The organism is Pontibacter silvestris (assembly GCF_020907275.1).
Taxonomy (GTDB): domain Bacteria; phylum Bacteroidota; class Bacteroidia; order Cytophagales; family Hymenobacteraceae; genus Pontibacter; species Pontibacter silvestris.
The window spans coordinates 1-57,671 of sequence record NZ_JAJJWI010000001.1 but is presented as its reverse complement, the minus strand read 5'-3'; the positions used below and the strand labels follow the sequence as shown (position 1 = coordinate 57,671).

At 42.6% G+C, this 57,671-nt stretch carries 48 protein-coding genes (1 of these 48 running past the window's edge); 15 read left to right on the top strand and 33 right to left on the bottom strand.

Features of this window, described 5'->3' with window-relative positions:
- The 5 genes from LN995_RS00230 to LN995_RS00210 all read left to right on the top strand — a co-directional run.
- On the top strand, positions 1–904 hold the 3' end of the coding sequence (locus LN995_RS00230) for an NPCBM/NEW2 domain-containing protein (RefSeq protein ID WP_229957315.1). It extends 950 nt beyond the left edge of the window; only the last 904 of its 1,854 coding nucleotides appear in the window; the start codon falls outside the window, past its left edge; its stop codon occupies positions 902–904.
- Positions 905–1,396: 492 nt separating this feature from the next.
- Entirely contained in the window at positions 1,397–2,185 is a 789-nt protein-coding gene (locus LN995_RS00225) for a YsnF/AvaK domain-containing protein (RefSeq protein ID WP_229957314.1), read from the top strand.
- Between the two features lie 221 nt (positions 2,186–2,406).
- Complete coding sequence (locus LN995_RS00220; protein WP_229957313.1) at positions 2,407–3,321, top strand: YihY/virulence factor BrkB family protein; 915 nt, start codon at positions 2,407–2,409, stop codon at positions 3,319–3,321.
- A gap of 320 nt (positions 3,322–3,641) precedes the next feature.
- Positions 3,642–4,436, top strand: a complete 795-nt coding sequence (locus tag LN995_RS00215; RefSeq protein ID WP_229957312.1) for an SDR family NAD(P)-dependent oxidoreductase — start codon at positions 3,642–3,644, stop codon at positions 4,434–4,436.
- A 423-nt stretch (positions 4,437–4,859) separates the two neighbouring features.
- The gene (locus tag LN995_RS00210) at positions 4,860–5,366 is read left to right on the top strand and encodes a DUF4168 domain-containing protein (protein ID WP_229957311.1); all 507 of its coding nucleotides are present in this window, start codon (positions 4,860–4,862) and stop codon (positions 5,364–5,366) included.
- A 106-nt stretch (positions 5,367–5,472) separates the two neighbouring features.
- On the opposite strand, the gene LN995_RS00205 is transcribed toward LN995_RS00210, so the two are convergent.
- Positions 5,473–7,785 carry a GH92 family glycosyl hydrolase gene (locus LN995_RS00205; protein ID WP_262910372.1) on the bottom strand — a complete coding sequence of 771 codons (2,313 nt, stop codon included), beginning with the start codon at positions 7,783–7,785 and terminating at the stop codon, positions 5,473–5,475.
- Between the two features lie 49 nt (positions 7,786–7,834).
- Positions 7,835–10,150 (bottom strand): GH92 family glycosyl hydrolase, encoded by a 2,316-nt coding sequence (locus LN995_RS00200; RefSeq protein WP_229957310.1) that lies wholly within the window; start codon positions 10,148–10,150, stop codon positions 7,835–7,837.
- Positions 10,151–10,438: 288 nt separating this feature from the next.
- On the opposite strand from LN995_RS00200, the gene LN995_RS00195 reads away from it, so the two are divergent.
- The gene (locus tag LN995_RS00195; RefSeq protein ID WP_229957309.1) at positions 10,439–12,628 is read left to right on the top strand and encodes a S9 family peptidase; all 2,190 of its coding nucleotides are present in this window, start codon (positions 10,439–10,441) and stop codon (positions 12,626–12,628) included.
- Between the two features lie 80 nt (positions 12,629–12,708).
- Here the strand turns inward: LN995_RS00195 and LN995_RS00190 are convergent, their stop codons facing one another.
- On the bottom strand, positions 12,709–13,137 hold the full coding sequence (locus LN995_RS00190; protein ID WP_229957308.1) for a hypothetical protein: 429 nt from the start codon (positions 13,135–13,137) through the stop codon (positions 12,709–12,711).
- A 220-nt stretch (positions 13,138–13,357) separates the two neighbouring features.
- Between LN995_RS00190 and LN995_RS00185 the strand changes: the two genes are divergently transcribed.
- The 6 genes from LN995_RS00185 to LN995_RS00160 all read left to right on the top strand — a co-directional run bounded on the left by LN995_RS00185 (position 13,358) and on the right by LN995_RS00160 (position 18,846).
- Positions 13,358–14,329 (top strand): aldo/keto reductase, encoded by a 972-nt coding sequence (locus LN995_RS00185; RefSeq protein WP_229957307.1) that lies wholly within the window; start codon positions 13,358–13,360, stop codon positions 14,327–14,329.
- 147 nt (positions 14,330–14,476) lie between these two features.
- Positions 14,477–14,926: a GNAT family N-acetyltransferase gene (locus LN995_RS00180; protein WP_229957306.1), complete on the top strand. Its 450-nt coding sequence runs from the start codon at positions 14,477–14,479 to the stop codon at positions 14,924–14,926.
- Positions 14,927–15,052: 126 nt separating this feature from the next.
- Complete coding sequence (locus tag LN995_RS00175; RefSeq protein ID WP_229957305.1) at positions 15,053–15,292, top strand: DUF3820 family protein; 240 nt, start codon at positions 15,053–15,055, stop codon at positions 15,290–15,292.
- Between the two features lie 270 nt (positions 15,293–15,562).
- Complete coding sequence (locus LN995_RS00170) at positions 15,563–17,266, top strand: PQQ-dependent sugar dehydrogenase (RefSeq protein WP_229957304.1); 1,704 nt, start codon at positions 15,563–15,565, stop codon at positions 17,264–17,266.
- A gap of 60 nt (positions 17,267–17,326) precedes the next feature.
- Positions 17,327–18,391 (top strand): ArsO family NAD(P)H-dependent flavin-containing monooxygenase, encoded by a 1,065-nt coding sequence (locus tag LN995_RS00165; RefSeq protein WP_229957303.1) that lies wholly within the window; start codon positions 17,327–17,329, stop codon positions 18,389–18,391.
- A gap of 251 nt (positions 18,392–18,642) precedes the next feature.
- Positions 18,643–18,846, top strand: coding sequence for a dodecin family protein (locus LN995_RS00160; RefSeq protein ID WP_229957302.1), 204 nt, complete (start codon positions 18,643–18,645; stop codon positions 18,844–18,846).
- A 139-nt stretch (positions 18,847–18,985) separates the two neighbouring features.
- Here the strand turns inward: LN995_RS00160 and LN995_RS00155 are convergent, their stop codons facing one another.
- The 4 genes from LN995_RS00155 to LN995_RS00140 all read right to left on the bottom strand — a co-directional run bounded on the left by LN995_RS00155 (position 18,986) and on the right by LN995_RS00140 (position 26,773).
- On the bottom strand, positions 18,986–19,834 hold the full coding sequence (locus tag LN995_RS00155; protein WP_229957301.1) for a sugar phosphate isomerase/epimerase family protein: 849 nt from the start codon (positions 19,832–19,834) through the stop codon (positions 18,986–18,988).
- Between the two features lie 64 nt (positions 19,835–19,898).
- Positions 19,899–21,455 (bottom strand): FG-GAP repeat domain-containing protein, encoded by a 1,557-nt coding sequence (locus LN995_RS00150; protein WP_229957300.1) that lies wholly within the window; start codon positions 21,453–21,455, stop codon positions 19,899–19,901.
- Positions 21,456–21,691: 236 nt separating this feature from the next.
- Positions 21,692–23,473 carry a RagB/SusD family nutrient uptake outer membrane protein gene (locus LN995_RS00145; protein WP_229957299.1) on the bottom strand — a complete coding sequence of 594 codons (1,782 nt, stop codon included), beginning with the start codon at positions 23,471–23,473 and terminating at the stop codon, positions 21,692–21,694.
- Between the two features lie 27 nt (positions 23,474–23,500).
- Positions 23,501–26,773 carry a SusC/RagA family TonB-linked outer membrane protein gene (locus LN995_RS00140; protein ID WP_229957298.1) on the bottom strand — a complete coding sequence of 1,091 codons (3,273 nt, stop codon included), beginning with the start codon at positions 26,771–26,773 and terminating at the stop codon, positions 23,501–23,503.
- A 549-nt stretch (positions 26,774–27,322) separates the two neighbouring features.
- On the opposite strand from LN995_RS00140, the gene LN995_RS00135 reads away from it, so the two are divergent.
- On the top strand, positions 27,323–27,535 hold the full coding sequence (locus tag LN995_RS00135; protein ID WP_229957297.1) for a hypothetical protein: 213 nt from the start codon (positions 27,323–27,325) through the stop codon (positions 27,533–27,535).
- Positions 27,536–27,667: 132 nt separating this feature from the next.
- Here the strand turns inward: LN995_RS00135 and LN995_RS00130 are convergent, their stop codons facing one another.
- The 25 genes from LN995_RS00130 to LN995_RS00020 form a co-directional block, all read right to left on the bottom strand.
- On the bottom strand, positions 27,668–28,984 hold the full coding sequence (locus LN995_RS00130; protein ID WP_229957296.1) for a gluconate:H+ symporter: 1,317 nt from the start codon (positions 28,982–28,984) through the stop codon (positions 27,668–27,670).
- 96 nt (positions 28,985–29,080) lie between these two features.
- Positions 29,081–30,592 carry a gluconokinase gene (locus tag LN995_RS00125; RefSeq protein WP_229957295.1) on the bottom strand — a complete coding sequence of 504 codons (1,512 nt, stop codon included), beginning with the start codon at positions 30,590–30,592 and terminating at the stop codon, positions 29,081–29,083.
- A 286-nt stretch (positions 30,593–30,878) separates the two neighbouring features.
- Positions 30,879–32,591 (bottom strand): GMC oxidoreductase, encoded by a 1,713-nt coding sequence (locus LN995_RS00120; protein ID WP_229957294.1) that lies wholly within the window; start codon positions 32,589–32,591, stop codon positions 30,879–30,881.
- Between the two features lie 13 nt (positions 32,592–32,604).
- The gene (locus tag LN995_RS00115; RefSeq protein WP_229957293.1) at positions 32,605–33,141 is read right to left on the bottom strand and encodes a gluconate 2-dehydrogenase subunit 3 family protein; all 537 of its coding nucleotides are present in this window, start codon (positions 33,139–33,141) and stop codon (positions 32,605–32,607) included.
- Positions 33,142–33,786: 645 nt separating this feature from the next.
- Positions 33,787–34,266 carry a DUF4268 domain-containing protein gene (locus LN995_RS00110; protein WP_229957292.1) on the bottom strand — a complete coding sequence of 160 codons (480 nt, stop codon included), beginning with the start codon at positions 34,264–34,266 and terminating at the stop codon, positions 33,787–33,789.
- 147 nt (positions 34,267–34,413) lie between these two features.
- Positions 34,414–34,974 carry a signal peptidase I gene (gene lepB / locus LN995_RS21975; RefSeq protein WP_317206910.1) on the bottom strand — a complete coding sequence of 187 codons (561 nt, stop codon included), beginning with the start codon at positions 34,972–34,974 and terminating at the stop codon, positions 34,414–34,416.
- An 8-nt stretch (positions 34,975–34,982) separates the two neighbouring features.
- Positions 34,983–35,318 (bottom strand): S26 family signal peptidase, encoded by a 336-nt coding sequence (locus tag LN995_RS21970; RefSeq protein WP_377470636.1) that lies wholly within the window; start codon positions 35,316–35,318, stop codon positions 34,983–34,985.
- Positions 35,315–35,512, bottom strand: coding sequence for a S26 family signal peptidase (locus tag LN995_RS22115; protein ID WP_377470638.1), 198 nt, complete (start codon positions 35,510–35,512; stop codon positions 35,315–35,317). Before LN995_RS22115 ends, LN995_RS21970 begins: the two co-directional genes overlap by 4 nt.
- Positions 35,513–35,762: 250 nt before the next feature.
- Complete coding sequence (pfkA, locus tag LN995_RS00100) at positions 35,763–36,734, bottom strand: 6-phosphofructokinase (RefSeq protein WP_229957291.1); 972 nt, start codon at positions 36,732–36,734, stop codon at positions 35,763–35,765.
- Positions 36,735–37,029: 295 nt separating this feature from the next.
- Positions 37,030–37,359: a hypothetical protein gene (locus tag LN995_RS00095; protein WP_229957290.1), complete on the bottom strand. Its 330-nt coding sequence runs from the start codon at positions 37,357–37,359 to the stop codon at positions 37,030–37,032.
- A gap of 314 nt (positions 37,360–37,673) precedes the next feature.
- On the bottom strand, positions 37,674–38,528 hold the full coding sequence (locus LN995_RS00090; protein WP_377470640.1) for a DNA/RNA non-specific endonuclease: 855 nt from the start codon (positions 38,526–38,528) through the stop codon (positions 37,674–37,676).
- A 92-nt stretch (positions 38,529–38,620) separates the two neighbouring features.
- Entirely contained in the window at positions 38,621–39,766 is a 1,146-nt protein-coding gene (locus LN995_RS00085) for a hypothetical protein (RefSeq protein ID WP_229957288.1), read from the bottom strand.
- Between the two features lie 11 nt (positions 39,767–39,777).
- Positions 39,778–40,083: a hypothetical protein gene (locus LN995_RS00080; RefSeq protein ID WP_229957287.1), complete on the bottom strand. Its 306-nt coding sequence runs from the start codon at positions 40,081–40,083 to the stop codon at positions 39,778–39,780.
- Positions 40,084–40,451: 368 nt separating this feature from the next.
- Positions 40,452–41,324, bottom strand: coding sequence for a sugar phosphate isomerase/epimerase family protein (locus LN995_RS00075; RefSeq protein ID WP_229957286.1), 873 nt, complete (start codon positions 41,322–41,324; stop codon positions 40,452–40,454).
- Between the two features lie 92 nt (positions 41,325–41,416).
- Positions 41,417–42,721, bottom strand: coding sequence for a sugar MFS transporter (locus tag LN995_RS00070; RefSeq protein ID WP_229957285.1), 1,305 nt, complete (start codon positions 42,719–42,721; stop codon positions 41,417–41,419).
- 99 nt (positions 42,722–42,820) lie between these two features.
- Positions 42,821–43,738 carry a carbohydrate kinase family protein gene (locus tag LN995_RS00065; RefSeq protein ID WP_229957284.1) on the bottom strand — a complete coding sequence of 306 codons (918 nt, stop codon included), beginning with the start codon at positions 43,736–43,738 and terminating at the stop codon, positions 42,821–42,823.
- 418 nt (positions 43,739–44,156) lie between these two features.
- Positions 44,157–45,179, bottom strand: coding sequence for a LacI family DNA-binding transcriptional regulator (locus tag LN995_RS00060; RefSeq protein ID WP_229957283.1), 1,023 nt, complete (start codon positions 45,177–45,179; stop codon positions 44,157–44,159).
- A 242-nt stretch (positions 45,180–45,421) separates the two neighbouring features.
- Complete coding sequence (locus LN995_RS00055) at positions 45,422–46,132, bottom strand: DsbA family oxidoreductase (RefSeq protein ID WP_229957282.1); 711 nt, start codon at positions 46,130–46,132, stop codon at positions 45,422–45,424.
- Positions 46,133–46,187: 55 nt separating this feature from the next.
- Positions 46,188–46,925 (bottom strand): SDR family oxidoreductase, encoded by a 738-nt coding sequence (locus tag LN995_RS00050; RefSeq protein ID WP_229957281.1) that lies wholly within the window; start codon positions 46,923–46,925, stop codon positions 46,188–46,190.
- A gap of 150 nt (positions 46,926–47,075) precedes the next feature.
- Entirely contained in the window at positions 47,076–48,017 is a 942-nt protein-coding gene (nudC, locus tag LN995_RS00045) for an NAD(+) diphosphatase (protein ID WP_229957280.1), read from the bottom strand.
- Between the two features lie 122 nt (positions 48,018–48,139).
- Positions 48,140–49,006 (bottom strand): sulfite exporter TauE/SafE family protein, encoded by an 867-nt coding sequence (locus LN995_RS00040; protein WP_229957279.1) that lies wholly within the window; start codon positions 49,004–49,006, stop codon positions 48,140–48,142.
- Positions 49,007–49,283: 277 nt separating this feature from the next.
- Positions 49,284–49,712, bottom strand: a complete 429-nt coding sequence (locus LN995_RS00035; RefSeq protein ID WP_229957278.1) for an RrF2 family transcriptional regulator — start codon at positions 49,710–49,712, stop codon at positions 49,284–49,286.
- Between the two features lie 183 nt (positions 49,713–49,895).
- The gene (locus tag LN995_RS00030; RefSeq protein ID WP_229957277.1) at positions 49,896–51,128 is read right to left on the bottom strand and encodes a multidrug effflux MFS transporter; all 1,233 of its coding nucleotides are present in this window, start codon (positions 51,126–51,128) and stop codon (positions 49,896–49,898) included.
- Positions 51,129–51,423: 295 nt separating this feature from the next.
- Positions 51,424–52,314 carry a dimethylarginine dimethylaminohydrolase family protein gene (locus tag LN995_RS00025; RefSeq protein ID WP_229957276.1) on the bottom strand — a complete coding sequence of 297 codons (891 nt, stop codon included), beginning with the start codon at positions 52,312–52,314 and terminating at the stop codon, positions 51,424–51,426.
- A 65-nt stretch (positions 52,315–52,379) separates the two neighbouring features.
- Complete coding sequence (locus tag LN995_RS00020; RefSeq protein ID WP_229957275.1) at positions 52,380–53,732, bottom strand: D-alanyl-D-alanine carboxypeptidase; 1,353 nt, start codon at positions 53,730–53,732, stop codon at positions 52,380–52,382.
- 140 nt (positions 53,733–53,872) lie between these two features.
- Here LN995_RS00020 and LN995_RS00015 point away from each other — a divergent pair, with 140 nt between their 5' ends.
- Positions 53,873–54,154 (top strand): GNAT family N-acetyltransferase, encoded by a 282-nt coding sequence (locus LN995_RS00015; RefSeq protein WP_229957274.1) that lies wholly within the window; start codon positions 53,873–53,875, stop codon positions 54,152–54,154.
- Positions 54,155–54,193: 39 nt separating this feature from the next.
- On the opposite strand, the gene LN995_RS00010 is transcribed toward LN995_RS00015, so the two are convergent.
- The gene (locus LN995_RS00010) at positions 54,194–55,153 is read right to left on the bottom strand and encodes a CvpA family protein (RefSeq protein WP_229957273.1); all 960 of its coding nucleotides are present in this window, start codon (positions 55,151–55,153) and stop codon (positions 54,194–54,196) included.
- Positions 55,154–55,372: 219 nt separating this feature from the next.
- Between LN995_RS00010 and glgX the strand changes: the two genes are divergently transcribed.
- Positions 55,373–57,511 carry a glycogen debranching protein GlgX gene (gene glgX / locus LN995_RS00005; RefSeq protein ID WP_229957272.1) on the top strand — a complete coding sequence of 713 codons (2,139 nt, stop codon included), beginning with the start codon at positions 55,373–55,375 and terminating at the stop codon, positions 57,509–57,511.
- The last annotated feature ends 160 nt before the right edge of the window (positions 57,512–57,671 follow it).

Genomic DNA, 57,671 nt, shown 5'->3' with positions numbered 1-57,671 from the left:
TTTCACCAAAGATGAGCAGTATACGCTCATGACGCTATGGTCAATCTTTAAGTCCCCATTAATGTTTGGGGGTGACTTGCCCAGCAATGATGACTTTACGCTTTCGCTGCTGACGAACAAAGATGTGTTAAACGTGCTAAACAACAGTACAAACAACAAAGAACTGTTTCATACAGAACACCAGGTTGGCTGGGTGGCAGACGATCCTGAAACAGGAGATAAGTACCTGGCCCTATTTAACATTGCCGATCAGGTAGAGGCTGTAGAAAGCAAAGCAATCTGGACAAGTGAAGTCATCAACAGGCAAACAAAGGAAGCTGGCCAACTTCTGGACATTGATATTTCAGGAGCGACAAAGTTATATTTGGCTGTAACAGATGCCGAAGATGGCATTGAATGGGATCATGCCAACTGGATTGCCCCTACCTTATACAACGAAAAAGGAGATTCCCTCCAACTAACTTCCCTCAAATGGGATAAAGCAAAATCAGGTTGGGGAAAAGCAACAGTAAACGCTGGTGTGGCAGGAAGCCCTCTTATCGTAAACGATAACCAATATGCCAACGGTATAGGTACGCATTCTAATTCAGTTATTGAGTACACGCTACCCAAAGGCTATACAAGATTTAGAGCTTTGGTTGGCTTAGATAAAGCAGGTGCTGACCAAAATGTTGGGGCAACAGTTAAGTTCCTGGTGTTTACAGAGGAACCTGCAGGTCCTATGCCTCCCAATTCAGCGAAGGTAGCCGTTCAGCTAAAACAGCTTGGTTTTGAAGCCGCTAAGGTCAAGGACTTATGGTCAGGAAAAGACATGGGTATGTTCAAAGGAGAATTTGCACCAGCTTTAAATCGTCATGGTGCCGGCCTTTATAGAATCTCTCCTGTAAAAAAGAAAAAGATATAGTTTAATTATGTGATAACTACCACAGCAAATATTATTTAAGTAAGAAGGCTTTGCAGAAGAAATTTTGCAAGGCCTCTTTACTTAAAGGCAACTCTGAATTTATGCCGTTAACTTAAGTAAATATGTCTTTTCTATTTTAAAAAAACCACATCTATTTTTCCACTTTACTTTAAAGTTAACAAAGCTTGTTCATTTTCAATATCTTCCTCTGAGAAACACAACTTATTAAACCTCTTTGTAATAGAAGCTATTCTTTTATAAATCAGCCAGTTAGTATCAAACAACCTGCTTTATTATAAATATAATCCAATTTATTCACCTATACCCATATTCTTGCTTACATTATAAAAACATCTACAACAGCATCCATATATACCTAAATTTCAATAACTTATTATACCAAACATTTATTTTATCAGCCCGTATTCACATTGCAAACTGAATCTTATTCAGTTAAAAAATTAATAAAACAGAAAATAAACTTAATTAACAATGGCACAGACAGTAATAGGAATTTTTGATAGCCTGACAGAGGCGCAGGATGCCGCTATGCAACTTACGAATAGCGGATTTACCCGGGAAAACATAGATATAGCAGACCAAAGTGCAACAAGTGGCACAGGCACTTCTACTGACACCTATAACGAAGAAGACAATGATAGTATTAGTAACTTCTTCAGCTCTTTGTTTGGCAATGACGATGACACAAGCAGATATTCTAATGTTGCCAGGCGCAGCGCTATTGTAACGGTACATGTTCAGTCTCCAGCGGAAGCGGAACGGGCCGCCGACATATTAGACGAATATGGCGCCGTAGATATTGATGAGCGTGCCTCTCAGTACCGCAGCGGAACAGGTACAACGGCTACAGGTGTAAGAGAAGAACACGCAGAAAGCACTATTCCCATTATTGAAGAGCAACTTGAGGTGGGCAAAAGAGAGGTTGAAACCGGGGGAATTCGCCTGAGAAGCCGTATTATTGAGCGCCCGGTAGAAGAGCATCTGCGTCTTCGCCAGGAGCATGTTTGGGTAGAGCGCACTCCTACTAATCGCCCTGCTACGGAAGCAGACTTCACAAAACTTAAAGCGGGTGACATCAATGTTACTGAACATGCAGAAGTACCTATGGTTGATAAGCAAGCCCGAGTTGTGGAAGAAGTAAGCTTTGGCACAGAAGTAGAAGAACACGACGAAAACATCAAGGGAACTGTACGTAAAACAGACGTAGAAATTGATGATTTGGATAAAGATACTGACCTGAACAGACCAACTGGTATCTAAGTCAGGAAAAGGTAAACAACATATATTTTGGAGAGCGGTAGCTTGTTTACAGGCTACCGCTTTTCTGTATTTGCCAGATTGCAAACTATACGAAAAAGCAACTTATAAACGTATGCTTCTTTCTGCTTAGAGCATGATGGTTTTAAAATTAACTAACCTACAGAGTAACTGCGGCGTTTACATACAAATATAAAGCTCTCCTAAACCAGCAAGGGTGATTGATGACGCGTGTGAAGAAATTCTTTAACAAAACCTGGAAAATACTTAAAGACAGCCGAAAAAATTTTCAGCGCAACGAACCTATCGTTTACAGTGCTGCCATTGCGTTCTTTACCATCTTTTCATTGCCCGCCATATTAATTGTCCTTATGCTGATAGGTTCTGCTTTTTTTGCACAGGAACAAGTAAGGGTAGAAATTGTAAAGGAGGTTACAGACCTGATTAACCCTAAAGCTGGAGAGCAGGCAAGTACTGTTCTTGAAAATGCAGTGAACATACCTGCTGGTTTCTGGGGCATACTTATCGGTATATTAGTAGTTATCAACAGTGCCACTATTATTTTCTTCATCATTCAGAAAGCACTCAATGCAGTATGGCAAGTAAGAGTTAAGCCGAACTTAAGTTTTTTTAAAATTCTAAAAAACAGATTAAAAGCTCTGGCTATGGTGGTAGGCTTAGGTTTATTGCTCAGCATTAGTTTATTGCTTGATACAGTTATTGCTGTTTTTAGTGATGACCTTCGCGATGTTTTTGAGCAGTATCTTTCGCCTGCTATACGAACAATAAATACTTCTTTTTACCTGGCTGTCGTTTTAATTTTCTTTACAACTGTACATAAAGGCTTGCCAGATGCAAAAGTAGCCTGGAAAGATGCATTGGCTGGAGGAGTTATCACTTCTATTCTTTTCCTGATTGGAAAACAGATTATCAACTACATCTTGGGTAGTGTTGAAATTGTGGGTATTTATGCCGCAGCTGGGTCGCTGGTTCTGCTGCTTCTATGGGTTTTCTACTCCTCCGTAATTTTGATGCTGGGAGCAGAAGTAACCAAAGCTTATGCCAACAACCATGACAGAGATGTTGAACCGACAAACATTGCATTAAAATATAAAAAGCCCCAAAGTCAGGAGGACTAGCTTTTTATATGCACAACTTCCTTAATAACTGATCTCTGACAGTTCAGAAAATCATATTTTCTGCAACACTTCCGAACACCAGAAAAGCCAGCTTGGATCAAAAGAAATAACTTAGTTTGAACTATTCGCCTGTAGCCCAAACGGAATACAGCTTTACTAGAACATTATTCTTTTAGGTTCAAAAACAGCTATTTAGAACAGTAAAAGGCTAAGCAAAATTAAAAGTTAATATTACTGTCCGGCTTCTCAAATTATTTAAACAATGCATAGGTAAAGCCGTTGTAAAAGTTATAACGTTAAAACCTCAAGAACAACAAGCTATGGCAAACAATCAAAAATATGCTCTTGTTACAGGAGCTACAAATGGCATTGGCTATGAACTGGCTAAGCAATTTGCTCAAAATCAATATAACCTGTTAATTGTAGCCCGCAGCCAGGAAGAACTTGACAAAACAGCTTCAGAATTTAAACAACAATTTGGCACAGAGGTGGTAACTATTGCCAAAGATCTTTCATTACGGGAGAGCCCCTTTGAAGTATGTAATGAAATCAAAGCCAAAGGAATACAGGTAGACGCATTAGTAAATAATGCCGGGCAAGGCCAGTATGGAGAGTTTGTAGACACTGACATAAACAGAGAACTGGAAATTGTAGACCTGAACATTGGAGCTTACCTGATCTTAACAAAGTACTTTTTAAGAGAGATGGTGGCTCGCAATGAGGGTAAAGTATTAAACGTTTCTTCAGTAGGGAGTGAAATCCCTGGGCCACTGCAAGCAGTTTATCATGCAACAAAAGCTTTTGTCACCTCTTTTTCAGAAGCAATACGCAATGAGACCAAAAATACCAATGTTACTGTCACAGCCCTGTTACCTGGCCCTACAGATACAGATTTCTTCCATAAAGCAGACATGGAAGATGCTAAAATGGTAAAAGAAGGCAGTAAATCAGATCCGGCTACAGTGGCTAAAGATGGTTATGAAGGTTTGATGGCAGGCAAGGATAAGGTCGTATCAGGCTTAAAAAACAAAGTAATGGCTGCTGCCGGCAATATCTTACCTGATAATGTAGTCGCAGAAGGCATGCACCAACAGGCCAAACCTAGTGATAAATAAGCTAGCTGAATAACTTAAATCAATGAAATAAACAGCACCCTAACTGGCCTGGCTGGTTAGGGTGCTATTTATTCATAGGCCCGAAGTAACGAATCAGTATATGACTGTTTTCTTTTATATTCATAAACTTGCATTAAGATCTAGCGATTCCTTTTCAATTGATGTATAGCAAAGCTATAAATAATACCTTTCATACTTTTCAACTTTTAACAGTTCACAAAGGATAAATACAGCTCCTGTTGCTCTTGTATTTGACATCAAGCATAAATTTTAGTAATTTTAAAGAGATGCAATAAAGCATCTCTTTCGGGTAAAAGCTATCAGTCATTAACCCAATCACTTCTAGTACAGGTATAACATGCTGCATGTTTACACCGTAATTTAATCTAATATCGAAACCTTAAACCTAATTCATACTACCTTATGGAACTTACGAAGAAAGTAAAAGGGATATTTACATCCACACTAGTAATAGCTGCAATGTGTTTTGGACATACTGCATTTTCACAGGAAACGGCAACCCCACAACAGGATGAAACGCAGCAGCAACAGGGAGATCAAAAATTTACTGATACTGAGCTGGAACAATTTATAGAAGCAAACAAAAAAGCAACTACCATACAGAAAGAGAACCAGCAGGAGATGATATCTGCAATTGAGGGAGAAAATCTTACGGTAGATAGATTTAACGAGATAGCCAAAGCCCATCAACAACAAAAAACAGACGAGCTGGGTGCAACCCCAGAAGAAATGGCGTCTTTCAATAAAGCCGCACAGCAAGTTGTAGAAATGCAGCCAGCGGCAAAAGAGGAAGTTGAGCAGGCAGTTCAGGAAGAGGGCCTGACAATGGAGAAGTATGAAGAAATATTAACAGCCTTCAACCAGGATCCTGAAGTTAAAACAAGAGTTCAGCAACTGCTAAACCAATAATAGCAGCAGACCTTTATAAAAAAGCGCCCCAGTTATGTTCAACCGGGGCGCTTTTTTATTCTTTGTAGCTTAACGCTCACACTCTGGGCACTCTCACACAGTACTGCTAAATCCTACCACCAGCTCTTTTATTCGGCTTTGATCCCATATAAAAGGTGATCTTTCCGCCGTTCATAATCTCATTATGAGTGATGTAAGAGCGGTTCAAAAGCTTTCCGTTTAGTTCAACCTTCTGCACATACACATTCTTGTCTTTTTGATTTTTAACATCAACGGCAAAAGTCTTACCGTTCTCCAAGTTTAGGGTAGCTGCTTTTACTGCTGGGCTACCGATGGCATACTGGTCTGAGGCTGGCGCTACAGGATAGAAGCCAAGGGAGCTGAAGATGTACCAGGCACTCATCTGCCCAAAATCGTCGTTGCCGCCCAGCCCGTCTACCGTTGGTTTATACATGGCTTTTAACACCATTCGAATTTTATCCTGTGTTTTCCATGGTTGATCGGTCCAGTTGTAGAGGTAGGCCACGTGATGCGAAGGTTCGTTGCCGTGCACATAATTGCCGATGATGCCGTCACGAGAAATGTCTTCGGTGTTCTCAAAATACTTGTCCGGCAAATCCATGGTAAACAGTGAGTCGAGGTGCATGGCAAAGCGCGTTTTACCGCCCATCATCTTTATCAGTTGCGCCGGGTCCTGCGGCACGTACAGGCTATAGTTCCAGGAGTTCCCTTCTATAAAGCCCTGCCCGTGTGTATCCAACGGGTCGAATTCTTTTTTAAAGGTGCCATCGCTTAGCTTCGGACGCATATAACCAGACTTGGCGTCAAACACATTCTTATAGCTCTCGCTGCGCTTGATGAACTCATCGTAGATATCCTTTCTGCCCAGTTTTTTGGCCATTTGGGCAATGCACCAGTCGTCATAGGCGTACTCTAATGTTTTGGAGACAGAGGAGCCGTTCTTGTCCTCCGGTACATAGCCCATTTCCTGATAATAGCTCAGCCCGTCGTAGTAGTTGTTGCGGGCGGTTGTCATGCAGGCATCCAGCGCCGCATGCACATCAAAGTCAGCGTTCCCTTTTATAACGGCATCGGCTATCACAGGCACGGCATGGTAGCCGATCATACACCAGTTCTCGTTCGCGTAGTGCGACCAGACGGGCAGCATCTTGTGCACGCTTTGATCGTAGTGCGCCAGCATCGACTTGATCATATCGCCGTTGCGCTTCGGCTGCACGATGTTAAACAGCGGGTGCAGGGCGCGGTAGGTGTCCCAGAGAGAGAAGCTGGTATAGTTGGTAAAACCATCTGCCTTATGCACGTTCATGTCCAGGCCCCGGTAAGAGCCGTCTACGTCCATGTAAGTGGTCGGGCCCAGGAAAGCGTGGTACATGGCGGTATAGAAGTTCACCATATCGTCTTTAGAGCCAGCATCTACCACCACTTTGTTCAGTTCCTTATTCCAGAGTGCCTGACTATCGCGTTTCACCCTGTCAAAATCCCAATGCGGAACTTCAGCTTGCATGTTAGCCAGGGCTCCCTCTGTACTCACTGGCGAGAGGGCGAACTTCACCTTTATCTTCTCCCCTTCCTCTGTTTTGAAATCGAAGTACATCCTGAGCTTCTGCCCCGCCAGCTCCGGGAAATTATGTTCCTGATCAAACCTCCCCCAGAAGCCTTTGTAAACCTGCGCCTCATCGTATTTCTTGCTGCCGTACTGGACGAAGGGCTTATTGAAGGACATGGCGAAATAGACGGTGCGGGTTCTGGCCCAGCCGTTGGTTTGCCTATAACCCGTGATGAGGGTATCGTTCTCTACCCGCACAAAGGTCCACACGTTTTTGTCGTCATAGTTGTAAATGCCCGCCATCAGGTCCAGGATGATGTGCGCATTGTCGGATTTCGGGAAAGTGTACTGGTGCATACCCACTCGGTTGGTGGCCGTCAGCTCTGCCGTAATATTATGATCATTCAGCTTCACCTTATAATAGGCAGGCTCTGCCACTTCCGTGGTATGTGAGAAGGCTGATCTATAGCCACTTTCCGGCCTGTCTTCGGTGCCGGGGTTCAGTTGCAGTTTGCCTGTGGTAGGCATCATCAGGAAATCTCCTAAGTCAGAGTGGCCGGTGCCGCTAAAATGGGTATGGCTGAAGCCTACAATAGTTTTGTCGTCGTATTGGTAGCCTGCGCAGTATTTGTAGACGTCTTTGTTATACTTGCCATTTACAGCATAGGGAATAGTGTCTGTGTCAGGGCTAAGTTGCACCATGCCGAAAGGCACGGTGGCTCCAGGGTAAGTGTGCCCCATTTTGGCAGTTCCAATCATCGGGTTTACATACTGCACCAGGTTTTGCGCCTGTAAGGAAAAAACCACACTAGAACCGAGAAAAAGCAGCGCACTAAAAAACTTTATATTCATTAGAAAAATAACTTAGGTGAGATGATTCTTAACATGTAGCAGACCATCCTTACTTATTCGTATTATTTAAACTCAGATTTTGATTAGAGAACGAGAAAGGGAAATTCTCATCAGCGGTGCCGCGCCTGGTGTTGGGCTCTGGCCCCATATCGAACACCAGCCTGCCCCCCTGCTGCAGCTCCCGGTGCGAGAGCCAGTTCTTTTCGTACTTTTTGCCGTTGAACCGCAGCCCCTGCACGTACAGGTTCTCCACGCTGTTCTTCGGCGCCTCTATCACCAGTTCCTTACCGTTCTCCAGCCGCAGGGTCACCTTCCTGAACAGCGGCGCCCCCAGCACATACTGGTCCGTGGCCGGCGTAACAGGGTAGAAGCCCATCGAGGAGAACACATACCAGGCTGAGGTTTGCCCGTTGTCCTCATCCCCGCAGTAGCCGTCCGGCGTGGGCCGGTACATGCGCCTCATTGTCTCCCGCGCCCAGTATTGCGTCTTCCACGGCTCCCCGGCGTAGTTGTAGAGGTAGATCATGTGCTGGATGGGCTGGTTGCCGTGCGCGTACTGTCCCATGTTGGCGATCTGCATCTCCCGTATCTCATGGATCACACCCCCGTAGTAGCTGTCGTCGAAGACCGGCGGAAGCGAGAATACCGAGTCCAGCTTGGCCACAAAGTTCCGCTTCCCCCCCATCAGCTCTATCAGCCCCTGCACATCATGGAAAACCGACCAGCTGTAGTGCCAGCTGTTGCCCTCGGTAAAAGCATCCCCCCACTTGAACGGGTTGAAAGGCGACTGGAAGCTGCCGTCCTTGTTCTTGCCCCGCATCAGCCCTGTGGACGCATCGTAGAGGTGGCGGTAGTTCTGGCTGCGCCAGGCGTACAGGTTTATCTCCTCCTGCGGACGCTTCAGGGCCTTCGCTAGTTGGTAGATGGCAAAGTCATCGTAGGCATACTCCAGCGTGCGGGCAGCGTTCTCGTTGATGCCCACGTCGTAAGGCACGTAGCCCAGCTCGTTGTAGTAATCAACACCGGCACGGCCCACCGCTGTCATGGGTCCCTCGTTGTTGGCCCCGTGCACTAGGGCCTCGTAGAGAGTATTGATGTCGTAGCCCCGCAGGCCCTTGATGTAGGCATCGGCCACCACCGAGGCCGAGTTGTTGCCCACCATGATGTTGGCATAACCGGGACTGGACCACTCGGGCAGCCAGCCGCCCTCTTTGTAGTCGTTGATCAGCCCCTGCTGCATCTCCTTGTTGATGGACGGGTAAGCTAGGTTCAGGAAAGGGTATAGCGCTCGGAAGGTGTCCCAGAAACCGGTGCCGGCAAACATGTAGCCGGGCAGCGTCCTGCCGTTGTAGGGGCTGTAGTGCAAGATATTACCGGCGGCGTCCAGCTCGTACATCTTGTGCGGGAAGAACAGGGTACGGTAGAGGCAGGAGTAGAAGGTGCGCAACTGCTCCTCGGTGCCCCCCTCCACACTGATGCGGCTGAGGGTGCTGTTCCAGGTGGCTTTGGCTTTCTGCCTGGTCTGGTCAAAGCCGTCCCCGGCAAGCTCCCTTTCTAGGTTCAGCTCTGCCTGCTCAAAGCTGATGAAGGAGGAGGCCACCTTCAGGTTCACCTGCTCTCCTTTCGTGGTGCTGAAGCCGATCACGGCCCCGGCATGGTCAGCCTTCAGCTCCAGGGAGTCCTTCACCAGCCTGTCGCCTCGCCAGGTGCGGGAAAGGGTGAAGGACTTGTCACTGTAAATGACAAAGTAGTTCTTGAAGTCCGGCAGAGGACCGCGGGCATACTTGGTGGTGTAGCCGATGATCTTGTTCTCCTCCGGGATCACCTTCACATAAGAGCCTTTGTCCAGGGCGTCCACCACCACAAAGGAGCTGTCGGAGGCGGGGAAGGTGAAGCGGAACTGCGCCGCCCGCTCTGTGGGCGTGATCTCTGCGGTCACATCGGCATCTGCCAGGTAGACGCTGTAGTAGTAGGGCTTGGCAACCTCTGCCTTGTGGGAGAACCAGCTGGCCCTCTCCTCCTCTCTGAACCTCAGGCTGCCGGTCACCGGCATGATGGCGAACTGGCCGTAGTCGTTCATCCAGGGCGAGGGCTGGTGGCTCTGCTTAAAGCCCCTGATCTTGTCTGATGCGTAGGTGTAGGCCCAGCCGTCGCCCATCTTGCCCGTCTGAGGGGTCCAGAAGTTCATACCCCAGGGCACGGCAATGGCCGGGTAGGTGTTCCCGTTCGACAGGCTCGGCTTGGAGTCGGTGCCCATCAGCGGGTTCACCAGCTCCTCCGGCTCCGACACAGACTGAACTGTCGACACCTGCGCTGATACCGTAAACGTGATAAGGGTAAAAACACTAAGGAAGATACGCTTCATGCTATAGTAGTTATTCAGTTGACAATACCTTTATGCTATATAATTACAAAATTTTATCAAGATCATTAAACAAGCTTTCAAACAGAGAGCGATAGTTTAGTTGAATAAGGTTAAAGAAAAATGACTACCCAGACCACTTTATTAACATATTATTAAACATTTTATCCTATTCATACAGAACTATCTCTTATTATAAAGCTTTTGTTGCTATATTTAGAACCATTAGCTTAGTATAAACTTTTATCTAAGGCTATAACGGCATTGTTTATATTGTTAATCTTAACTAAAATGAAAAAAAGCTCTTTCCTGCTCCTTCTTTATTTTTGTGTAGCAGCATTTGCTTCAAATGCACAAAATGGTGAGGAGCTTATTAAAGTAACAGATTTACTGAAGATTAAGCAAATTGGGAATGTAACACTTACGCCCGATGGTAGTACAGCTGCTTTTTCTGTTACCAGTATTGAGCCTGAGCTGGCCAAAGAATCAGAGTATAAGTACAGCACCCAGTTATACATTGCTTCTACAGGCAGCTCTTTACAAGAAGCTCCCCGGCAGTTAACCTATGGCATCAACAGCGCTTCACAACCTGCATGGAGCCCTGATGGAAAGCAACTGGCTTTTGTAAGGGCAACAGATGGAAAGCCACAGATTTACCTGCTCTCTATGCAAGGTGGCGAGCCAGTGCAACTTACGAAGTTTAAATATGGTGCGAACAGCCCCGTGTGGAGCCCCGATGGCAAACAGTTACTTTTTACATCAGGCTTCGGCTTAAAAGAGTTCTTAGCTGATACCCTGCTTAACCCAAATAAAGAAATCCCCAAATGGTCTTATGAGAAACCAGGCTTCTTTCAGAATGAGCACCTGAATGTTAACTCAGCCAAACCAAATGCAGATGGTACTTTAGCCGAAATCCGTAGCTACCTGGACAAAAATGAAAAGGAAAATAAAGCTAAAGTTATCAATCAACTTGATTTTCAGGAAGAAGCTAGCGTAACAGGCAGCATAGACTTATCGCACATCTTTATAATGGATGCCCAACCTGAGGCCACCCCCAAAGACCTTACTCCCGGCTTCTCTACAAGTTACCATCCCTCTTTCACAAAAGATGGTAAACGCATTATTTTCGAAGGAGATAAAGATGATTCGGAACATCCTAACCGCTCTCAGGAATCAGAAATATACAGCATAAACACCGACGGAAGCGGTTTAAAGCAGCTCTTAGGCAAAAACGGCATGGCTTATAACAGTGCCCGCTTATCGTATTCAGGCAAATGGCTTGCTTTCCAGTACCGCCCTACTAATGATGTACGAATCCCTCAGCTTGCCATTATGCCTTTGGATGGCAGTGAAGCCGACATGGTTATCATACCTGTTGACCGTAATAAAAGTAACCTCACCTGGTCTGAAGATGACAAGTATTTATACTTTACTTCTCCTTCCAACGGTGGCGTTATACTAAACAGAGTTAGTCCTAAAAGCAAGAAAGTAGAGCAGCTGACAAGCTTTACCAGTGGTGTAGGCAGCTTTGATGTTCGTAAAAATAAAATGGTTTTTGTCAAAACAGAGGTAACTAACCCAAATGAATTGTACTTGGCTGATGCGGCAGCTAAAAATGAAAAACGTTTTTCTTCCTTTAACTACGATTGGGTAAAAGACAAAAAGCTGAGCCTGCCAGAGAAAAAGACATTTACAAACAGCAAGGGGCAAACAGTTGAATATTGGGTAATGAAACCTACAAACTACCAGGCTGGCACTAAATACCCGTTGCTACTGGAAATACACGGTGGGCCAACTGCTATGTGGGGCCCCGGCGAAGGCAGCATGTGGCACGAGTACCAGTTTTTTGCTTCCAGAGGATACGGAATAGTATATAGCAACCCGCGTGGCTCCGGAGGCTATGGCGAGAAGTTTATGAGGGCTAACATGAAAGACTGGGGCAATGGACCAGCCACTGACATACTTACAGCCCTGGATCATGCTGTAGCCGAAGGTTGGGCCGACACGGCTCGTTTAGCGGTTACCGGAGGATCTTATGGCGGCTACATGGTATCCTGGATCGTGGGCCACGACCAACGCTTTAAAGCCGCCTGTTCTCAGCGTGGCGTGTATGACCTGGGCACTTTCTTTGGCGAAGGCAATGCCTGGCGCTTAGTACCTAACTACTTTGGTGGTTACCCTTGGGAAGAAGCAAGTAAACCTATCATCCAAAGTGAGTCACCGCTAACGTATGTGCAAAATATCACAACACCACTTATCATCTTTCACGGCGAAAATGATTTACGTACCGGAGTCATTCAGGGTGAAATGCTTTACAAAAGCCTGAAAATTTTAAACAGACCAGTAGAGTACGTGCGCCACCCGGGTGCTACGCATGAAATTACCCGCAGTGGCAACAACCGCCAACGTATAGACCAGATGCTAAGAACCTATGAGTTTTTTGAACGCTGGCTGAATAATGGCGAAGTTGCAAAACTCTAAATCTTACTTTTTATTGAAAGCAAAAGCCGCTTCGTGTAGTTAAGCGGCTTTTGCTTTTTTATTCCGTCAAGACAGCTAGCTTAGTTACCTATACCGGATATATAAACTGCTATCTCTTCTTCCTTTTCCTGCATTGTAGCATACGCAAACTTACTAATTACATCACCTGAGGACGAATCCTGCACTCCAATTATCCTGGCCTGGCTTATGACTTTATCTTCCCAACCTGAGGCCATAATCAGAAGGTAGTACCCATTGTAATGCGTTAAATCTGTAAAGACAGGAACTGTACTGGCAGTAGGCCATTTACCTGCTGTTACCCTGTAGTTTCCCTGCTCCCACCTTGGTGGAGTAAATAATTTATCAGGAACAGGTTGGAAAAAACCATCCACAACAGGACCCATAAAAAGAACATTAGCTGCACGCAACCCTTGTGGAAGTACAACTGCGGGCTGTTCCAGTGTACCTTCTGAGCTTTCTTCTACTTCTTCAATATCCGAATTATCCATACTATTTATACGATTCTAGGTGCTTATAAACAATATGTACTATTTTATAGAGCTACTTGTTTTAGTACACCCCTCAAAGTCTGTTGTCAGACTTTAAATGAGACTATAATACATCATCTCAACGCACCTTAATCTGTGGTGGCTAAATTACGTTAAGGGTATAAGCTAGCACTACAAACACCATTGTTTATATTTACAACTACACATTTAAACGACAACTATGGAATACAGAAGATTTGGCCGTACAGGCTGGGAAATAAGTGAGATCGGTTATGGAATGTGGGGCATGGCGGGCTGGACTGGTTCTGACGAGGAGCAGTCTGACCGCTCATTAGACATAGCCGTAGAAGGTGGCTGCAATTTCTTTGACACCGCCTGGGGGTACGGAGCAGGTAAAAGTGAGCAGATTCTGGGACGCTTGCTAAAACGGCAACCGGATAAACGCCTGTATATAGCAACTAAAATACCTCCTAAAAATATGCAGTGGCCTTCTAAGCCCTCGTATAAGTTAGAAGATTGTTTTCCGGCAGATCATATTATAGAGTATACAGAAAAGAGCCTTAAGAACCTGAATGTAGAAACCATAGACCTGCAGCAGTTCCATGTATGGGAAGATAGCTGGGCTGAAAATGAAGAGTGGCAGCGTACTGTTGAGAAATTGAAAGCAGACGGTAAAATTCAGCACATGGGCGTAAGCGTAAACCGCTGGGAACCTGAAAATGTGCTTAACACTCTCCGCACCGGCCACATTAGCAGTGTACAGGTTATTTATAACATTTTTGACCAGGCACCCGAAGATAAGTTATTCCCGCTTTGTGAGAAACTGGACATAGGTGTTATTGCCCGTGTTCCTTTCGATGAAGGCACCTTAACTGGTAACTTCACCAAAGAAACCACTTTTCCGGAAGACGACTGGCGCAGCACGTACTTTGTACCGGAAAACCTCAATTCCAGCGTAGAACATGCGGATAAATTAAAGCCGCTGGTTCCAGAAGGAATGACAATGCCTGAAATGGCCCTCCGCTTTATTTTAAGCAACCCCAGCATCAGCACGACTATACCAGGAATGCGCAAGGCAAACCATGTACAGTCTAACATCAGCACCAGCGATGGCAAGAGCTTACCCAAAGACCTGCTCGATGAGCTAAAACAACACCGCTGGGACCGCGAGCCAACAGAATGGTCACAATAGAAACAGCAGCATTACCAATGTTTTCAAAGCCTCTGATAGAAATATATCAGGGGCTTTTTGCTCTTGTGGTGGTACATCATCCATTACTTTTTAGTAATTATGCCTATTCAAACCTAAATCTATTATCTAAAGAACAATTACCTGTACATGTCTCTTACAAAAATCTGTAAAGCTTTTGATGAACTTACACCTCATGAAATGTATGATATGCTTCGGTTAAGAAGCGAGGTGTTTGTGGTAGAGCAAAACTGCGTTTTCCTGGATCTCGACAATAAAGACCAAAAGTGCCTCCACCTGCTGCTTTACAAAGGTGACGAATTGGTAGCAACTGCCCGCTTAGTGCCTCATGGTCTGTCTTATCCTGATACCATATCTATAGGCCGTATTGTTACCAGCCCTGCTGTTAGAGGAACTGGCTTCGGAAAGGTATTGATGGAAATAGCGTTGGAAGAATGCTACAACGCTTACGGCAACGGTCCTATAAAAATAGGAGCCCAAGTATATGCCAAGAAGTTTTATGAAGCGTTTGGTTTCATACAATCTGGTGAAGTATACGATGAAGACGGTATTGACCATATCGAAATGACCAAAGCATAATCTGGCATATTCCATAACCTCTCCTTCAGCCAGGCAGGAACCTCTTAATTGGCTTAGGAAAATTAAATATTCACAACCGACTTTACTGATTAAACTGCAGCAAGTTCAGCTAACATACCTTTAAATATGGCAGAGTCCGAACAACCTAATTCCGACATTCTTAAAGATCTTGTAAAATTCAAGATGCCCTTTGGTAAGTACAAAGGCACTACTTTGTGCAACTTACCTGTTTCTTACCTGGAATGGTTTTACAGAGAGGGATTTCCGCCAGGCAAGTTAGGAATGCAACTGGCTACTATTTATGAAATCAAGATAAACGGCTTAGAATATCTACTAAACCCTCTTAAAAAACAGAACATTAAATAACTATCTTCATTTACTGCATTTCTCCTTTATAAATTTTCTATCGGGGCCATGCAGATTCAGATGTAAAGCTCTGATCAGAACCTCGCATTTGAATCCCTCAGTTACTCTTGAATCGCCAGTTAGAAGGCACTTAAACTACAGCTAGCCATCTCCTCACTTTTAAACTTTTTCCTTACGTTTTAAGGTAACTTAATTTCTAATTAGAAGTTCAACTATTGATTCCATTGGAATGTGGGTAGAAAACAGAGGTTGAAACTTATCTTAAATCGCATGAAACAAACAGTTGTTTTATTAGCATGCTTACTGGCTTTCTTCTATAGTGAAGTAGAGGCTCAAACAGCAAAGGGACCGCTGGGCGAAGTTTTTGCAAAGCGTGTCATTGCCAAAGAACTAAGCGATCCGTGGGAAATTACATATGGCCCTGATCAGTTTTTATGGGTAACAGAAGCCAAAGGCTACCGAGTTAGCAGAATAAGTCCTGCAGATGGCTCAAAAACTGTAATTCTTGACTTAAACGACAAAAAGAACTTCCCCAGGTATGATAAAATACCAGATGAAATAGATGGAGGGAAATCATGGCCTCAGGGAGGTTTGATGGGTATGGCATTGCACCCGCAGTTACAAGACGGAAAGCCTTATGTGTACCTGACCTATGTTTATAACTTTGCCGGGGCAGATAGCAAAGGAAATGGTAGTTTACCGAACTATGGCGGTAATTATTACACCACTAGAATAGTTCGTTATGAATATGATGCAGAGGCACAGAAACTCTTAAATCCGCTTACCTTATGCGACACCATTCCTGGTAGCAACGACCATAATTCCGGCAGGCTATTAATTGCTCCTATAGCAGGCAAAGATTATCTTTTTTATACCGTTGGTGACATGGGCGCAGGGCAATACGATAATGCCGGCAGACCAAATCATGCACAAGATAAGAAGGTATATGAGGGAAAGGTTCTTCGGTTTAACCTAGAGCCGGATAACGATAGAAACCCTTTGGATAAATGGATACCAAATGATAATCCTTTCAATAATGCAGTGTGGAGCTATGGACACCGCAATGCGCAAGGTCTGGCCTATGCCATAGTGGGAGGTGATAGTAAGATTTACTCGTCAGAACATGGCCCTTTTTCAGACGATGAAATCAACATCATTGAAAAAGGGAAAAATTATGGGCACCCTTTGGTTATAGGCTATGATGACAATAATTACAATGGCCTTGCTGCAGGAGCCACCAGCCACAGTAGTTTACCCGGCACGTGGAATACAACTTACCCTTTCATTGAAAATGAACATGCCAACGTAAGAGCTATAGGAGCTAAGAACTATCAAAATCCTATTAAAACGCTTTACCCGCTTAGCAACGATTTCCTTAAGATAGTGGCCACTAAAGTGAAAGATGATGCTAAAAAAACGGAATGGGTTTCCGAAGCTCCTAGTAGCATTGAAGTTTATACTTCTACCACCATACCCGGCTGGAGAAATTCTTTATTAGTTCCTACCTTAAAAACAGGAAAACTTATCCGCTTAAAGCTGAACAGTAAAGGCAACGGTATTACAGGCGATACCATTACGTACTTTAAAGCTCCCGTTAGGTACCGTGATGTAGCTATATCACCTGATGGAGGAAAGCTTTACCTGGCATTAGACAGCACATCCGTCACGTCAGGGCCATCTGAAGAAGACCCCGAGGGTAGTAACTGCAGAGGGTGTATTATTGAGTTTACGTACCAGGACAGCGGCACCCAGGGAGACAGAAGTAAAACTTCTAAAAGTGGTTTAGGTCGGTTGGAACATCCAGCGAAAGCTTCACCTGAACTGCAAATGAAAACTTTAAGCACCACTTCTGAAAAAGATTTATCTGAGGCAAAAGCTAAAAGTAATATGCCGTCAAAACTGACAGTACCAACCACTATTACCAAAGCAAAGGACAAGACTACTCTAGAGTCAGATAATGTTACAATAAAGTGAGTATAATCAATAACAGACACCTTAAACAAGCAACAGTTTCCCGTTCCAGGGATTTCTTAAATGAGTGATATATTAGATACTATAATTGTCGGAGGTGGCCAGAGTGCCCTGGCATGCGCCTACTTCTTCAGAAGAACCAACCTCACTTATCTGATCTTGGATGATAATCCGGAACCGGGCGGAGCATGGTTAAAAGCGTGGGACTCTCTTACACTTTTCTCTCCTCCTGAGTTTAGCAACTTACCGGGTTACCTGATGCCCAAAAGCCAGCATAAATATCCGACGCGGGAAGAGGTAATATCTTATCTTAAGACTTATGAAGAACGGTACAAAATTTCTGTCGAGAGGCCTGTACATGTAATGGATGTCTGTTTTAAAAATAACCTATTTGAGGTAAAAACAAACAATCAAAGCTATTTTGCCCGCACCGTTATTAGCGCCACAGGCATTTTACAGAAGCCTTACATTCCTTCCTATACTGGCCAGGAAATGTTTAAAGGCCTACAGCTACATTCCTCACAGTACAAAAATCCGCAGCAGTTAAAGGGTAAAAAGGTAATAGTAATAGGCGGAGGAAACTCAGGAGCTCAGGTTTTGGCAGAGGTATCTAAAATAGCTCATGCAAAATGGATAACCCTAAGGGAGCCGAGCTATCTCCCGGATGATGTAGATGGCAGAGTTTTGTTTGATCTGGCCTCTGCCAAATATTATGCTTTACAGAAAGGTGAACCGCTAAGCCCGGAGCAGTATAACCTCGGCAGCATCGTCATGATGCCATCTGTCTTAGAGGCACGTGAACGTGGTGTATTGCACACCCTCCGCCCATTTGACAGGTTTTATGAACAAGGTGTTATTTGGCCTGATGGCTCAAAAGAAGAAATAGATGCTGTAATATGGTGTACCGGCTTTGGCTACGCACTAGACCATTTGCAGTGCCTGAACCTTGTTAAAGCCACAGGCAAGATAGTAACAAATGGCACCAGAGCAACCGAGCAGCCTGGCCTGTGGCTGGTTGGCTATGGCGGCTGGACGGGCTTTGCATCTGCTACGCTTATTGGTGTTGGCAGATCGGCCAGAGAAACAGTTAAGGAAATACAGGAATATCTGCAGGAAAGAGGAACATAAAGTTCTTTTCTCTGACAGTTGTTCATTCTTTAGACAATCAGCTTCTTACGCTCGAATAACTTGCTCCTGTAGTGCAAATTTCACATTCCCTATACCGAAACTTTATATAGCAAACTCAGCAATTGACTAAAAACCGTTAAGGAATGGGCAACTTGTAACTCATTGTTGTCACAAATACTTAACCCCTCGGAATTACACCCGTAAACTATTGATAAATAAAAGTTTTAATTTTTCACTTAAGATTAAGAGTTATGGCAATAGTAAAAGTTTTAGAGGTAATTGCAAGTTCAGATAAAAGTTTTGACGATGCTACTGAAAACGCATTAGCAGAAGCAGCTAAATCAGTAGACAACATCCGTTCTATATACATCAAAGAGATGAATGCTAATGTTGAAAACAACAAGATCGTTTCTTACGGTGTGAATGCTAAAATAAGCTATGCATCTGATAAATAAGCAACACTTTAAATGGATTAACAAGTAAAAGGGCTACCATTAATGGCAGCCCTTTTACTTGTACTTACCCTGAAAATAAAGATTTAATTATCAGGCAACCGTAAGGATTCCTGAAGTTTATTCTAAACAGATATTCAGACTACATATGTAGTTTTTTAAGGTAGTTAAAGTTATATTTTACGCTATTCATAGCAGTTCCTGTATACTCTTCCTGCTCTACAAAAAAGTACTTCATTTTAGACTTATCGGCATTTTGCAGCATACGTGTAATATTAATCGCCCCTTTACCAAATTCCGTACTTTGCAGTTTATCTTTATCCATATCTTTCAAGTGCCATAAAGGAAAGCGGCCAGGGTATTTTTCAAAATAAGTTACCGGGTCATTACCTGTTAAAATAACCCAGCCTAAGTCCATTTCCATTTTTACCATCTCAGGGTCTGTTCTGTCCAACAGCACATCATATAGTACCTGCCCGGTTTCTTTCTCAAACTCGTAATCGTGGTTGTGATAGCCAAACATGACACCAGCCTTTTTGCAGTCCTCAGCTGCTTTGGAAAAAGTGTCAGCACAGTGTTGATAGTTAGCTACCGTCTGCCCTTGTGAAGGAAGTGTAGAGCAAATTAAATAATCCTGCCCGGTTTCAGCGGCAGCAGCTACAGTACGCTCCCAATCATTATCGATGTGCACATGGCCACTTCGTAAGGTCATGCCCAGGTCTTCAGCAATATTTTTTATTTCTTTTGGCTGTAAGCCATAGTAAAGTCCCTTCTCACTTCTGGCAGACTCCAATTCCTTGTATCCTATTTGAGCCAGCTGCTTTAGTGTACCTGCCGCATCATTCAGCATCGCTTTTCGAACAGTATAAAGCTGAATTCCTACATTATTTACTTTAATAGTGTTTCTGGCTGCTTCAGATAATACTGGAAGAAAAAGCGCTCCAAGCGCTACGGAAGCTGAACTTTTAAGAAAATAACGTCTGCTACACATAAGCTTTATATTTAGAAGTTTTGTCGATTTTTTAACTGATTCTTCAAAGAAGAATATCAATACATTAATAATTAACTATCATTTCAGAAGCCTGTTCAGGTAGTAGTTTTTTAATGGTTCTGGTATTCTGCAATACCACTACACTCGGACTACTCTTATTCCATTGTACCTGCAAAGCAGGGGGTACAGGGGTAAGGGCATTCGTAAAAGCTCCTAATATAATATCCTCATCCCCATCCTGATCATAGTCACAGGACTCTAGCGTAAACCACCTGCCTAACCATGAATTAGAAAAAGTACTGGCCCTGAAGGTGAAGTTACTATTCTGTTGCAGATAGACAAACCCACTCTCAAGTGCATTATCATAGTCCGGAAAATACGCAATAGCTGCTATATCTAGTTCTCCATCTTTGTCAAAGTCCCGGGCTACGGCTTTTGTTGCACCTGGCATTGGGTAAAAATACTTCTCCCGGAATTTATTATTCCCGTTATTCAGGTAAATCCGGACTCCATGATAAGGCTTTACAATGGAAGAGTAATCTGCATTATCACCATTCGTTATCAAAAGGTCTGGCGCTCCGTCTTTGTTGAAGTCAGCTAGTTCAAAATAGCTTAAACCATAGACAGGTGGAAACTGAACCAGGTTTTCTTCAGTAAAAGATCCCTCTCCCCTATTATAAAAAACCATTATTGTTTCAGTACCCTGGGCAAACATTGCCACAATATCAGGCAGGCCATCACCATTTAAATCTGTTACCTCTGCTTTTATGGCTCCTGGTAAATTCTTCAGAATATTTGGCTGGTACTTTCCATTGCTCTTATTCTGATACCAAACCAAAGAACCTAGGTTATAGCCAAAGTTGCAGATTATCAGATCCTGTAACTCATCCTGATTCAGGTCTGCCTCTACAACATTTACTGGTCTTCGCAAATCAGCCAATAAAGGCTCCATATATACGGACGCAGCTTTTCCAGGAGACTCATGCAAATGTCCAAGTCCTTTATCAGAAGGGATAATAGAGCCTATGGTTAAAACTTTATAAGCTTGTTTATATTTTACTATATCCACAGGGGGTGTATCCACTACCATAGAGTCTGCTACCTGCAACTGCGGATTAAGCCGGAAAAGCCAGTTCCTCATGTCTCCAACCCACAACTCTTTTGCATCAGGCAGGTATTTCACCAACGTTGTTACAGATGACCTCCCTTTGTTAAGAGCAGGAACAACTACAGAATAATTTTCCAAGCCAGATATTACCTCAGGAGTTTCAGGCAGAGCTAACTTCTCAGGAGCATTCTGTATATAGTAATCTTCAATTTTTTGCCAGTCAGTTGTACTGATGTATGGCTCCTGCGGATAGATCCCTGCACTTAAAAGCTCGTACACCTCTTTGGTAGTTCTTCCTAAAAGAGGATTTAGGTTAGTAGTACCCAAGCCTAAGCGTAAACCCATTTGTGGCAATACATTTTTCTGCCATGTAGCTTTATCCAGTAAGCCCGGATCTGGAAACGCATGACAGGCTTTACAGTAAACTTGTGCAAGAGCTTTACCCGATAAATGAACGGCCTCAGAAGTATCAGGCAGTGACTTATCTATAATTCCAATGTTTTCATCATGCAAAGCTTCATGGCCAGAAGAGGCATTGCAATTGCTTAATAAAAGAGCCATCAAAGGGAGAAAACACAGCCGTACAATATACCTCTGTAGTAGGCGCTGTGTAAGTTGTTTGTAAAAGATCAACTTGCTGTGCTGTTACGAATGAAAACAAGTAAAGCTAAAGCACTAATAAGCATCTTTAGCGATAAGACTACAAAGCGCAAAGCTTGTTTAAGCTTTGCGCTTTGTAGAGTGTAGAGTTAGTAATTAGGATTCTGCGTTAAGGCTGACTCTCCATTTACTGTCTGTAGGTCAATTTGCCTTTGTGGAATAGGATAATATTCATTTTTCCCTTTTGTGAAATTTCCTGTACTCACATCTGGCACTATATTCCCCTCATAGTCGAAATATGCATTTAATACCTGATCAGCTATTCCCCAGCGCACCAAATCGAAGAAGCGATGGCCTTCCAGGGCCAGTTCCAGTTTGCGTTCGAAGTAAATAGCTTCCAGTGCCTCGTCTTTACCCAAACCTTCAAAGTAACCTGCAGGGTAGGTCGCTATGTTATAATTTGCAGCTGGTTCATCAGTGAAACCACTAAGAGGCTTGCTTGGGTCTACATATTCATGCACATAGTTAATAGGGTTAGCAGCTCTGGCACGCACCATATTAACATGCTCCTGTGCCTGTGCCAGATTACCTAACTGTGCTTCGGCTTCAGCTGCCATCAACAGAACATCTGCAAATCTGATTAGTACAACGTTAATAGCAGAACCAGGAGCCCATGAATGCTGGTCAGAGTATGTATCTGCTGTAGCTTGCCAGTAAATATGTTTCTTGGCAGAATAAGGTCCGGCTGTATTTTGCTCACGTATCCATGTTTGCCCTGGGTGGTTGCCCCAATCCAAAAAAGGAATACCACGTCGCCCTACAGTCCAGTCCAGTCGGGGGTCTACAGGTTGTTCATCCGGAGTAAAGGGCTGATCAGATTTAATTCCCTGGTCATTTTTTAATGGAGTTGCGTTGTAATTATCCAGATAAGGAAGTCCCTGTGTATTGGTGCGGTAAGAATTAGCCAAATCAAAAGTAGGCTGATAAAAGCCACAGCAGCGGAAGGGACTATTGTATGGGTAATTCAGCATCTCGCCCTGGTTGGCATTTGAAATAGTATTTGTACCGTCATTAGCCACCATCTGTATAGCAAACACAGACTCTTTGTTATTTTCAGAGGAAGCATCAAAGTTATCCTTAAACTTATCTACAAGGCCATACTTCAACCCATTAGACGTAACTCCAGAAGTAATCACCTGATCAAACATAGCTTTTGCCTCTGCGTATTTATGCTCAAACATATAAGCTTTGCCAAGGTAAGCAGCTGCAGCCCATTTGTTTGCTCTTCCAACCTGTGCCTGCGTATTTGGCAGGTTATCCATAGCAAACTGAAAGTCTGCTTCAATTTTAGGCCAGATATCTTCATTATTGGGCTGATTAAAGTCCGTTGTTGTTTCATCAATCCAGGGCACCATGTTAAACATTTTCTTCAGCTCAAAGTAATAGTGCCCACGCAGGAAACGTGCTTCCCCAGCAATCCTTAACTTTTCTGCATCTGAAATGTCAGTTGCTTCCTGCATCAGACTCAGTACAGAGTTGGCGCGTGACACTCCCTCGTACATGGCCCTCCACTTGGTATTTAAAAACCCATTACTTGGGTCTGTAATAAAATTAGCAATAGAATTGATAGCAGGCTGATCTGAACCAAGGCTACCTTTATGCGCATCTGCACCGGCAACACTTCCATAAATCCAATTAGTAGGAGCTGCCTCCCACTGGCCACCACCAACAATTGATTCCCCGTCGCCCTGAGCATCTAACGCGGCGTAGGCACCTATTAGAAGGGCTTCCACACCCGCTTTGTTGGCTACTAGACTTGGGTCCAAAGCTCCTAGAGCTGGTTTATCTAGAAACTCTTCTTCGCATGAAGTAAACACTTGCATGGCAGTAGCCATTACCACAGCCATTAATATGAATTTAGATCTTTTCATATTGAAAGAAATTAACTTTGAACACTTTTAAAATGACACATTTAAACCGAACAGGTACTGGCGCATGTTAGGGTAGTTACCTTCATCTATACCAAAGCCTGTAGTTTTAACTCCACCTGTATCATCATACCCCGTAATTTCCGGATCTACACCAGAGTATTTAGTAATAGTGAAAAGGTTTGCTGCCTGCACGTATACTCTTAATCTTCCAATGCCGTACTTGCTGGTTAAAGAGGCAGGTAAAGAATAACCTATTTGTGCGTTTTTAGCTCTCAGGTAAGAACCATTCTCCACATAATAAGAATTAGGGACAGTACTTGTACTGAATGACCCTACGTTTTCCTGAATAGGAGCTGTTGCATCATGGTTTTCTGGTGTCCAGGAATCATATACAGCAGTTTTACTTTTAGCTCCGGCAAAATTAGTATAGAAATCTGTCCACCATTTTACCTGGTTCCATATCTCATTTCCTTGTGAACCGTACAGGAACATGGTAAAGTCAAAGTTCTTATAAGTAGCTGCGATGTTCAGGCCATAGGTAAAATCCGGGTTAGGGCTTCCCAGTATGGTCCTATCATCAGCGGTAATTTGCCCATCATCATTTATATCAGCATAGCGAAAGCGCCCCACCTTAACGTCTGTCTGGTAAACGGCATTAGGATCGTTAGCTGCAGCACGTGCTTGTTCATTAGCGGCGTTGATTTCTGCTTCATCATCCCAGAAACCTTCAATCTGATAACCAAAGAAGGAACTCATAGAAGAACCAACCTGATTACGGATTATATAGTTACCATTAAAGCGACGTGACTCCAAATCGAAATTCTGAGCGCCATTAGATACTTTCAGAATTTTGTTTTTATAGGTAGTAATTGTACCCGTCAGGTCAAACCTCAGATCTGATGTAACTTCTATATGGCCAGTTATAGCGGCATCGAAGCCCTTGTTCTGTATTTTAGCAATGTTTACATATGGCACAGTAGCAGCACCTGCAGTACCAGGAAGTTCAGGGTTATATAATAAGTCTCTTATTTCTTTGCTGTAGTAATCTGCCGTAACATCTAGTTTACCATTGAACAAAGTCGCATCGAAACCTATATTGCTGTTTACATTGGTTTCCCACTTGGCATCCGGGTTACCGATACGTGCCTGCCTGAAACCTAGCGTTGTACTGTTGTTCGTACCATTAATGTCATAAAACGTAAGGTTCCTGTCCTGGCCATAGGTGGTAAAAGCATTGCTTGGATCTACGTTCAACTGGTTACCCATTACACCATATCCACCACGCAACTTCAAATCACTAACCCATGAAACGTTCTGCATGAACCCTTCCTGCGAAATACGCCAGCCAGCACTAACTGCCGGAAATGTACCGTATTGGTTATTCAAAAAGCGGGATGATCCATCACGGCGGATGACAAACCCTAACAGATACTTATCCATTAAGTTATAGTCTATCCTTCCGATTAACGAGTACAACGCATCTGAGCTTCTGCTACTGGAGTTTGTTTGCGTACCGGAACCAGTCGAAAGGTTCGTAAAATTAGGATCGAAAGAGAAATACCCCTGCGTAACGCCACCTAAGTTATTTGAGAAATTATTGTATGCTTCTGTTCCAACCAGCACTTTCAGATCATGCACATCATTTAGGGTCTTGTGATAAGACAATGTGTTGGTCCAGGTCCAGTTATAGCCATTATTGGCATTTTGCTCAAACTGGTTAAAGGTAGAGTTTTCAGCACTTTCATACTCCGGGAAAGTAAAGGAGTTATTTGTATTATGATACAACTCGCCACCAAAGCTGGTACGTAATGTAAAATCTTCTATAATGTCTGCCTCAACAAACACGTTACCAAACAGGCGGGTATTCATGACTTCATTGTTACGGCGTCGGTCTAAAATAGCAACCGGGTTGTCAGCATTTCCCAGCCCATTACCAGAAGAGCCCGCATAGTTTCCCATGATGTCATGTACCGGGATGATAGTCTGCTGCCGGTAAGCATGGTTGATAACAGATTCACCACTGAGATCCAATGTAGGATTATCAATGATGGAATATGCCAGGTTTTCTCCAACTCTGATCTTCTTGTTCAGATTAAAGGTGCTGTTTGACCGTACCGTGAATCTTTTAAAATAAGTGTTCGCCAGTGTACCCTTCTGATCAAAATAGTTAGCTGAGAAATAATATTTGCCTATATCGCCACCACCACTCACTGCTATATTATGGCTGGTTATTGGCGCTGGTTTAAAAATTTCATGAAACCATTCGGTCCCTTCTTTGTTCGCACGCACAATACGATAGAAGGAGTTAAGCTCTGAACTACCACCCGTATAGTTTGGATTCAAATTGTAAAGAGAAGGGTCTACTCTTGGGTCTCCTTCCATTAGCCCGGTGTTACTACCGGCAACCAGATAATCAGGAAGTACTGGGGCTTCACCGGAACCATATAATGGATGTGAAATAGGTTCATCAGGATTAGTATTTCTTAATGCCCTCCATGTCAAATCAGCCATTTCCTGCGGATTCGCCAAGTTCCATACATTGCCACTCGGAGGCCTTTGTGTACCATAATATCCATCATACTGCACGGTTATTTTGTCTTTACCTCTTCTAGTAGTGATAATAACAACACCGTTAGCAGCACGGGAACCATAAATAGAAGCAGAACCGGCATCTTTCAGTACTTGCATCGACTCAATATCATTGGGGTTGATATCGTTTATGTTTTGTGTCGGCACGCCATCCACAACATACAATGGTGAGTTGTTTCCAAATGTATTAAAACCTCTTATTCTTATTTGTTGCGCAGCTCCAGGCTGTCCTGAACCCAACACGGTAACACCGGCAGCTCTGCCTTGTAGCATACTTGAAACCTGCGCAGCTGGCTGCTTGGTCATTTCTGCAACATCTACTATGGCCACTGAACCTGTCAGGTCTTTTTTCTCCTGTGTAGCATAACCTACCACTACCACTTCATCTAATGCTTTCGCATCGTCGGCCAGCGAAACATTTATTGTTGTCCGGTTATTAACTGGCACTTCCTGTCCCTGATAACCAATAAAGGAAAAGATTAATGTACCATTGCCATTAGGTAAATTCAGCATGTAATTACCATCAAAATCTGTTGGTGCAGCTATTGATGTTCCTTTTAAAACGACTGTAACACCAGGTAAGCTTTGCCCATTAGCGTCTGTAACCTTGCCTTTCACTGTAACACCTTGGGCAACAGCTCCAGCAACAGACAAGAAGAAAAGAGGGAGCACAAGCAAGTACCTCAGCTCTTTAAGTAGACTTTTTTGCATATGTTAACATGTTTATAGGGTAAAAAAATGTGTGAAAAATATCTTAAACTTATCTCCTATCCCTAAACTTCCTTCAAATGAAAGCTTATTATCTACTAATTAACTCATAAATATCACAGCTGCTTATTCGTTTAAACCTACAGTTGTATACTAATTACTAACTTATGTTTGTTAGGTTTTAAATCAATAATAACCCCTTGCCATTCTTTAATTTTAAATTCACGTTATGTTTAATTTTGAGGAGAAATACCGTTTACGTTAGTTTCTTACCAAGAAGAATAAATACAGTACTTAATAAATGCCTTAGCTTACCAGACTTTGGATCTATTGATCTAGAAATGAATAGAATAAATATATCTCAACAATTTTAATAAACCAAGCTTGTAAGTAAAAAAATTTGTGACCACTTTTATAATCTAACCTTATATTGTTATAAGCGCTATTTTCAGGACTTTTGTTTCTCTGTAAAAAATAATATCAATATTTTTAGAACTTTATAACTTGGAAATCGTAACGAACACAATAACTGGTAAATATTCATATACAGCTATGAGCTATTATTATACCGTAAGAGAGTACGCCACCAATAAAGGCCTTGAGCTATCTTTTTATGAAGAGATACAAGTGGAAGTTAAAGCTACAAGACGCAGTAACGAGCTTGGTGTACCTATAAACAGAATAGGAACAAAGAGATTAAACAGACGGCTGAAGTGTTACTCTCAAAAAGTGCTAAAAGAAATCTTTAAGCCTGCCCTGGCTTAAGTAGCTGTTATATTGTTAAAGCCAGGATAGCAAGTGGCTGTGCTCTCTCTTGCCATTGGTAAATAAGCGCACAGTCTGTCCATCTTCCCTGCTTTTCCCTAAGCTAACATTTAAGTTTTAGAGCAGTTCCTCTTAAATAACCAGTTCAAGTAATAAAGCACCTATTAGCCCCATAACTGACACAATAGTTTCCATAATAGACCAGGTGGCAATGGTTTGTGGAATAGTGAGGTTAAAGTATTCTTTGAACATCCAGAAGCCAGGGTCATTTACATGAGAGAACATCAGGCTACCTGCTCCTATAGACAGTACCATTAGTTCCGGACTAATTCCTGTGGCTGCCAGCATGGGTAATGCAATACCTGCACCGGTAATGGCTGCAACAGTAGCTGACCCTAAACAAACCCGCAATAGTGCTGTTACCAACCAAGCCAGAAACAGGGGCGACAATGAGGTGTTACTTACCAGGTTCGTGACATCGTCTCCCACTCCACTATCTACCAGCACCTGCTTTAAGGCACCTCCTCCGCCAATTATCAACAGAATCATGGCGATACCTGCAATGGAGTCTGTTACTGTCTTCATTATCTCCGCCATGGGTTTACCTCTGTTCAAGCCTAAGGTAACAATAGCTACCAATACCGAAATAAGTAAAGCCATAACAGGATCGCCAACAAACTCGAACAACTGCCTTACTGCAGATGTGGCAGGGAGTAGGATAGTAAGGATGGCAGCTGTAGCCATGAGCAGGATAGGTACCAGAGCTGTAAACACGCTTATTCCGTAGCCCGGCATTTCCTCTTCTGTAAACTTTTTGGCAGTAAATAAGTTCTGCGGTGGTGACGTGTGGATATGCTTCAGAAAGCGAGTGAAAAAAGGCCCTGCTATTACAATGGTAGGTACAGCTATAATAAGTCCGTACAACAACACCCGGGTAATGTCTGCTTCAAATATAACTGCAATAGCTGTCGGCCCCGGGTGTGGAGGCAAAAAACCATGTGTTACAGAAAGTGCCGCTGCTGCAGGAATACCGACATATAGTAAAGGTAGGTCAGCAGAAAGCGCCACAGCAAACACCAAGGGTATAATCACTACAAAACCAGCATTGTAAAACATAGGCAGGCCGACAATCAAGCCAGTCAGTACCATAGCCCACTGCACATTCTTCCTCCCAAAACGGTTCATAAGCCCATACGTAATTCGTTGGGCGGCTCCACTTTCTGACATAAGATTACCTAACATGGCTCCGAAACCTAATATCAGCACCAAAGACCCTAATGTATCTCCTATTCCTTTCTGTACTGATACCAGCACTTGGTTTACAGCCATACCTTCGGTTATGCCTATCCCCAACGATACCAGTACAAGAGAAATAAAGGAGTTTAGCTTAAAACCTAATATCAGGATGAGCAAGGCTACGACACCGGCAACAACAATCAGGAGAGACATAGAAAGCGGAAATTAGTTTACAGGATTCGAAACAACAAAATCAAGCATCCTACTGCACACCAAGGCCTTCTTCTTCGCTTTAATTCAGGTATTATACTATTTACCAAAGCTACCTTTAAGCTTCGGGTACAGCTCCTCAAACAGCGCAAAGTTCTTCATATAACGCTGATGGTTTAGCTGATCTGGCACAAAAGTTTTAGTGATGGTAACCATTTTTTCTACCTCTTCCAGGTTATCAATCATGTTTAAGGCGTACATTCCCATTACCGCAGCTCCAAAGGCTGAACCTTCGGGTGTTTCTGTTATATGCACCTGTATGTTAAAAACATCTGCCAGCATTTGCACCCACAGCTCTGAGCGGGCAAAGCCCCCATTGGCATAAATAGCAGAGGCAGTACCTATAGTTTGTTCAAGGGCTTTGCCAACGCTGTAAACCCCAAAGATAACACCTTCCATTACCGCCCTTGCAAAATGAGCCCGTGTGTGGTTAAAATGTACACCAAAAAAGCATCCACGTGCAGAGGCATCCCAAATAGGGGCCCGCTCTCCCAATAGGTAAGGCAGAAACAAAAGTCCATCGGCTCCGGCAGGAACAGTGGAAGCCATTTTGTTTAGCAGCGTGTAAGAATTGAAATTCTGCTCCCGGGCGGCTACTGTTTCTAGTTCAAAGAAGTTATCCCGAAACCACCGCAGCACTACTCCTCCATTATTCACGGCACCTCCTAACACAAAGCGTTCGGGAGTTAGTATGTAACTAAAAATTCGCTCCTGCAGATCAGTAGCCGGTTTATCTGCCATCATACGCACTGCACCACTAGTACCAATGGTCACCACAGCATCGCCAGGCCGGACGGCATTAGAACCCAGGTTAGCCAGGCAACCATCGCTGGCACCAATAACAAAAGGTGTGGCAGAAGAAATATTCAGGTATGTGGCATACCTGGGCCTTAAGTCATGAAAAGTATATGTGGAAGGCACTGGTTTAGATAGCTGCTCTTCATTAATTCCGGCTATCTTCAATGCTTCTGTATGCCAGTCTAAATCAAAAATATTGAACAACCCTGTGGCTGAGGCAATAGAATAATCAACTTTATGTTCTCCGAATAACCTTAAGAATACATACTCTTTTATGCCGATAAACTTTGCTGCTTTCCGATACACCTCTGGTTCATGGTCCCGTAGCCAGCATATTTTAGGAAGCGGCGACATAGGGTGAAGCGGCGTTCCGGTTTGCAGATAGATGGTGTGACCAATAGCACTGTTCTTAAGCTCGGTGGCGTATTCTTTGCTCCTGCTATCAGCCCAGATCAGGCAGTTTGTGAGCAGGTGATCTTGCTCATCTACTACAATAAGGCTATGCATAGCACTACTAAAGCTGACTCCTTGCAGATGATAGCCACTATTATGAAGCTGCTCTACGACTATTTTCAAGCCATCTAACACAGCCTGTAAAACCACTTTAGGGTCTTGCTCGGCATGGTCTGGCTCTTTACTTATAATGGGATATTCAATTGCATAATGAAACAGGACTTTACCTTCAATATCAAAAGCTACGGTTTTTGTACTGGTGGTACCTATATCGACACCAATCAAGGTTTGTTGTTTCATGTATACTATCTATGTTAGGCACTATAAGAACAGAAAAGAAAGCATTTTTTTAGCTGGCTTCCCTCTTTCTGTTTAAGCGACTAGCTATGTATAATTAGGATATATTTATGGAATAATGTCCCTTTTATACAGTTCAAATTACAGCAGGCCACTAAGCACTTTGTATCGGATAAACGGGTAAATGGTTTTATAATTAGCCCCGGCAAATTTACGCTTTGCCGGAGCTAATTATAAAGAACGCCATAATTAATTAATAACCAATAGCTTATAAACAAGCATAACCTTATTAGAGATTCATTCTCTTTAGTTCATTGACGGCATAATCTACTGCACGAGCTGTAAGGGCCATATAAGATAAAGAAGGATTTTGTGTTGAGGTAGATGTCATACAGGCCCCATCAGTTACAAAAACATTCTTGCAGGCATGCAGCTGGTTCCATTTGTTTAGCAGCGAAATTTTCGGATCGTGTCCCATTCTTACACCTCCCATTTCATGAATGTCTAAGCCGGGAGCTTGTTTAGAGTCTGAGGTGCGTATGTTTTTGAAGCCAGCATTCGTGAACATTTCACTTATCTGCTCAAAATAATCCTGAATCATTTTCTCATCATTATTATCGTAATCTATAGAAACCTTTAGCTGCGGTATCCCAAAATCATCTTTTTGTTTTAAATCAAGGCTTACATAATTGCTTTCCTTCGGAATAGTTTCCCCCATCATATGAGAACCTACACGCCAGCCTCCCAGCGAAGGGTTCAGCAGGCTCTCCTTCAGGCTTGCTCCCAGCCCATCTCCGCCTGGTACTGACATCCGTGATGCACTAAAGCCCGCAGCATAGCCACGTAAGAAGTTGGTTTCCTGTTTATAGACATTACGGAAACGCGGAATGTACGGGCTGTTTGGCCTACGTCCATCTGTGGTATACTCCAGGAAGCCATCATATTCAGCAGAAACTCTTGCGCGGTAATTATGAAAAGCTACATATTTCCCCATCAATCCATTATCGTTACCTAAGCCATTCGGGAAACGGCGAGAGGTGGAATTTAACAGAATCAGGTTCGTATTTAAAGCAGCTGCATTCACGAAAATAATACGGGCGTAAAACTCTGTTGCCTCCTTGGTATCGGCATCAATCACTCTTACACCGGTTGCTTTTCCTTTATCTTCATCATAGATAATAGAATGTACCACCGCATTAGGGCGTAAGGTCATGTTTCCTGTTCTGGCAGCCCAGGGCAAGGTAGAAGCATTACTGCTGAAGTAGCCACCAAAAGGGCAGCCTCTCTCACAAATGGTCCGGTGCTGGCATTGCGCCCTTCCCTGCTGTAAGTGAATTGGCTCAGGTTTGGTGATATGCGCACAGCGCCCCATTATCACATGGCGGTCTTTATACTTACTGGCAACCTGTTTCTGAAAATGACTTTCTACACAGTTCATTTCATGCGGAGGCAGGAATTCTCCATCAGGTAAATTAGGAAGACCATCTTTATTACCAGAGATACCGGCAAACTTTTCAACATAGCTGTACCATGGTGCAATGTCCTTATAACGTATAGGCCAGTCTACAGCAAATCCATCACGGGCTGGTCCTTCAAAGTCAAAGTCGCTCCAGCGCTGTGTCTGCCGTGCCCACAGCAGCGACTTTCCACCAACCTGATAACCCCGAATCCAGTCAAAAGGCTTTTCCTGTACATAAGGGTGCTCGTTATCTTTTACAAAAAAGTGGGTAGTACCCTCATAAAAGGCATAGCACTTACTTATTACCGGGTTTTGGCTGCGAACATCCAAGGGCAGTTGTCCCCGGTGCTCAAACTCCCACGGATTCATAGAGGTAGTCGGATAGTCTTTGATATGCTTCACATCCCTTCCCCGCTCCAGTACAAGTGTTTTAAGACCTTTTTCAGCCAGCTCTTTGGCTGCCCAACCACCACTAATTCCCGACCCAATTACGATGGCATCGTAAGTTCTTTCTTTAACAGCGTCTATCGATAAATTTGCCATATGTTTAAGAGAATTAAGCAGCTTGTTTAGATTCTTTTACCGGTACACAACCATAGTAATGGCCCGGAATCATCTGATAATTGGTAAGATTAGTCATTACATATTCAGAGTTCATGTATCCCTGAATGGTGAGTTTTTTAACAAGGGCAAAGAATTCTTTTTGATCATCCTTCCCCGACCGCTCTAGTTTGCCTAGTATTTCCGTTCGCTGAGCAGCATTGCATTCTCCAAAAGATTTTCCAAAATTATTCTGAGTTATATCTTCCACTGTATCTAAGCCTTTTACAAAGCTTTCCAGCACCTCTTGCTCATAGCAGTCTGTTACCATATTGTAGACAAAAAAATGTACATTTAGTTCTTTTGCTCCGGGTGTATCAGTAGCAGGAATGATAGTGTCAACAACTTCTGCTAATAATGTTTCCTGGCCAGATGAGAGTGAAACCGGAAGCGACTGAGCAGCGGCTTTTTTCGTTCCGGTTTCACAGGCAGGAAGAAACATGAGCCCTACGGCTGCTAAAGCCATGTTTTTAATAAGTACTCGTCTTTTCATAAGGGTTAGCGGATGTTATCTTAAACTATTTGTTTACTAATACAGATATGGACAAAGATTAATTTAACATTATCAGGGACCAAAACAATTCTATACCTTAACTCACCTTTGTTTATTATGTACCTCATTAAAAACAAAGGCTTGAAACCCTAGTATTCTTATATTTACTATTGGCACATATAAAGCTCCTTTGAGTTTAATTAAGGTACTTTAATCGCTGTGCCTTCTGCTAAAGAGCTACTCTTCGGTATTCTAACAGCAGTTACTGTCACTACTATTCAGACCTTCTATCATCTTGTGTTTAGATAAATTATTATACAAAATTTATCTTGCTGATAGTTTCACCTGTTTAAGATAACATATTACTATTTTTCAACAACACTAACAAACGTTAAAGAGTTTAAAGATGTTTTTTTGTTTTCCTTGAAAGCCTTCAACATTAAAGATTTTTATTTTATTGCCTAATGAATAAAGATACGCTTGTTGAAAGGAGTTGCAAGCGAACTACTAACTCAGAATGGGATTTACTAAGTCTGATATGGCTTCTGATGTACAGCCTCCTCGAGGGAACCAGGGTAATAAGTTAAAACCTCTAGATTACTGTACTCACATTAGGCAATAGGCCTGAATATGCTCTGTTGAAAATTATTTCAAGCTTTCGAAGCTGTACTTGGCATCGCTCCAGAATTCATCTAAAGCAATAATGCGTGGTTTAAAAAAAGAAATGAGTTGTGGCCAATCATCTTTATTAAATATGTTTACAGGAGCAATCTCTTTGTAAATCCTGCTAACAGTTCTTCCATATTCATCTGAAGTATGCAGGCTCCACTCCCACTCTTCCCCTAATATGTCATGCAGATAGGCTTTCAGCTCTAGGAACTGCTCAAAAAACAATTCCTGTATTTCCGGGTCCGATTGTGTTAATTCTATGGCTATAAAGGCAGTCTTTTTATCTGCATGCATCCTGAAAAATACATCCTTTATTCCCGTCTTGTAATTAGACCAGTTTATTTTCAGACCTTCTGCAGAGGGCTGTGGTGCAATGTATTGCCCAAAGGTTGTCCAGAAAGTCTGACGGAGTTGTGAAGCTTGTTCTCGTGTATACATCTCTGTAAAATTAAGCATTTTGCTTATGAAACGCCACCTTCTGCTCTTTTACAGAAAATGCGCTAAACTTACAGCGCTCACACCAGCATCTAAAGCTTCATGTTATCCTTGATGAGGATAACATGAAGCAAAAAGTAGAGCAGGGAAAAGAATCAGCCATCGGGGTTAATCAATCACAGTAAACAAACGGTCCCATCTGATCTTGTCCAGCAAACTTCCATCAGTATCTGCTGACATCCAGACAAGTATGGCTTTGCCAACAAGATGATCTTCCGGCACAAAGCCCCAATAACGGGAATCAAGTGAGTTGTGACGATTGTCTCCCATCATAAAGTAATAGTTCTGTTTGAAAGTATACTGATCTATCTCTTTTCCATTAATAAACAACTTCCCATTGCGCACTTCAGCATGTTTGTTGTGTTCATAGTATAGAATAGCCTGTTGGTAAAGCGGAAGAGTTTCTGACGTTATAGCTACAGTTGCTCCTGCTTTCGGAATATATAAAGGTCCGAAGTTATCCCTATTCCAGTTGTAAACAGCTGGAGCCTTTGGGAAAGCATCAGGCTCAGCCTCACCAGGCATAAGGGTACATAACCTTACTTCACTTATAAAATCTAAAGCAGCCATAGCCTTCGCTTTTTCCGGACTGGTATCTACTGTGTAGCCGCCCTCTATGTTTATGATATCGGTAATGCCCCGGTCACGGAAAAACTTTTCGCTTAGCACTTTCTCCGTTAACAGAAGGTACCTATACTGTATCTTTTCAGGGTTTTCAACAGGTTTCCCATTAATGTACCCTGCATATCTCGTATGGCAATAGAATCTCCGGCAACAGCTATACAACGCTTAATATAATATGTCTTCAGATCTACCGGATGCTCTACCTCCGGCGGATAGTTAAACACAACCGCATCGTTGCGCTTGATTTCTGAAAGACCAGGCAAACGAAATGAATTTAGCTGTATAACATCAGAATAAGAAGATAGACCAGTACCCCATATAGTCTGATGTGTAAGAGGAAATTGTAAAGGTGTAAGGGGAGTACGAGGACCATAATGCAGTTTACTCACAAACGATGGTCGCCTACCAATAGCGACTTTTCCATAGACGAACTAGGTATGGCGTACGCCTCAAAGGTAGCCCAGCGAATAATAGTGCTGACAATTACGGCAAACATAACTGCATCAGCCCATTCACGGGCTAAACTCTTTTTTGCTTTAGGCTTCGCTTTTGCCTGCGTCTTTTTCCAGAGTTTCATTTTCATATGAATATAGCTTAAGTAAGTCCTATGTAGCCTTTCTTTCACATGAATAACTTATCATATTCAAATTAATTGTATCTGAATATATTTTAAATTATAAAGCCAGCAGAAAAGCACCACCGTATCCGCTGCTGGCTTTATAATATGTATCTTGCTTATGCTTAAACTAATACCGCCAAGTAACTACTTTATCTGCGGCAAGATTTTTTAAGTACTTCCATAGACAACTTCAATAACTCAGGTAGCCTAAAGGTTAGATGGATAGCATTTCCACCATCTGCGTAAAATTAGGGCTCAGGCCTTTCTTCTTTGTGATGGTCTCTTCAAAAGGAGTATAAACAAGGCTTGAGTTTATAGTGCCGGCCATCATATTTTTCTTCCCTTCTATTAACCCCACCACACAGGCAATACCTAGCCTGCTGGCCAGCAAGCGGTCAAAGGCTGTTGGCGAACCTCCGCGCTGTACGTGCCCGATAATAGATACACGCGCGTCCATCTGCGGTAAGGCTTCCATTACCTTGGTAGCTACTTTTGTGGCTCCACCTTCTATTTCTCCTTCAGCAATAATAATAATTGAAGATGTTTTCATACGGTTCCAGCCGGCCCGTAATGTATCAATTATACTCTCGATAGTCACCTTCGCCTCCGGAATCATTACAATTTCAGCACCACCCCCAATGGCGCAAGGAACTGCAATGTATCCAGAATCGCGCCCCATCACTTCAATAAAGAAAACACGCTCATGACTGTCAGCTGTATCACGGATTTTATCAATGGCATCCAGTGCTGTATTAACAGCAGTGTCATAACCAATGGTATAATCAGTACCGTAAAGGTCGTTATCAATAGTGCCTGGTGCTCCTAAAGTAGGTATTCCGTATTCCTCAAAAAAAAGTTTGGCACCTGTAAAGGTTCCATTTCCACCAATAGCCACTAACCCTTCTATTCCGAACTTCTGCAGTTGGTCATATGCTTTCTGACGCCCTTCTTTTGTCATGAACTCTTTACTTCTGGCAGACTTTAACATAGTACCCCCCAATTGCACTATGTTACTTACCGAAGAAGATTCCATTTTAAAAATCTCGCCATTTATCATGCCATTGTAACCACGCTTTATGCCGTACACCTCAAGCCCATGGTAAACGGCTGTGCGAACAACAGCTCTCAGGCAAGCGTTCATGCCCGGTGCGTCGCCACCGGATGTGTAAACTCCTATTCTTTTCATGTTTAGATTAAGCGATATATGCTAAGTTGAGAATTCAGAATTCTAAACTTAATAATTTTATTTGTGCAACGAACTAGAGGTTCTAAAATGTGTTATAAATTGTTAAAGAATTAACATGTTTAACCGAATAGGAGAAGAAAAGTTTTAAATATTGTACAAGCTTTTTTCAACTTATTAAGCTTAGAGCTTACTATATCTTCATGAATTTATACAATAGAGAAAAGCAAAAAATGCTGGCTGAGGGTTACATCTCTCAGCCAGCATTTAGAAAAACCGAATAGCAGGTTGCAAGCTCTTAGCGTGTTACCATTCGGTGAGCCGTCATAGCACCTTTAGATGTTTGCCAGGCTACCAAGGTACTATTCAATACATTCTTTAATGTCTTGTCTAACATCTTTCTTGTTTTTGGCTTGGTAACATCTAAGTGAACACCATACAACTTCTCCTCGTATATCAACGTCTTCTGCTGATTGTAGAACCGAACTACTGAATAGTTTTGCTTTATAGTATTGGTTTCTACTACCCAATTACCAGAAACAGGCTGTGAAACCTGTGCTTCTGCAGGAAAAAATAATGTAGCGAAAATGCCTCCACATAAGGCAGCTTTAAATAATAGCTTTTTCATAGTCTTACAGGTTTAAAAGGGCTTAACTAAATCTTTAACCCAAATTAAGGATTGTAATATCCCCGCTTGCCTTTTAGACCAAACAAACTAAAGATCAGCTATTTTGCCCTAGAAAAACGACAAAGACTTAAATAAGGCTACTCAGACTTTGGTACACGAAAATAAAGCGTTTATCTAAGAATTATAAAGCTAAGGATAACTCTCGCATGCAAAAGAAGAAACTCATCTGCCTTGAAGAATAAAACTATTGTTGTTAAAAAACACTTTAAATACACAGAAATCGATTATCTTATTTTATGTAGATACCCTTATAGCTATGGCGTACTTACAGTGTCTAACCTTTTCTCTATTACCTGTTGTATATCCTCTGGTACAGAAGAAAGTAAATCATAACCGGTTACAGCTTCAATGGCATCTACTGTGGTAAGGTAAGTGCGCCAGTTGGAGTTTAAAGTATTCATATTAGGAGTATCAATAGCTATTACCCTAGTGTTAACCGTGACACGGGAGAGGTCGTTTTGCCCCTCTGGCAAAACTAACAGTATTTTCCAGATGCGACTGGGCACAGTAACTCTTCCTTCATCAATTGTTCTGGCTGTACCATTGCTTCCGGTGCCTCCCGCCCCGTAGCTGCCCATAATCACATATACTTCCTGCCCCTGTTCTACCAAGTCTCGTGTATAATTTTCCAGGCTCGCCCAGGTTTCCTGGTTGTTCCGCGGAGCCTGAGGAACCATGTTTGTCATCAGAAAAGTGGCAGAGTTAGCTTCAGAAGATAGGGTACGATCAGCAGAAGGCACATTATGCCCCCTGTCAAATCCGCTTCTGCTGTAACTGGACCCATTAACACGGTACCAGCCAGTTGGCAAGTTCTCATCAGCCCTAAAGTCATTCTGGCGAGAAGCACTGCCGAGCCAGTCTTTATTTACATGCCAGCTTACCCAATTCGGTGTACCCCTGTCGCGGCTGTACGACAACACATACTGGGGCTTTGCCATAAGAAAGTTATTGTAGTTGATCGTATCTGAGGTTGCCTCACTGGGATTTCCTAAAATAAGGTGTTCCTGCTCAAAAATACCTAAAGATCTATGGGGAGTAACTGCAACCTGTTTACAGCCGAATGTTAAAAGAGTAAAAAATATAAAATAAACTAAGCGGTGTCTGCTCATAAAAATAAAATGTTTGTAATGTTACTCAGCATACTTTGCTTATTGCCGATGTTACATGGTAAAGAACGGGAGTTGCTGTTAAACCTTGTGCATTATTGCTTAAGATTACCAAAAACATCAAAAGGAACAGAAACAATTAACTGCGTCGTCAGCCCTTCTTTAAGGCTGCTGAACTCTCCGCTTTGTGTGCTGGTAAGGTAACCAATTCTTAAGCCTCCTTGCAGACCAGTTGGTTTTCCATCGTCTGTAACTCCGTTTATAAAGTATACCGGAAGTGAAATGGCAAGTCGCTCCGTATCAAAACTATAAGAAGCTAGCGGAGCAATGCCAAGAAAAACAGATTTATCATTATTAGTAGCTACTTTGATGTTGCTCCTATACTCTACGTTTACAATGTTATCACTCTGCCTGACCGGTTCACCAAACACAATATCCTGGCTAATAAAATTGCCGGATGTTCCGAAAGGGGAAATCAGCGTAACTTCATTGCCACTAGCATATGAAACAGTATAGTTGTAGCCAAAAGCCAAATAGGAGTTAAACTTTTCTCCTGTATTCAGAGGCATACCTACAGAAACAGAAAAAGAAGGCGCGAGATGTTCCCTGCTTGTTTCTAGGAGCGATGTAGAGTCAGAAACATAGGTGTGGCTGGTTTTAGTTATAGCATAGTTTACATTAACAAAAAATGGTGACCGCAGCATTATGTTCCTTACCAGTTTTCTTTCTGTTTCATTCCCTCTGCTCAAAATTTCCTGATACGTCAGCAGCCTTGGGTCTTTTATATTGTTTCTGGCTGCGTAACTTTCTTTTGCTTTCTGGAAGTTGTTAAATGAACTGTTAGATACGCTTGCTCTCCAGAATAACTTTTGCAGGCTTAGTCCCACAGTGGTACCAGGGCTAAGGCCCTGCAAACCAAGTAATGTTGCCTCGCTTGCTTCACTGCTAATCTTCTGATCTGCCATCAGGCCTATAGTTAACCAATTGTCGTTGTACTTCAACTCTACTTTCCCATTTTCACCTTGGTTAAAGGCAGAAGACAAACTTATATTAGACACAAAATTTGATAGCAGGTTCATACCAAAGGGACTATAGAACTTTGCTGTCTGTAGTTGTTCTTTATCATGAGAAAGCGTGGTATCAATAAGCTCCTGGGGAACAGAATTATCAACAACCTGGGACAGTAGGTAATTGGGCAGTAAGCAGAGGAAAACAAAAAGTATCAGGTAGTTTTTCTTCATAAGGTTCTCAACTATAGAGTAAAATAAAATCCTCCGCCATCATTATGAGCTTCCTTATACAATGCCTCCTGGAATTCTTCGGGCCAGTCGAACAGTGGAAATGCAGGATGGGACGGCACAACTTCTGCATAAATATGGTAGCTGGCACTTTGTAAGCTCCAGACCCGCCACTCAAACCGGTACTTTACTCCTCTAGTAAGCATAATTCTACCTGCAGCGTTGTCTCTTAAAATAAGAATCCGCTTATCGTTCACCGTATCATGGACATAAAGAACTAAATGCCCTCCTTCTGATTTAGTCTCTACTATTATTTCCATCTTTACAATAACTAAAAAGTGTAAACAGCTTGCTACTGATATAACGGTTTAGGTTTAATTATAGAAAAAGCCCGATTCCTTTACGTTTACATGTTAAATCCGTTAGCCGATAAATACAGGAAGTTAAAAGAAAAGTTCTTTATCTAATAAAAAAACCTCTTCTATAGATAAAGAACTGTCTGGCTGCTACTGAACAACTTACTTAATCCAATTACATGTGATGGTGAAAGCAGATTACAGATTTTTCACCGACTATTAACAGATATCTCTGGACTTCCAGAATAAGCTTTCTGCTTCAAGCAGGTATGAAACAGAAGCTTATTTGAAGCATTTATCAGGGCTATTAATTGATACATCCTGCCCCGGAGTTAGATTTCCAAAGTTGCAGATGCACCTATGTTCCATTGCTTAGCCTTTTTCTTCATAAAAGCTAAACTACCTTTTGCCAAAGCCTCTGGATCGTATTTTGATTTACGCCAAAGAGAGGTAGGGCCAACCAACTCCTTTAAATGGGAAGAAAAGTTTTCCAGTACTAAAGGTCCTGCATAGTTAATGGCCGCTAAAGCTTTAAAAAGATCATCCCACCGCACATTGCCTTCACCCAACATACCACGATCGCTTTCTGTTATGTGTAAATACTTCAGCTTATCCCCTGCCTGCACAACAGGGCCAAAAAAATTGCTTTCCTCAACGTTCATGTGAAAAGTATCCAACATAAGTCCTATGTTATCAACATGCATTCTATCTGTTAACTGAAGTACTTCTGCTGCCGAAGTCAGCACATAGCTTTCGTATCGGTTTACTGGTTCTAAAGCAAGAGTTATATCCCGTAGCCTGGCATAGTCGGCTACTTCAGATAACACATCCTGCAGCATATTTTTTTCAGCATCTGTGCAAGGTGCTCCAGTAAAACTACCTATGGCAGCATATAAAACTCCTCCCAGAAAGTTACCTCCCATAGCCTCTACCTTGTCCAAAGCTTTTTTCAGTAGTTGTGTTGCCTGCTTTGGGTAATGTGGCAAGTGACAATCTTTAGGCAGAATAAGAGAGCAGCGCCCTTCGATACCATGTTTAGCTAACTGCTTTTTTACAGTTTTGGCATCAAAGTCCATAGAAGCAGGAAGAGAAATCTCTACTATATCAAAACCACTGCTGGCTGTTTTTTGAATAGCATATAGCCCTCCTTCGGGTGTCCATTTAGGAATCCAGGAAAGTATGGAAGCTCCAAATTTCGGCATCATATATAATAAATTTACTTGTTGTGAATTGGCTGAAACTGCCAGTTAATGTAACCTAGCCCGGCAGCCGTCATATTGTAAGCAATGTAACTGAGTTAAGCCCGTACTTTATAAAGCTTTACTGCAAACAGGAAAACAACTACATAACAAAGAATTGGTAAATAATAAGCAGAAGCCACATCGTGATTCGCTACAAGGCCCATGATCGGGGGAAACACAGCACCACCAAACATACCCATCACAATAAAGGAAGAAGCTTGTTGTGTATGCCGTCCCAGATCTTTCAGGCCAAGGCTGAATATGGTTGGGTACATAATGCTTAAGAAAAAGTTAATCATCAAGAGAGCTATAAAAGATGACCATCCCCAGCTTTGAGCTACGATGATACACATTAGCATATTAGCAACTGCAAATGCTGCCAGCAGTTTGTTAGGAGCAATATACCTGATCAGGAAGGTTCCCACAAAACGGCCTACCATCATCATCACCATACTAAAAGCAAAATAGTAAGCAGCACTTTCGTCGGTGAGCCCAACCTGCTCGACACCATAGTTAATAAAGTAAGCCCAAACGCCACCCTGCGCCGCTATATTAAAAAACTGCGCCACAAACGCCCACAAAAAATGTTTGTGCTGAAATAAAGTCTTTGGCGCTACGGCTTTACCGGGTTCTGCGGCAACTTCAAAAGCATCGATATCTACAGCATGTGCATCTGTAAGAGGCGGCACTTTTACAAAAGAAAAAGCAATTGCAATACTAGCAATTACCGCTCCTATAACTGTATATAGCAACTTAATAGAGCCTAAACCACCTGCTGCTCCTTCTCCGGCACTAAGCAGGAAGAAGCCGCCAATCAAGGGGCCTAAAACTGCACCTAAGCCATTAAAAGCTTGTGCAAAGTTCATGCGCTGGTCACTGGTTCTTTGGTCACCAAGCGAGGCCACAAAAGGATGCGCTACCGCTTCCAAAGTAGCCAGCCCGCAAGCCAGCACAAATAAGGCTATTCTAAAAAAAACAAAGGATTCGTTGTCGGCAGCCGGCACAAAAAGAAAAGCTCCTAACGCATACAGCACCAGCCCCAGTAGCACACCTTTTTTGTAGCCATACTTTTTCATAAAAAGCCCCGCCGGAATTCCCATAATGGCATAAGCACCAAAAATTGAGAACTGTACCAGCCCCGACTGAGATTTAGAAACATTCAGTACGTTCTGGAAATGCCTGTTCAGTACATCACCCATCGTAATGGCAATGCCCCACAACATGAACAAGGAGACAACAAAAATGAGGGTAACAACATATTTCTTTTCTGTAAAGGAAGGTTTACTCTTTACAGAAACTTGAGGACTATTATTTTCTGAAACAGATGCTTTGGCTTGTACTATTGATTTAACCTTGTGCATGAGATCGTTTGTATTTAAATTTTCTTTCTTATGATTTATCCTGAGCTTATCATCATAATTAGGTGATGACAAGCGGAAACAGAAGCTCTGTTAGCTTGATTAAAGCTTTTGCAGCTCCTTATTCCTTTTGAAGTCTTCCAGTGAATTCAGGTTATAATCAGGGCACGCACCATGATGCATGGTTACAAAAGCAGCCAGTGCTGTAGCGTAAGACAAGGCTACTTTAGGGTGTTCCTTTTCGAGCCTTTTAGCCAGGAAAGCAGCCAGAAAGGAGTCACCACTCCCTACTGTATCTGCCACCTCAATGTTAAATGCTACTGAGTCCTCACGGGAAAAAGGCGTGTAATAGGAGGCTCCTTTGCTACCTTTTGTCACTATTATTTCCTTTATCTGAAACCGGTCCTGGAGTAGTTTAATACGTTCAGCCTCTCTAGTACAATCCTGGCTAAACCAACTCGTTACCAGCTCTAACTCTGCCTGATTCAGCTTCAGCAGGTTTGTTTGCTCCAGTAGCTGCCCAACAGTTTCTTTTTTGTAATAAGGTGCCCGAAGGTTCACATCAAAAACATTGTAAGAAGATATTTCTAGCATCTTCAACAGTGTCTGGTGCGAAACATGGTTTCGTGTTATCAGGCTTCCAAAAACAAAGGCGTTAGCGTTACGCAGCAACGGTACTAATTCTTCTTTGAAAGCAATATAATCCCAGGCCACAGGGTAAAGGATATCGTAGCTAACCTCGTTATTCTCATCCACCACCACATGTACCTCACTTGTTGTGTGTTCTCTATCCTGTTGACAATAAACTGTGGAAAGGCCCCAGCCTTTTAAAAGATTGAGCAGCTCTTCTCCTGCTTCATCATCCCCTACACGGCTCACTAACTTGGTATCAACTCCTAACTTGTTCAAATGATAAGCTACATTCATAGGTGCCCCACCTGGTTTTGCAGCTACAGGTAAAATGTCCCATAAGATTTCACCAAAACAGACAACGGTACTTTTATCGGCAGATTTATTCATGATTGAGATTATGTTAAAGTTAGTTATATAATTAAGCTACTGATTTTGTTTTCTTTATATGAGTCCTATTTAAAACTTTAAAAGGCTGCACCAGTTCGCATTGAACAGCTTAAACGATTAAGCAAAGTTTGCAAAAAAAAGATTCTCATATATAGAACCATCGACAAAATTTCTCTAATATCACTTTGAGTGCATCTGACTTTTATAAGTTGGAAAACAAATGCCAAAATAGTTTTAAGGTGTGAATAGTAACTTCTCTTTAAAACTATTAATTTCCCAAAATTAAAGCCTGCTATTACACAAACACTTGTAAGCCAAAAAAAGTTACTTAAATAGTTAAAACTTTGTTTTAACTATTTAAGTAAAACACCTCACCAACTCATCTTAGCTCTAAAACCAGAGGTGGTGCATAACCGCATTATTTTTTATTCCCGGACGACTCCCTTATAATAAGCTCCGTGTCCAGGTTACTTATATCTTTTACACTGTCATCTTTTATAACATCCAGTAAAAGTTTTACAGCACTTCGACCTAACTCCAGCATAGGTTGCTTAACATATGTTATAGGGCAGTGATATAAATCATAGGCCTCTGTTTCATCAAACCCTACAATAGCAAGTTTTTCGGGCACCATTATTTTTAAATTCTTTATGTGCTTTAGCCCATTAACAGCCAACTTATTAGACGCAAAAAACAACGCATCTATAGGCTCACTTAAGGAGAGTAGTTCATCTATCTGTTGCTGCACTTCTTCTTTCAGGTTGCTTTCCCTTGCTTCTTTTATCAAACTTTGGTCATCTAAAAGATTACTGTCTTCTATCGCTTTTTGATAGCCTTTGACCCGCTCCTGCAAATGAAACAGCTTTGTTTTATAAGTGATCATACCTATGCGCCTGTACCCATTCCGAATGAGGTGCATAACGGCCTCATAAGCTGCCTTACAATTATCAATAGCGACATAGTTTGCAGGAACAGAAGGAAAATAACGGTCAATAAGCACAACTGGAATATTGTTCTCTTTCAGATAAAGTATCTGCGATTCAGAATCTTCTGATGGGGCAATAATAAAGCCGTCTACCTGCCGGTTAAGCAGTACGTTAATCAGGTCCCAAGACTTATCTGCATTCTCATCAGAGCTGCCAAAAATAACTGTGTAGCCATTTCGCTTAGCTTCATCTTCAATAATACGGGCAATGTTGGCAGAATAAGGGTTTGATATATCTGCTACAATTAAACCAATGGTATATGTCTTACCGCTCTTTAAACTTTTAGCAATCTGGTTAGGCTGATAATTAAGTTCTCCGGCTGCCTTTCTGATTCTGGCAGCCATTTCTTCCCCTACCCTCTTTTCCTTTTCCTGGTTATTTAGTACATAAGAAACCAAGGCAGTAGAAACTCCTACATGTTGTGCTATATCCTTTAAAGAGACTTTTCTTTTCATGCCTATCTCAGGCTATATATTTTGTGTTGTACCTATTCAAATGTTAATAATAAGCTTAATCGTTTAACATAACAAACATTTGATAGCTTTTTTTTAATCAGCATTACTACTTCTAGACTCACGTCCACAGTAGTTACCTTTATAAGCGCTTGATTTTTAACTCACAAAACAACAGCACCAGAAAGCACGATTTTTTTTCATACCTCTGGTGCCGCCCATTATAAAATCACCATGCCTGTTCTTTACACAGCACAGGCTCCGTCCGAACAGGAAGCGTCATCACTACCTTTTGTATCTACAGGGGCAGCTACGGCAGATTGCTCTTCTTGCCAAACCTTTTGCAAAGCTTCCAGGAATAACTCGCTGGGCTGTGCTCCTGAAATGCCGTATTTATGGTTAATCACAAAGAAAGGCACTCCCCGGATACCAAGATTCTGTGCACTCTGGATGTCTGCTTTTACCTCGTAGGCAAAAGCATCTGAAACCAGCATTGCACGAACTTCTTCCTCCTGAAGGCCCACCTCTGCTCCTAACTGTACCAGCGTATCCTGATCCTGAATATTTTTGCCTTCTGTAAAATAGGCAGACAGCAACCTTTCTTTTGCCTGATCCTGCAGGCCATGCTTAGCTGCTAAATGGATGAGGCGATGCCCATCAAACGTATTGGCGACAACAGCATGGTCGAAGTCGTAGTTCAGGCCAACTTCTTTAGCCATATTTGCCATGTGATCATTCATCTGCTTCGCTTCCTCACGGCTTGTTCCCTTTATTTCGGCAAAAAAGTCATAGAGGTCTTTTCCAGGTACCTGTTGCACATCCGGCTGTAGCTGAAAGCTATGCCACTCTACCTCTACCTCCTCTTTTCCTGAAAATTGCACCAGTGCATTTTCAAACTTCCGCTTTCCGATGTAGCAAAACGGACACATTATATCTGACCAAATATTTACTTTCATAAGTTCAGTTCTTTTTAGTACCTATAATCAAAACCCGTACCTGTTTTTGACCTGCTTAGCGATTATTCATCTGGGCGAAGATAGCATCAATCTCTTCCCTGGATGCTTTTCTTGCTCTCTCTGAGGAGCCATAGCCAATTTCCAGCTTGCCTTCTTCTATGTCCTTTATAACAGAATCCGCAAACTCATCGAGCGGTTCGCCAAATGTATGTAGCCCCACTCCGCCAAGATCTGTTTGCACGGCAGGCGGTGCAACTTCAATAACCTTGATGTTTGATTTAGATAACTGATGTCTTAAGGACATTGTAAAGGAATGAAGGGCGGCTTTGGTTGCACCATAGACTGCTGCAAAAGCAGGAGGGATAAATGCCAGCCCGGAAGTAACGTTAATAATAGCCGCATTCTCCTGTTTATCTAAAAGCGGGATAAACAACATAGCCAGGTGAATCGGAGCTTCCAGATTGATGGCTATTTCCTGCTGATGCTTGCTCCACTCTTCGGTATTGCCCACAAAAGGTACCCGCCGCTGAATACCTGCATTGTTAACAAGCACATTCAAATCAGGAAATTCACTTGTTGCCCAATTAAACAAATCAACACGCTCAGACTCTTTCGCCACATCACACACGCGGGTATGCAGCTCCGGATATTTCTGTTTTGCCTCCAGCAATGTTTCTTGTCTACGGCCACAGATGATGACTTTACTACCAGCTTTCAAAAATCGTTCTGCGAATGCCAAGCCTATTCCTGATCCGCCACCTGTAATTAATATTGTATTTCCTGATAAATTCATTCTAATGATCTTTTTGATTTTAATTCGCCTAAATTACGAAACCTTCCGCAAGCGTTTAGAGCTCTGGCAGCAAAGGGTTCAAAAGGTTTTCCTCTTAGTTTATACTTCTTTTTCTCCAGACAAGGTTTATTGTTATCTCTACCACATCATTTACCGCTGCGCCAGCCCTTCCAGCAGTTCAGCAAAGTTATAGTTCGTGTCCTGGTTAAACCAATCTCTGATAAGGCGATAAGCGATAGAAACAGGGGGCGGCAAAATGAGGCTATTATTTTGTAAGCCGTCAACAATTTCATCCCTCGTAAACCAACGGGCATCTTCCAGCTCATGGCTATCAACTCTTATATTGCGGTTACGTGCCGTAGCCGTAAAACCAACCATAATTGATGCCGGAAATGGCCAGGGCTGCGATGAATGATACCGGATGTTTTCCAACTCTACGCCTGTTTCTTCCAGAGTTTCACGGGCTACAGCTTCCTCCAAAGGCTCTCCGGGCTCCAGGAAACCTGCTACAGTTGCGTACATACCTTTTGGCCATTGTGGCTGCCTTCCCAGCAGACATGCATCCCCCTCAGAAATAAGCACAATAATAGCAGTATCTGTCCGGGGGAACTGGCGCTTGCAGCAGTTGCTACATGCTCTAACATGTCCTGCCTCAGTGCTATAGGTCAGGTTGCCGCATTCAGGGCAGTGGGAATGGCGTAGGTTCCAATGTACTATGCCGCGTGCGTAAGCTAACAAAGTGCTCTGAGGCCGTGGCAGTAGCATTGCAGTAGTTCTAAGATCTGCCAACACGGCACCATCCGTTAAATAAGGCGCTATCTCTTCCTGCTGCTTTTCAAAACCTAAAGCAAAATAGGCAACGCCCTCTTCTACGCCCAAAAGCACCCGCACTTTTGCTATCTCAGCCAATTCCTTAACTTGCTGATGGTTCAGGAACACTGCTTCGGTATTGCCTTGTCGTAAAAGGCTCTTTGCATCACTTACTACTACAAACAACGAGGACTCTCTATCCCAAAGCTCCTGCATCAGCTCTTCGTTTTTCCGTTGTTCGGAAAGGCGGTCTAATGTACTTCCAGAAAAAAAATTATCCATAGTTCCCTTTTACGTCAAATGCCGGAATCATCATTAAAATTTCAATGATAATTCTGGCATCGTCAACACGGTACTTCTATATACTATTTATGCTTTTCTCTAATCTTTATAAAGGATATTCATTAAAAAATACTTTTATAAATCGTATAAACCGAAATGGTAACAATCAATAACCCAACTGATAACATCAATGTTTTGGCTTCTACCTTTTTAGCGGCTATGGCTCCAATTGGGGCAGCTGCGACTCCCCCCGTAATAAGACCTATAATTACTTTCCAGCTGTCTATGCCGACAAAGAAAAGGAAAACTCCCGTACTGAAAAAAGCCACGAAAAACTCTGCAGTGTTTACCGTCCCGATAGTTTCTTTAGGGGTCTTGCCCTGAAAAATAAGATTTGTAGACACAATGGGTCCCCAGCCTCCCCCACCGATAGCATCTAAAAAACCTCCCACAAAACCTAAAAGCGACAGCCTCTTCACTTCTTCTTTCGCCTTTACGGGCTTAAAACTTTTTACAACCAACACTACTCCCATTATCAGCAAATAAGAAGAGATGTATGGCTTTATCACACCGCCATCAAAAATGTCTGACACTAGGTAAGCACCTATTATAGCACCTATGGAACCAGGTACAGCAATTTTAAAGAACAGGCTTTTATTTACATTATTGAGAAACAAATGCGACAAGCCTGACACACCTGTGGTAAATACCTCAGCTGTGTGAACACTTGCCGAAGCTACTGCAGGCGGAATGCCAAAGTTCAGCAATAAAGTGGAGCAACTGATTCCATAGGCCATACCGAGCGTGCCGTCTATAAGTTGTGCCAAGAAGCCAGCCACTACAAAAATAAAAAAGCTGCTGTCTAACGTCCATGCTTCGGTAGCACTATCAGAATACACCAAGACTTTTAAAATGAGGTACAGGATTAAGCTTATCTTTAATACTATAATGACGCCACCTATGGATTTGAGGGAGAGTTTCGTTACCACTTTTTGTTCATGCTAGTTTTCTTACATCTCTAAATTTCACAGCTAAAAGCCTATTGTTCAAGCCTTATGCTGTTAACAGTAAAAGCACAGGAAACATTATTTTATGTTCTATATTACATTTACTCCTGCAATACTATATAATATCTATAAATTTAGTATGATTTAAGTAAAAAAACATTTGAAGCCTCTAATATTTATAAGACTTTCTCGGGCAAGCATATTTATGAACCAGAAATTATGGAGTAGTTAAAATTTAAAAAGATTGACTTATGCGCTATTAATTCAAATAAGCATTGATAGCCTGCATGTCGCTTAAGTAAGTACCATCCAGAATATCGGCAGTAGCGTCTCTTACTTTCTTCATGACAATTCTAATCTCGCAGTTGGCTTCATCAATGCACTCGTCGCACTTTCTATAATACAGATGGCTAACGCAGGGAATAGGTGCCAAAGGGCCATCTATCATGCGGATAATGTTTCCCACAGATACCTCTGATGGTGATTTTGCTAAAGAGTATCCCCCATTCTTACCTCTAACGCTATGCAGCACACCATTCATTTTAAGGTCAACCAATATCGCTTCCAGGAATTTACGTGGAATACGCTCTTTTTCTGAAATCTCAGAAATAACAGCAAGTCCTTTATCCTGATGCTTGGTAAGATAAAGAAGGGCTTTTAAAGCATATTTTGCCTTTTTTGAAAGCATAATAATGTACTAGAATGGAAATACCTCAAAGATACATATTTAAGATGAATCACTCACTAAAACCCCTTCCCACTGCCTTTCGGGAAATATTCAGATAGAGACGTGTTACAAACATAAACCGCCCTGCTAATGCAAAGGCGGTTTATATTTGTCTTTATTTTCTTGATACCCTATTATATAAGATTAAAGCAGCACTGAATTATCCTCTTCCACCTCACTCCTACTGGCTCTGTAACGCACTACTCGGTTGCCAAGCAAAAGAATAATCAGGCCCACTGCGGCACAAAGCATCATAACGCTAACCATAGGTAAAGTGGTACCATTGTGAAGGAAACTTACGGCAGCAGACGTTAGACCACCCATTCCCATCCGAAAACTTCCCATCAAAGCAGCAGCACTACCAGCATGTTTAGAAAAAGGGGCCAGCGAAAGAGCTGTTGCATTGGGGTTTGTTAACCCTTGTCCTGTTAAGAAAATAAACATCAGTATAATCAGGCTGTACATACCGTACCAGCCGTACCAGGCACCTATAACCAGTGCCAAACCCACTGCAGTTTGGTAGAACAGGGTAAAATTAATAATCTGCTCACTTTTAAACCTTTTTAACAAGCCATGGTTAAGCTGCGTGGAACCTATCATGGCAAAAGCAAGGAAAGCAAATATCCAGCCATACACCTGCTCACTTACACCATAAATATTCATGAACACATCGGCAGAACCCGCTATGTAAGCAAAAGGAGCAGAAGTGGCTATACCCCCTGCCAAGGCATAAATCAGAAATTGGGGCTGCTTTAGTACGGTCAGGAAGTTTGTGATTACTGGTTTAGGCCGAAGCGATATAGAGGGGTCAGGCTGCTTGCCTTCCGGTAAAACAAAATGCACTGCTATCAGAATAGCAGCAGTAATAATAGCAAGAATAACAAAGACTGCATGCCAGCCTAGCGATGCTGTTACATAGCCGCCAACTGTGGGCGCAATCATAGGCGAAACTGCGATAACCAGGGTAAGCATTGAAAAGGCCTGTGCTGTTTGGCTTACTGGAAACAGGTCGCGCACTAGTGCCTGTGCAGCCACCATACCGGCACAGCCTCCTATGGCCTGCAAAAAGCGCATTGCAATCAGAGTGTCAACAGATGTAGTGTAAGCACAGCCTATTGAAGTGAGAATGTAAATAACCAAGCCTACATATAAAGGAATTTTTCTACCGAACCTATCCAGCAAAGGCCCATAAAGTAATTGCCCAACCGAAATACCAATAAAGTAACTTGTTAAAGACAGTTGAACTTTTGCAATGGTGGTGTTAAAATCTTCCGCAATAGCCGGAAAACCTGGCAAGTACATATCTATAGAAAAAGGGCTGATGGTTGACAGCGCCCCTAGAATCAGAATAATAATGAAGTATTGTTTACCTGTCATAATTTTTAAATAAGTGGCAAAGATACAATCATAGTTAGAACTTTACTTAGTCCTATGCTCTATGTACGCAAGTTATTCCTTGACAATAACCTTTATATCAGATAGTATTTGAGCTATCTGTTAAGCCTGAATTTAAAAAAAGGTCATTAACTAAAGCAGTAGAACAGGCATGGCATAAGAGAAGCGTACAGCCTCAATAAAACTACTCTGCATTTTTATTACTACCCCATACGAAAGCAGAGATAAACGATAACAGCTGTAATAACATTTACAGTAACTGTACTAAGAAAGGATCTCAGATTGTTGGCGAACTTGTTCTGAGCAATGGTAAAGTGCAGCACCTAAACGAGCCTCCTGTGGCAGGTGCCCCATTAAAGTTGATTTCTATCACCTCAATACCCACTTGCCGCATCAGGTTATTTACTCTTTTGCAGTCAGGATGACTCCTGCTGATGACTTTATTTCTGGAAAGCGACAGCACATTGGTAGCCAAAGCCTGCTGCTCCTGTTGGCTCACTTCTATTAATTGATATGTTTGTTTAATCTCCTTGGGAATTTCTCTGAAACCATCTGAATAAATCAAGGCATTGTTTTCTCCCACAGGGTTAAACATACAATCGAGGTGCAGTACATTTTCTCCTTCTGACAGTGCTTTGGCATAAACAGGTATTACATCAAACTCATCACCAAAGGTTGCTGCCAGAAAATCAAGCCCTTCCTCATTCGTCCGCTGAGAAATACCCACCCATACTTTGCCTTTATCCACAATTATATCTCCCCCCTCAATAAAACAAGTCGGTGAGTCAGGTATAACAACATTAGGCTCATGGCTCCTTTCATCGTTTATAAACTGAAAGATACCTGCAACCTCATATCTTCGGCTTTTCTTTGCCATGTTACAAATGAGAAAGCGCTTGCCTATTGCAACACCCAAATCACGGGGGGTAAGCTGGTCATAAACAAATTTACCTACATAACCAGGTACCAGCACTTCTACACCTGCATCATTCAGCACCTGCCTGAACTGCTTAAACTCTGTTTCAAGTAAGCTGTTTTCAGGAAGCCCTTTCTTCTGCTCTTCATTCACCAGTTCAGTGTAAGCAGGTACTTTTCTGTATCCCTCATACCTTCCGATAATAACTCTTCTTAAAGTATCTGTTTCGTTATACTGCGACAGTGCTTCCATTCTTCTAGTAAACGTGCTTTAGCTCTAATTTAGAGATTCCAAGGGCAGAACAGGCTACGTTATGACTAATACCGCTCATGTATTTCCGTCATGATACGCACCATTTCATTACGGATATCAGAGGAAGAACCTCTGAAGTTGTTATTCATAAAACTATAGTAAAGTGTTTTTCCACTTTTTGTAATTACGTAACCGCTCTGGTTATGCACATGCGACAGTGTACCGGATTTTCCATAGATAAATGGTACTGGAGCTTTATAAATACTACGAAACGTACCTGGTCTGCCACCGGCAGCTAACAACTTAAACAGCTGTTCCCGTGTGTGTTCCTGCTCCAGTTTCTGCAATAACGCAATAATGCTGCGCGGCGTAAACATATTAATGGTAGACAGACCAGAGCCGTCTACCCAAACAGGCTTATCGGGTAAGTCGGCAAGGTAGTTTTCCATAGAGTATTTAATTGCTTTTTCGACCGAAAGTGTGTCAGAAATTGTACCGGAGCAGAGTATCAAGAGCTGCTCTGCCAACAGGTTATCGCTTACCTGCAACATGCGCTTGTATACGGTATCAGCAGGTAAACCATAAAATGTTTGTGCATCCTGCGGCACTGGTCTTTTTAGCCATTCCACAGAGCGCTTTAAGGTGTCTGCCAATAGCTGAACAGTCATTTCCGGCGAGGTAATAAAAGGCACTTCCACAGAGAAGCTTGCGTTAGCAAGTCTGGGGAAATAGGCAATGTTGTTGGTTCTCCAATCCCGCACAAAGTAATTTCCTGAAGTACTACCGGAAGAGTCAGTATGTACCATTGGTTTAAAAAATGAAGGCGTAGTTGTGTAAGTGCTACTGTATTTGCGCACAAATTTTACAATGTTTCCATGTATGGGGAACACACTTCGCTCCGGCTGATAATAATAGTTATAGTCGTCCCAGCCCCAGTTAACGGCAAAAGGAGTGCTGGCAAAAGGTGTATTGATGTAGTAAAGCTTTTCAGGTCGGTTCTTCAGGAAATCATAAGCCAGGGAGTTCTTTACATCCATATGTGTAAAGGTAGGGTCGCCAGTGCCCCAAAACAGAAGCGAATCAGCATGCACGGCATACTTTAGTGCCGGAATAGAATCGCCCATCATTTTTAAGCACGTGTAAAACGTAAACAACTTAGTGTTTGAGGCAGGCACAAAATACTTATCGGCGTTATGCTCAACCACCATTTGTTCTAACTCCGGGTCATACAAAGCAAAACCAACAAAGCGGTTATAAAACACTTCTGATGCCATTATCTGGCGCTTTATTTCCGCTGGCCCAAACGGGATTGTAGTTGAGGCAGCAGGAGCTTTTTTGAAAGTGTTACAAGCTAGCAACAGTAGCAGACTCAGGCACAAGAGCAGGCATAAATAACGCTGAGAGGAAAAATTTAACATAGGTGTTGTCGGCTTGGGAGCTATAAATAATCAAAAAAAAAGCATATTTCCGAATGTCTCTGGTAAATATCCATACCCTCCTTTACTTAACATCATTAGAGATTATGCGTAGCAATAGTCTCACTAAAGATTAAAAAATCATGGATATATCGGTAGAGCACGAAAAAGAATTTCAACAATTTACAGCTAAGGTCGGCGGAGAGGAGGATGCGGAACTGGCATATGCCATGCCTTCAGATGATCTGATAGACTTTACCCACACGTTTGTGCCTAAAGCAGCTCGTGGGCAAGGTATAGCCGACAAGCTTATAGAAAAAGGATTACAATATGCCCGCCAAAACAACCTGCGGGTAGTGGCCACATGCACTGTTGTAGCAAAATACCTGGAGGACCATCCGGAGCAGCAGGACTTGATGCAGTAAGTTAAACTCTTTAGCGGCAACTCTTACCTGGTGTTGCCGCTAATTCCTAAAATTCTGCGTAATCATTAAGCCACGGCCACTGCTTTCTATAACCCCTATCCCTACCCTGCCGAACCTTTTTTGCAGAATATTAGCCCGGTGCCCCGGAGAGTTCATCAGGCCATTGTGCGCAATAGGTAGAGTAGGTGCCAAAGCAAGATTTTCCCCAGCTGCCCGAAAAGACACTTCTGCCTCTCTCATCCGATCAAAGGCATCTTCACCTTCAGGCGAATAGTGTGAGAAATATCCACGGCGAAACATATCGGCAGAGTGTAGGCGGGCCACCCTTCTTAAAGCCGTATCTGCTTTTAATGGTTTAAGTCCGTTTGCGACACGCTCTTCATTAACCAATTCCAGCATTTCTGCTTCCAGATCAGGTCTTGGTTTAAAGCTTTCTGTCTCAAATGGCAGCTCAATAAACTTTTCAGATTCCGGATCAACTGTAAGCTTTGTTAACGTACGCTGTGCCGCCTCATCAAAAACCGGGGCAAGCGCCATTTCTATACGGTCTGTATAAGAAGCCAGCTTGTTTGTAAGTTTGCTTTCCTGCACATTGGTTTCTAAACTACCAGACATTGGTACAGCCAGTAAAAGCACTGCTACAATAGTAGCTGTTATTAAGCCACTAAATAAGCCAGGAATAACGCCCAGTACCTGGTTCGATTTGCGGGTATGAATGTTTTGCGGAAGCTTCTGAAGAATAAGCGTGCCAAGGTACTGTACAAGAATACTTGCCACAATTGTCACCAATAAAAAAGAAACTGGGGGTATCCAGACTTCGCTCCAGTTGGTGTTGCCAGTAAGCCAGTCAGCCACGTAAGGGTAAAATTTTAATCCTATCAGCAAACTTCCCACCCATCGCACCAGGTCAAGTAGCCCCAGAATAAAGCCCCGATACCATCCGCTTACAACACTGGATAAAATTATTAATACGATCAGGATGTCAATATAATTTATCATAGTCTTGTCTTATCAGTGCTAAGACTTACGGATCAAGGGTGCTTAAGGCCAGCCACTCACCTTTTAACTGTCGCGTTAAAAGCGGATAAACACAGTTTAAATAGTCATTTAGCAGGGGATGCTGTCACAATCACACCATTTTATGTAAATATTTCGTACACGAAAAAGCTTTATTGATAAATAAAGAATTAGACATCCCCTTAAAAAATTGAATTATATATGAATACAACAGTATACCCTGGCAGTCCTTACCCATTAGGCGCCACCTGGGACGGAAACGGAGTAAATTTTGCACTTTATGCTGACAATGCTACAGGTGTGGATTTATGCCTGTTTAATACAGCTGAAGATGAGACAGAACAAGTAAGAATAAAACTAACGGAGCGTTCCCATCAGGTGTGGCACGCTTATTTACCCGATGTCAAACCAGGGCAGTTGTATGGCTATAGAGTACATGGGCCTTATGAGCCGGAAAACGGGCATCGGTACAATGCAAATAAGCTCTTGATTGACCCTTATGCCAAAGCCATTGCCGGTACTATTGAGTGGCACGACTCACTCTTTGGGTATGAGTTGGGACACCCGGACGAAGATTTTAGTTTTAACGAGACAGACAGTGCCCCTTACATTCCAAAATGTGTGGTGGTAGACCACAACTATGATTGGGAAGGAGTCAAATCTCCTAAGACACCTTATTATAAATCAATCATCTATGAAACGCATGTAAAAGGGTTTACTAAACTACACCCTGACATACCTGAGGAAATCAGAGGCACCTATGCAGCCCTGGCGCACCCAGTTACCATTAATTATCTGAAAGAGTTAGGCATTACTGCTATTGAGCTAATGCCTGTGCACCATTTTGTAACAGACCGTTACCTGATGGAAAAGGGCCTTACCAACTATTGGGGCTATAACTCTATTGGTTTCTTTGCCCCGGATGTACGTTATTCCAGTAGCGGCGTGTTCGGAGAACAAGTGACAGAGTTTAAGGATATGGTGAAGGCTATGCACAAAGAAGGCATTGAGGTTATTCTGGATGTGGTGTACAACCATACGGGTGAAGGAAACCACATGGGACCTACGCTGTCTTTCAAAGGCATTGACAATGCCTCCTACTACCGCTTGGTAGAAGACAACAAACGGTACTATATGGACTACACCGGTACCGGCAACACTCTGAACGCTAACTTGCCTAGCGTTCTCCGCCTTATTATGGATAGTCTGCGTTACTGGATAACTGAGATGCACGTAGATGGCTTCCGCTTTGACCTTGCTTCTACGCTGGCACGGGAGCTACATGAAGTAGACCGGCTAAGCTCCTTCTTCGATATTATCCATCAGGATCCTATTATCTCACAGGTAAAACTGATTGCAGAGCCTTGGGATGTAGGTGAAGGCGGTTACCAAGTAGGGAACTTCCCTCCGGGCTGGACAGAATGGAACGGAAAGTACCGCGACTGCATACGCGACTACTGGCGTGGAGCCGACAGTATGTTAGGCGAGTTTGCAGAACGCTTTACCGGTAGCTCAGATCTTTACCAAGACGATTATCGCCGCCCTACTGCCAGCGTTAACTTTATAACTGCCCACGATGGCTTTACGCTTAATGATTTGGTGTCTTACAACGAAAAGCACAACATAGAGAACGGAGAGGATAACAATGATGGAGAGAGCCATAACCGATCATGGAACTGTGGAGCGGAAGGGCCAACAGACGACCCAGCCATAAAAGAACTGCGCGAACGTCAGAAACGAAATTTACTTACCACGTTATTCTTATCGCAAGGGGTGCCAATGATGGTGGCAGGTGATGAAATTAGCCGCACACAAAAAGGAAATAACAATGCCTATTGCCAGGATAATGAAATCTCATGGCTGAACTGGGAAAAGGCAGACAAAGATTTATTAGCCTTTACGCAAAAGCTGATCGACTTACGCAAAAAGCATCCTATCTTTTGCCGCCGCCGTTGGTTCCAGGGCTTGCCAATAAAAGGTGTTGGCTTAGATGATATTGCCTGGTTCCTGCCAGAGGGCAAAGAAATGACAGAAGAAAACTGGAACCATGACTTTGCAAAATCTCTTGCCGTTTTCCTGAACGGACAAGGTCTTCGTTCACGCGGCCCTAAAGGAGAGCAGATTGTCGATGATAGCTTTTATGTTATTTTTAATGCCCATTACGAGCCGCTAAATTATAAGCTACCACCTAAGAACTATGGCACCAAATGGACGAAAATAGTAGACACCAGCGAAAGCCGGGTGGAAGAAGAAGGGAAAGCCTATGGCCCTAGCAAAACCATTAAAGTTGAAGGACGCTCGGTTGTAGTGTTGCATCATCCGGTGAAGAAGCCTAAATAAGCTGTAGCACAGTACATATTTTAGTTTTCAGACGATAAGTATAAAGAGCTTCAACCACTGGCTGAGGCTCTTTTATTTAACTGGAATTCCTGTTATGTATTCTCCTAAAGTTAGTGCCATTAGCCATAGCTTTATGGGTATTCCTTCAGAAGTAATGATG

Coding starts and splice junctions, on each gene's coding strand:
- LN995_RS00225 (WP_229957314.1), top strand. CDS start 1,397: ATGGCACAGACAGTAATAGGAATTTTTGATAGCCTGACAGAGGCGCAG.
- LN995_RS00220 (WP_229957313.1), top strand. CDS start 2,407: ATGACGCGTGTGAAGAAATTCTTTAACAAAACCTGGAAAATACTTAAA.
- LN995_RS00215 (WP_229957312.1), top strand. CDS start 3,642: ATGGCAAACAATCAAAAATATGCTCTTGTTACAGGAGCTACAAATGGC.
- LN995_RS00210 (WP_229957311.1), top strand. CDS start 4,860: ATGGAACTTACGAAGAAAGTAAAAGGGATATTTACATCCACACTAGTA.
- LN995_RS00205 (WP_262910372.1), bottom strand. CDS start 7,785: ATGAATATAAAGTTTTTTAGTGCGCTGCTTTTTCTCGGTTCTAGTGTG.
- LN995_RS00200 (WP_229957310.1), bottom strand. CDS start 10,150: ATGAAGCGTATCTTCCTTAGTGTTTTTACCCTTATCACGTTTACGGTA.
- LN995_RS00195 (WP_229957309.1), top strand. CDS start 10,439: ATGAAAAAAAGCTCTTTCCTGCTCCTTCTTTATTTTTGTGTAGCAGCA.
- LN995_RS00190 (WP_229957308.1), bottom strand. CDS start 13,137: ATGGATAATTCGGATATTGAAGAAGTAGAAGAAAGCTCAGAAGGTACA.
- LN995_RS00185 (WP_229957307.1), top strand. CDS start 13,358: ATGGAATACAGAAGATTTGGCCGTACAGGCTGGGAAATAAGTGAGATC.
- LN995_RS00180 (WP_229957306.1), top strand. CDS start 14,477: ATGTCTCTTACAAAAATCTGTAAAGCTTTTGATGAACTTACACCTCAT.
- LN995_RS00175 (WP_229957305.1), top strand. CDS start 15,053: ATGGCAGAGTCCGAACAACCTAATTCCGACATTCTTAAAGATCTTGTA.
- LN995_RS00170 (WP_229957304.1), top strand. CDS start 15,563: ATGAAACAAACAGTTGTTTTATTAGCATGCTTACTGGCTTTCTTCTAT.
- LN995_RS00165 (WP_229957303.1), top strand. CDS start 17,327: ATGAGTGATATATTAGATACTATAATTGTCGGAGGTGGCCAGAGTGCC.
- LN995_RS00160 (WP_229957302.1), top strand. CDS start 18,643: ATGGCAATAGTAAAAGTTTTAGAGGTAATTGCAAGTTCAGATAAAAGT.
- LN995_RS00155 (WP_229957301.1), bottom strand. CDS start 19,834: ATGTGTAGCAGACGTTATTTTCTTAAAAGTTCAGCTTCCGTAGCGCTT.
- LN995_RS00145 (WP_229957299.1), bottom strand. CDS start 23,473: ATGAAAAGATCTAAATTCATATTAATGGCTGTGGTAATGGCTACTGCC.
- LN995_RS00140 (WP_229957298.1), bottom strand. CDS start 26,773: ATGCAAAAAAGTCTACTTAAAGAGCTGAGGTACTTGCTTGTGCTCCCT.
- LN995_RS00135 (WP_229957297.1), top strand. CDS start 27,323: ATGAGCTATTATTATACCGTAAGAGAGTACGCCACCAATAAAGGCCTT.
- LN995_RS00130 (WP_229957296.1), bottom strand. CDS start 28,984: ATGTCTCTCCTGATTGTTGTTGCCGGTGTCGTAGCCTTGCTCATCCTG.
- LN995_RS00125 (WP_229957295.1), bottom strand. CDS start 30,592: ATGAAACAACAAACCTTGATTGGTGTCGATATAGGTACCACCAGTACA.
- LN995_RS00120 (WP_229957294.1), bottom strand. CDS start 32,591: ATGGCAAATTTATCGATAGACGCTGTTAAAGAAAGAACTTACGATGCC.
- LN995_RS00115 (WP_229957293.1), bottom strand. CDS start 33,141: ATGAAAAGACGAGTACTTATTAAAAACATGGCTTTAGCAGCCGTAGGG.
- LN995_RS00110 (WP_229957292.1), bottom strand. CDS start 34,266: ATGCTTAATTTTACAGAGATGTATACACGAGAACAAGCTTCACAACTC.
- LN995_RS22115 (WP_377470638.1), bottom strand. CDS start 35,512: ATGAAAATGAAACTCTGGAAAAAGACGCAGGCAAAAGCGAAGCCTAAA.
- pfkA (WP_229957291.1), bottom strand. CDS start 36,734: ATGAAAAGAATAGGAGTTTACACATCCGGTGGCGACGCACCGGGCATG.
- LN995_RS00095 (WP_229957290.1), bottom strand. CDS start 37,359: ATGAAAAAGCTATTATTTAAAGCTGCCTTATGTGGAGGCATTTTCGCT.
- LN995_RS00090 (WP_377470640.1), bottom strand. CDS start 38,528: ATGAGCAGACACCGCTTAGTTTATTTTATATTTTTTACTCTTTTAACA.
- LN995_RS00085 (WP_229957288.1), bottom strand. CDS start 39,766: ATGAAGAAAAACTACCTGATACTTTTTGTTTTCCTCTGCTTACTGCCC.
- LN995_RS00080 (WP_229957287.1), bottom strand. CDS start 40,083: ATGGAAATAATAGTAGAGACTAAATCAGAAGGAGGGCATTTAGTTCTT.
- LN995_RS00075 (WP_229957286.1), bottom strand. CDS start 41,324: ATGATGCCGAAATTTGGAGCTTCCATACTTTCCTGGATTCCTAAATGG.
- LN995_RS00070 (WP_229957285.1), bottom strand. CDS start 42,721: ATGCACAAGGTTAAATCAATAGTACAAGCCAAAGCATCTGTTTCAGAA.
- LN995_RS00065 (WP_229957284.1), bottom strand. CDS start 43,738: ATGAATAAATCTGCCGATAAAAGTACCGTTGTCTGTTTTGGTGAAATC.
- LN995_RS00060 (WP_229957283.1), bottom strand. CDS start 45,179: ATGAAAAGAAAAGTCTCTTTAAAGGATATAGCACAACATGTAGGAGTT.
- LN995_RS00055 (WP_229957282.1), bottom strand. CDS start 46,132: ATGAAAGTAAATATTTGGTCAGATATAATGTGTCCGTTTTGCTACATC.
- LN995_RS00050 (WP_229957281.1), bottom strand. CDS start 46,925: ATGAATTTATCAGGAAATACAATATTAATTACAGGTGGCGGATCAGGA.
- nudC (WP_229957280.1), bottom strand. CDS start 48,017: ATGGATAATTTTTTTTCTGGAAGTACATTAGACCGCCTTTCCGAACAA.
- LN995_RS00035 (WP_229957278.1), bottom strand. CDS start 49,712: ATGCTTTCAAAAAAGGCAAAATATGCTTTAAAAGCCCTTCTTTATCTT.
- LN995_RS00030 (WP_229957277.1), bottom strand. CDS start 51,128: ATGACAGGTAAACAATACTTCATTATTATTCTGATTCTAGGGGCGCTG.
- LN995_RS00025 (WP_229957276.1), bottom strand. CDS start 52,314: ATGGAAGCACTGTCGCAGTATAACGAAACAGATACTTTAAGAAGAGTT.
- LN995_RS00020 (WP_229957275.1), bottom strand. CDS start 53,732: ATGTTAAATTTTTCCTCTCAGCGTTATTTATGCCTGCTCTTGTGCCTG.
- LN995_RS00015 (WP_229957274.1), top strand. CDS start 53,873: ATGGATATATCGGTAGAGCACGAAAAAGAATTTCAACAATTTACAGCT.
- LN995_RS00010 (WP_229957273.1), bottom strand. CDS start 55,153: ATGATAAATTATATTGACATCCTGATCGTATTAATAATTTTATCCAGT.
- glgX (WP_229957272.1), top strand. CDS start 55,373: ATGAATACAACAGTATACCCTGGCAGTCCTTACCCATTAGGCGCCACC.